At 66.8% G+C, this 56,988-nt stretch carries 55 protein-coding genes; 24 read left to right on the top strand and 31 right to left on the bottom strand.

Features of this window, described 5'->3' with window-relative positions; all coding sequences use genetic code 11:
- Nucleotides 1-32: 32 nt before the first annotated feature.
- The 3 genes from AB4Y79_RS17305 to AB4Y79_RS17295 all read left to right on the top strand — a co-directional run bounded on the left by AB4Y79_RS17305 (nt 33) and on the right by AB4Y79_RS17295 (nt 2,062).
- On the top strand, nt 33-851 hold the full coding sequence (locus tag AB4Y79_RS17305) for an HAD family hydrolase (protein ID WP_441864347.1): 819 nt from the start codon (nt 33-35) through the stop codon (nt 849-851).
- Between the two features lie 106 nt (nt 852-957).
- Nucleotides 958-1,221, top strand: coding sequence for a hypothetical protein (locus AB4Y79_RS17300; protein WP_441864344.1), 264 nt, complete (start codon nt 958-960; stop codon nt 1,219-1,221).
- Between the two features lie 28 nt (nt 1,222-1,249).
- Nucleotides 1,250-2,062: a glycerophosphodiester phosphodiesterase gene (locus tag AB4Y79_RS17295; protein WP_441864341.1), complete on the top strand. Its 813-nt coding sequence runs from the start codon at nt 1,250-1,252 to the stop codon at nt 2,060-2,062.
- 12 nt (nt 2,063-2,074) lie between these two features.
- Here AB4Y79_RS17295 and AB4Y79_RS17290 read toward each other — a convergent pair whose 3' ends face one another.
- The 3 genes from AB4Y79_RS17290 to AB4Y79_RS17280 all read right to left on the bottom strand — a co-directional run bounded on the left by AB4Y79_RS17290 (nt 2,075) and on the right by AB4Y79_RS17280 (nt 6,507).
- The gene (locus AB4Y79_RS17290; RefSeq protein ID WP_441864338.1) at nt 2,075-3,106 is read right to left on the bottom strand and encodes an EAL domain-containing protein; all 1,032 of its coding nucleotides are present in this window, start codon (nt 3,104-3,106) and stop codon (nt 2,075-2,077) included.
- Nucleotides 3,107-3,278: 172 nt separating this feature from the next.
- Complete coding sequence (locus AB4Y79_RS17285) at nt 3,279-4,823, bottom strand: putative bifunctional diguanylate cyclase/phosphodiesterase (RefSeq protein WP_441864335.1); 1,545 nt, start codon at nt 4,821-4,823, stop codon at nt 3,279-3,281.
- 19 nt (nt 4,824-4,842) lie between these two features.
- On the bottom strand, nt 4,843-6,507 hold the full coding sequence (locus tag AB4Y79_RS17280; protein ID WP_441864332.1) for an ATP-binding protein: 1,665 nt from the start codon (nt 6,505-6,507) through the stop codon (nt 4,843-4,845).
- Nucleotides 6,508-6,686: 179 nt separating this feature from the next.
- On the opposite strand from AB4Y79_RS17280, the gene AB4Y79_RS17275 reads away from it, so the two are divergent.
- From AB4Y79_RS17275 to AB4Y79_RS17260, 4 genes are all read left to right on the top strand, one after another.
- On the top strand, nt 6,687-7,463 hold the full coding sequence (locus AB4Y79_RS17275; protein WP_441864448.1) for a class I SAM-dependent methyltransferase: 777 nt from the start codon (nt 6,687-6,689) through the stop codon (nt 7,461-7,463).
- A 153-nt stretch (nt 7,464-7,616) separates the two neighbouring features.
- The gene (locus AB4Y79_RS17270; RefSeq protein ID WP_441864329.1) at nt 7,617-8,081 is read left to right on the top strand and encodes a hypothetical protein; all 465 of its coding nucleotides are present in this window, start codon (nt 7,617-7,619) and stop codon (nt 8,079-8,081) included.
- A 52-nt stretch (nt 8,082-8,133) separates the two neighbouring features.
- Nucleotides 8,134-8,943: an SDR family oxidoreductase gene (locus AB4Y79_RS17265; protein WP_441864326.1), complete on the top strand. Its 810-nt coding sequence runs from the start codon at nt 8,134-8,136 to the stop codon at nt 8,941-8,943.
- An 84-nt stretch (nt 8,944-9,027) separates the two neighbouring features.
- Nucleotides 9,028-10,152 (top strand): glycerate kinase, encoded by a 1,125-nt coding sequence (locus AB4Y79_RS17260; RefSeq protein WP_441864323.1) that lies wholly within the window; start codon nt 9,028-9,030, stop codon nt 10,150-10,152.
- 13 nt (nt 10,153-10,165) lie between these two features.
- Here AB4Y79_RS17260 and AB4Y79_RS17255 read toward each other — a convergent pair whose 3' ends face one another.
- Together AB4Y79_RS17255 and AB4Y79_RS17250 are read right to left on the bottom strand one after the other, a co-directional pair.
- The gene (locus AB4Y79_RS17255) at nt 10,166-10,828 is read right to left on the bottom strand and encodes a DUF6766 family protein (RefSeq protein ID WP_441864320.1); all 663 of its coding nucleotides are present in this window, start codon (nt 10,826-10,828) and stop codon (nt 10,166-10,168) included.
- Nucleotides 10,829-10,831: 3 nt separating this feature from the next.
- Entirely contained in the window at nt 10,832-11,353 is a 522-nt protein-coding gene (locus tag AB4Y79_RS17250) for a DUF6328 family protein (protein WP_441864317.1), read from the bottom strand.
- A 141-nt stretch (nt 11,354-11,494) separates the two neighbouring features.
- Here AB4Y79_RS17250 and AB4Y79_RS17245 point away from each other — a divergent pair, with 141 nt between their 5' ends.
- From AB4Y79_RS17245 to AB4Y79_RS17235, 3 genes are all read left to right on the top strand, one after another.
- A complete protein-coding gene (locus AB4Y79_RS17245; RefSeq protein ID WP_441864314.1) occupies nt 11,495-11,851 on the top strand; it encodes a hypothetical protein in 357 nt (118 codons plus the stop codon).
- A gap of 125 nt (nt 11,852-11,976) precedes the next feature.
- Nucleotides 11,977-12,231, top strand: coding sequence for a hypothetical protein (locus AB4Y79_RS17240; RefSeq protein WP_441864311.1), 255 nt, complete (start codon nt 11,977-11,979; stop codon nt 12,229-12,231).
- Nucleotides 12,232-12,321: 90 nt separating this feature from the next.
- Entirely contained in the window at nt 12,322-12,774 is a 453-nt protein-coding gene (locus tag AB4Y79_RS17235; RefSeq protein WP_441864308.1) for a hypothetical protein, read from the top strand.
- Nucleotides 12,775-12,860: 86 nt separating this feature from the next.
- Here the strand turns inward: AB4Y79_RS17235 and AB4Y79_RS17230 are convergent, their stop codons facing one another.
- The 10 genes from AB4Y79_RS17230 to AB4Y79_RS17185 form a co-directional block, all read right to left on the bottom strand.
- Nucleotides 12,861-13,862 (bottom strand): sugar phosphate isomerase/epimerase family protein, encoded by a 1,002-nt coding sequence (locus AB4Y79_RS17230; protein WP_441864306.1) that lies wholly within the window; start codon nt 13,860-13,862, stop codon nt 12,861-12,863.
- Nucleotide 13,863: 1 nt separating this feature from the next.
- Nucleotides 13,864-15,069 (bottom strand): Gfo/Idh/MocA family protein, encoded by a 1,206-nt coding sequence (locus tag AB4Y79_RS17225; protein WP_441864303.1) that lies wholly within the window; start codon nt 15,067-15,069, stop codon nt 13,864-13,866.
- Nucleotides 15,066-16,199 (bottom strand): Gfo/Idh/MocA family protein, encoded by a 1,134-nt coding sequence (locus tag AB4Y79_RS17220; RefSeq protein WP_441864300.1) that lies wholly within the window; start codon nt 16,197-16,199, stop codon nt 15,066-15,068. The genes AB4Y79_RS17225 and AB4Y79_RS17220 overlap by 4 nt, the downstream gene beginning before the upstream one ends.
- Nucleotides 16,196-16,948 (bottom strand): sugar phosphate isomerase/epimerase family protein, encoded by a 753-nt coding sequence (locus AB4Y79_RS17215; protein WP_441864298.1) that lies wholly within the window; start codon nt 16,946-16,948, stop codon nt 16,196-16,198. Before AB4Y79_RS17215 ends, AB4Y79_RS17220 begins: the two co-directional genes overlap by 4 nt.
- Before the next feature lie 80 nt (nt 16,949-17,028).
- Nucleotides 17,029-17,907 carry a carbohydrate ABC transporter permease gene (locus AB4Y79_RS17210; RefSeq protein WP_441864295.1) on the bottom strand — a complete coding sequence of 293 codons (879 nt, stop codon included), beginning with the start codon at nt 17,905-17,907 and terminating at the stop codon, nt 17,029-17,031.
- Nucleotides 17,908-17,920: 13 nt separating this feature from the next.
- A complete protein-coding gene (locus tag AB4Y79_RS17205) occupies nt 17,921-18,877 on the bottom strand; it encodes a carbohydrate ABC transporter permease (protein ID WP_441864292.1) in 957 nt (318 codons plus the stop codon).
- Nucleotides 18,878-18,879: 2 nt separating this feature from the next.
- Nucleotides 18,880-20,175, bottom strand: a complete 1,296-nt coding sequence (locus AB4Y79_RS17200; protein ID WP_441864290.1) for a sugar ABC transporter substrate-binding protein — start codon at nt 20,173-20,175, stop codon at nt 18,880-18,882.
- A 144-nt stretch (nt 20,176-20,319) separates the two neighbouring features.
- On the bottom strand, nt 20,320-21,411 hold the full coding sequence (locus AB4Y79_RS17195; protein ID WP_441864446.1) for a LacI family DNA-binding transcriptional regulator: 1,092 nt from the start codon (nt 21,409-21,411) through the stop codon (nt 20,320-20,322).
- A gap of 63 nt (nt 21,412-21,474) precedes the next feature.
- Nucleotides 21,475-22,071: an aldehyde dehydrogenase family protein gene (locus AB4Y79_RS17190; RefSeq protein WP_441864288.1), complete on the bottom strand. Its 597-nt coding sequence runs from the start codon at nt 22,069-22,071 to the stop codon at nt 21,475-21,477.
- Nucleotide 22,072: 1 nt separating this feature from the next.
- The gene (locus AB4Y79_RS17185; RefSeq protein ID WP_441864285.1) at nt 22,073-23,356 is read right to left on the bottom strand and encodes an alpha/beta hydrolase family protein; all 1,284 of its coding nucleotides are present in this window, start codon (nt 23,354-23,356) and stop codon (nt 22,073-22,075) included.
- A 127-nt stretch (nt 23,357-23,483) separates the two neighbouring features.
- Between AB4Y79_RS17185 and AB4Y79_RS17180 the strand changes: the two genes are divergently transcribed.
- From AB4Y79_RS17180 to AB4Y79_RS17140, 9 genes are all read left to right on the top strand, one after another.
- Complete coding sequence (locus tag AB4Y79_RS17180; protein ID WP_441864283.1) at nt 23,484-23,975, top strand: hypothetical protein; 492 nt, start codon at nt 23,484-23,486, stop codon at nt 23,973-23,975.
- 59 nt (nt 23,976-24,034) lie between these two features.
- Nucleotides 24,035-24,511: a peptide-methionine (R)-S-oxide reductase MsrB gene (msrB, locus tag AB4Y79_RS17175; RefSeq protein ID WP_441864443.1), complete on the top strand. Its 477-nt coding sequence runs from the start codon at nt 24,035-24,037 to the stop codon at nt 24,509-24,511.
- 172 nt (nt 24,512-24,683) lie between these two features.
- On the top strand, nt 24,684-26,051 hold the full coding sequence (locus AB4Y79_RS17170) for a DUF6421 family protein (RefSeq protein ID WP_441864281.1): 1,368 nt from the start codon (nt 24,684-24,686) through the stop codon (nt 26,049-26,051).
- Nucleotides 26,048-26,782: an SDR family NAD(P)-dependent oxidoreductase gene (locus tag AB4Y79_RS17165; RefSeq protein WP_441864279.1), complete on the top strand. Its 735-nt coding sequence runs from the start codon at nt 26,048-26,050 to the stop codon at nt 26,780-26,782. The genes AB4Y79_RS17170 and AB4Y79_RS17165 overlap by 4 nt, the downstream gene beginning before the upstream one ends.
- A 43-nt stretch (nt 26,783-26,825) precedes the next feature.
- Nucleotides 26,826-27,923, top strand: coding sequence for a threonine aldolase family protein (locus AB4Y79_RS17160; RefSeq protein WP_441864440.1), 1,098 nt, complete (start codon nt 26,826-26,828; stop codon nt 27,921-27,923).
- 58 nt (nt 27,924-27,981) lie between these two features.
- Entirely contained in the window at nt 27,982-28,632 is a 651-nt protein-coding gene (locus tag AB4Y79_RS17155) for a DUF3000 domain-containing protein (RefSeq protein ID WP_441864277.1), read from the top strand.
- A gap of 39 nt (nt 28,633-28,671) precedes the next feature.
- Complete coding sequence (locus AB4Y79_RS17150; protein ID WP_441864275.1) at nt 28,672-30,006, top strand: HRDC domain-containing protein; 1,335 nt, start codon at nt 28,672-28,674, stop codon at nt 30,004-30,006.
- 118 nt (nt 30,007-30,124) lie between these two features.
- Complete coding sequence (locus tag AB4Y79_RS17145) at nt 30,125-31,405, top strand: thiolase family protein (RefSeq protein WP_441864273.1); 1,281 nt, start codon at nt 30,125-30,127, stop codon at nt 31,403-31,405.
- Nucleotides 31,402-33,561: a 3-hydroxyacyl-CoA dehydrogenase NAD-binding domain-containing protein gene (locus AB4Y79_RS17140; protein WP_441864270.1), complete on the top strand. Its 2,160-nt coding sequence runs from the start codon at nt 31,402-31,404 to the stop codon at nt 33,559-33,561. The genes AB4Y79_RS17145 and AB4Y79_RS17140 overlap by 4 nt, the downstream gene beginning before the upstream one ends.
- Before the next feature lie 55 nt (nt 33,562-33,616).
- On the opposite strand, the gene AB4Y79_RS17135 is transcribed toward AB4Y79_RS17140, so the two are convergent.
- From AB4Y79_RS17135 to AB4Y79_RS17085, 11 genes are all read right to left on the bottom strand, one after another.
- Nucleotides 33,617-35,173 carry an ABC transporter ATP-binding protein gene (locus AB4Y79_RS17135; RefSeq protein WP_441864437.1) on the bottom strand — a complete coding sequence of 519 codons (1,557 nt, stop codon included), beginning with the start codon at nt 35,171-35,173 and terminating at the stop codon, nt 33,617-33,619.
- 7 nt (nt 35,174-35,180) lie between these two features.
- Nucleotides 35,181-35,969: an energy-coupling factor transporter transmembrane component T gene (locus AB4Y79_RS17130; protein ID WP_441864268.1), complete on the bottom strand. Its 789-nt coding sequence runs from the start codon at nt 35,967-35,969 to the stop codon at nt 35,181-35,183.
- 10 nt (nt 35,970-35,979) lie between these two features.
- Nucleotides 35,980-36,831 (bottom strand): ECF transporter S component, encoded by an 852-nt coding sequence (locus AB4Y79_RS17125; RefSeq protein ID WP_441864266.1) that lies wholly within the window; start codon nt 36,829-36,831, stop codon nt 35,980-35,982.
- A 197-nt stretch (nt 36,832-37,028) separates the two neighbouring features.
- Nucleotides 37,029-38,054 carry a nucleoside hydrolase gene (locus tag AB4Y79_RS17120; protein ID WP_441864264.1) on the bottom strand — a complete coding sequence of 342 codons (1,026 nt, stop codon included), beginning with the start codon at nt 38,052-38,054 and terminating at the stop codon, nt 37,029-37,031.
- A gap of 38 nt (nt 38,055-38,092) precedes the next feature.
- Nucleotides 38,093-39,070, bottom strand: coding sequence for an aldo/keto reductase (locus AB4Y79_RS17115; protein WP_441864261.1), 978 nt, complete (start codon nt 39,068-39,070; stop codon nt 38,093-38,095).
- Between the two features lie 9 nt (nt 39,071-39,079).
- On the bottom strand, nt 39,080-39,640 hold the full coding sequence (locus tag AB4Y79_RS17110) for a hypothetical protein (RefSeq protein ID WP_308931279.1): 561 nt from the start codon (nt 39,638-39,640) through the stop codon (nt 39,080-39,082).
- Entirely contained in the window at nt 39,637-40,254 is a 618-nt protein-coding gene (locus tag AB4Y79_RS17105) for a DUF402 domain-containing protein (protein ID WP_308931280.1), read from the bottom strand. The genes AB4Y79_RS17110 and AB4Y79_RS17105 overlap by 4 nt, the downstream gene beginning before the upstream one ends.
- Entirely contained in the window at nt 40,251-42,224 is a 1,974-nt protein-coding gene (gene dxs, locus AB4Y79_RS17100; RefSeq protein ID WP_441864257.1) for a 1-deoxy-D-xylulose-5-phosphate synthase, read from the bottom strand. Before dxs ends, AB4Y79_RS17105 begins: the two co-directional genes overlap by 4 nt.
- Nucleotides 42,225-42,354: 130 nt before the next feature.
- Nucleotides 42,355-45,168, bottom strand: a complete 2,814-nt coding sequence (locus tag AB4Y79_RS17095; RefSeq protein ID WP_441864255.1) for an aconitate hydratase — start codon at nt 45,166-45,168, stop codon at nt 42,355-42,357.
- 165 nt (nt 45,169-45,333) lie between these two features.
- On the bottom strand, nt 45,334-46,722 hold the full coding sequence (locus AB4Y79_RS17090) for a class I SAM-dependent RNA methyltransferase (protein WP_441864253.1): 1,389 nt from the start codon (nt 46,720-46,722) through the stop codon (nt 45,334-45,336).
- Nucleotides 46,719-48,695 (bottom strand): APC family permease, encoded by a 1,977-nt coding sequence (locus tag AB4Y79_RS17085; RefSeq protein ID WP_441864250.1) that lies wholly within the window; start codon nt 48,693-48,695, stop codon nt 46,719-46,721. Before AB4Y79_RS17085 ends, AB4Y79_RS17090 begins: the two co-directional genes overlap by 4 nt.
- A 118-nt stretch (nt 48,696-48,813) precedes the next feature.
- On the opposite strand from AB4Y79_RS17085, the gene AB4Y79_RS17080 reads away from it, so the two are divergent.
- Both AB4Y79_RS17080 and AB4Y79_RS17075 read left to right on the top strand, forming a co-directional pair.
- Nucleotides 48,814-49,488: a potassium channel family protein gene (locus tag AB4Y79_RS17080; protein WP_441864248.1), complete on the top strand. Its 675-nt coding sequence runs from the start codon at nt 48,814-48,816 to the stop codon at nt 49,486-49,488.
- Complete coding sequence (locus tag AB4Y79_RS17075) at nt 49,485-50,240, top strand: potassium channel family protein (RefSeq protein WP_441864246.1); 756 nt, start codon at nt 49,485-49,487, stop codon at nt 50,238-50,240. The genes AB4Y79_RS17080 and AB4Y79_RS17075 overlap by 4 nt, the downstream gene beginning before the upstream one ends.
- Before the next feature lie 45 nt (nt 50,241-50,285).
- Here the strand turns inward: AB4Y79_RS17075 and AB4Y79_RS17070 are convergent, their stop codons facing one another.
- From AB4Y79_RS17070 to dut, 4 genes are all read right to left on the bottom strand, one after another.
- A complete protein-coding gene (locus AB4Y79_RS17070) occupies nt 50,286-51,077 on the bottom strand; it encodes a DUF3159 domain-containing protein (protein ID WP_441864244.1) in 792 nt (263 codons plus the stop codon).
- Nucleotides 51,074-51,457, bottom strand: a complete 384-nt coding sequence (locus tag AB4Y79_RS17065) for a hypothetical protein (RefSeq protein WP_441864242.1) — start codon at nt 51,455-51,457, stop codon at nt 51,074-51,076. The genes AB4Y79_RS17070 and AB4Y79_RS17065 overlap by 4 nt, the downstream gene beginning before the upstream one ends.
- Nucleotides 51,429-52,142: a DUF3710 domain-containing protein gene (locus tag AB4Y79_RS17060; RefSeq protein ID WP_441864240.1), complete on the bottom strand. Its 714-nt coding sequence runs from the start codon at nt 52,140-52,142 to the stop codon at nt 51,429-51,431. The genes AB4Y79_RS17065 and AB4Y79_RS17060 overlap by 29 nt, the downstream gene beginning before the upstream one ends.
- Nucleotides 52,143-52,247: 105 nt before the next feature.
- Entirely contained in the window at nt 52,248-52,766 is a 519-nt protein-coding gene (gene dut / locus AB4Y79_RS17055; protein ID WP_441864238.1) for a dUTP diphosphatase, read from the bottom strand.
- Nucleotides 52,767-52,869: 103 nt separating this feature from the next.
- On the opposite strand from dut, the gene AB4Y79_RS17050 reads away from it, so the two are divergent.
- From AB4Y79_RS17050 to AB4Y79_RS17040, 3 genes are all read left to right on the top strand, one after another.
- Nucleotides 52,870-53,358, top strand: coding sequence for a DUF3093 domain-containing protein (locus tag AB4Y79_RS17050; RefSeq protein WP_441864236.1), 489 nt, complete (start codon nt 52,870-52,872; stop codon nt 53,356-53,358).
- Between the two features lie 195 nt (nt 53,359-53,553).
- Nucleotides 53,554-54,867, top strand: a complete 1,314-nt coding sequence (sepH, locus tag AB4Y79_RS17045) for a septation protein SepH (protein WP_441864234.1) — start codon at nt 53,554-53,556, stop codon at nt 54,865-54,867.
- A gap of 114 nt (nt 54,868-54,981) precedes the next feature.
- On the top strand, nt 54,982-55,569 hold the full coding sequence (locus AB4Y79_RS17040) for a dihydrofolate reductase family protein (RefSeq protein WP_441864232.1): 588 nt from the start codon (nt 54,982-54,984) through the stop codon (nt 55,567-55,569).
- 83 nt (nt 55,570-55,652) lie between these two features.
- On the opposite strand, the gene AB4Y79_RS17035 is transcribed toward AB4Y79_RS17040, so the two are convergent.
- Nucleotides 55,653-56,988, bottom strand: a 1,336-nt coding sequence (locus AB4Y79_RS17035; protein ID WP_441864229.1) for a DUF222 domain-containing protein, incomplete at its 5' end; no start/stop codon positions are given.

Raw genomic sequence — 56,988 nt, 5'->3', positions numbered from 1 at the left:
ACGGGGACCCACCGCCCACGTAGACTTGCAGGATGCGGTTGGTTGCAAGCGATATTGACGGAACGATCCTTGGGCACGACGGAAAAATCAGCCCGCGCACCATCCGCGCCTTCCACGCCTGCCGGGACGCCGGCGTCGAACTGGTCTTTGTCACCGGACGCCCGCCGCGCTGGCTGCACCCGCTTGAGGAGCAGCTTGGCCACACCGGACGGGTGATCTGTTCCAACGGCGCCGTCGTCTGGGATCTCGAAGCGGACCGCCTGGTGTCCGCCCGCGCCCTGGCCATCGATACCGTCCTGGAAATCCGCCGCATCATCAAGGAACTCCGTCCCGCGGCGCTGTTCGCGGCGGAAACACTCACCGGGTTCCACCTCGAACCCGGCTTCATCGAAAACGAATCCAGCGAACTCCTGGCCGAATTCACTCCTGCGCCACTCCACGAAACGCTCACCGGGGACGACGCCGTGGTCAAGTTCCTCGCCATTGTCCGGGAAGGCACGCCGGACGACTTCCTCGCGGAGGTGGCGCCCGCCGTCGGACACCTGGCCGCCGCCACCCACTCCTCGCCCGGCGTCGCCATGCTGGAACTGTCCCTCCCGGGCGTCAACAAGGCCGTCACCCTGGCCGAGTACGCCGCAGCGCTGGGCATCGAAGCCGCCGACGTCGTGGCCTTCGGCGACATGCCCAACGACATCGAAATGCTCCGCTGGGCAGGCCACGGCTACGCGATGGCCAGCGGCCACCCCGAAGCCATCAAGGCGGCGGGCCGGCAGGCCCCGCATTTTGACGACGACGGCGTGGCCCAGGTCCTGGAAGCCCGGCTCGCTGCCCGGGGGGTACAGTTTTCCTGATTCCGGCCCCGTACTTCCAGCTGGCGCTCACCTGGCGTTTACCTTTCCCCGGTAGCGTCAGCGGTGGAGGGCAGGTCCCTCCCCGGCCGGCTCACAGGGGGTTCCGATGGCACGAAGCGTCAAACAGCGCGCAGCAGACGCGCCGCTGCGCAAGGCAACGCCTGATCCGCATTGGAAGCAGTTGCGCCAGGGCGACAGGGTCCGCGTCCTGCTTTCACCCGGCTTTCAGGCGAGCGGGGTAGTGGACACCATTACCGCGGACCACACTGCGGTCTGGGTCCACCTGGAGGGCGGCCGCGGACGCATCCTGCTGCACTGCGGCGACGGCGTGGACATCCTTCCCTGCGGCGAAACCGACTGCCAGGACTAACGCTGCGGCCCTCGGGTACGCTCGCAATGTGACCCTGCCCTTTTTCGAGCACCCTGACGACGCCGGGCGGCAGCTTCCCATCGCCATGGCCCACCGGGGTTTCTCAGTGGACGGACTGGAAAATTCCATGGCCGCGTTCCGCGCCGGCGTCGAACTCGGCTTCCGGTACCTCGAAACGGACGTGCACACCACGGCAGACGGCGTGCTGCTGCTTTTCCACGATGAAACCCTGGACCGGGTGACCGACGGCAGGGGCCGGGTCCAGGATCTTTCGGCGGCGGAGGTGGCAAATGCCCGGATCAACGGCCGTGAACCCATCCCAACGTTCGATGAATTGGTCACGCGGCTTCCTGAGGCCAGGCTGAACCTGGACATCAAGGACTGGAGTTCGGTCCACAGCACCGCCGCTGCGATCGAACGGCACCAGGTGCACCACCGGGTGCTGGTCACCAGTTTCTCAGACCGACGACGACGGGCTGTGCTGAAGCTGCTCAGCCGGCCCGTTGCCTCTTCGGCCGGCGTGGCCTCGAATGCCCTCTTCACCCTCCTGGGACCGGTCCTTCCGCGGCGGGTCTTCCGCCGGATCATGCGCCGGGCACTCCGCGACATCCAGGCATTGCAGGTTCCGGTGCGCTACGGACGGGTCCCGGTTGTTACTGCGGGCTTCATCCGGCGCGCCCACGACCTTGGCCTGGTGGTGCATGTCTGGACCATCAACGAGGCCGCTGAGATGCACCGCCTCCTCCAGTTGGGGGTGGACGGCATCGTCACGGATCGGGCGGACCTGCTGCGTGACGTGCTGATTGCGCGCGGCCAGTGGCCGCCGGCGCAGGGCCGCTAGGCTGCGCGCGGGCTACTCGCCGGGACTGGCCAGGTGGCGCTCCAGGCCGTCCACGTCCAGGCGTGTGTTCCAGTTGGCCCAGTCCTTGGGCCGCACGGAGGGCCGGCCCAGCAGGTAACCCTGTCCGGCGCTGATGCCCAGTTCCGTGAGGACCTTGAGTTCACCCACCGTCTCAATGCCCTCGGCCACCAGGGTGATGCCGATCTGGTCCGTGAAGTCCACCAGGCAGGCAGCCAGGGCGCGCTGGACGCCGTCCTTGTCGACGTCGCCGATCACGTTGCGGCCCACCTTGAGGAAGTCAGGCCGAAGGTGGATCATCCGGCTCAGTGCCCCGGCTCCGGTGTGGGTGTCGTCCACGGCGATCCGGAGGCCCTTCTCCCGCAGCGGATTGAGTGCCGAAATGAACTGGAGGTACTCCTCTTCCGGAATGTCTTCCGTCAGTTCGAGCACCACCCGGTCCATGGGCAGCTCGATGTGCTCGAACAACTCCGGCAGCCGGGGGTCCATGCAGGACGTCGGGGAGATGTTGAGTGACACGTAGAGGGAGTCGGGCAGGTTACGGGCAGCCGCCGCGGCCGAGCCAAGGGCGGAGAACTCAAGGTTTGCGCCGAGGCCCACTGCCTCCGCCTCGGCGAACCACAGTTCCGCGGTGGCGCCGTCGTCGCTGACGAAGCGCGAGAGCGCCTCGGCGCCCACCACGGTTTTGCCTTCCAGCCCGTAAATCGGCTGGAACGCGGTCATCAGCATGTGGTTTTCCAGCAGGGCGCTGATCCGGGACGCGCTGCGGATGGCGTCCAGCTGCTCGGCCAGCTTCGGCGGCAGTGCGGGCGGCGCCAAGCGCATCTCCCTGACCGATTCAATCGTTTCGGCTGCATTGGCGTCGCTGCTCCGGGCCTCCAGGAGATACTCCAGCAGGGCCCGTTCGGGCACGCCGGGATTCTCATCGAGGCTGTCGCTCAGCCGCTGCCGCACGGCGGCTCCCGCTGGATCCGCATCCGCCAGTACTGCGGCGATAATTCCCCATGCCTGTACACGAACCGACATTAGCTACGCCCCCAGTTGACGAAGTAATGACCCTTTGGCCCATAAATGTTCAATTTCAAAAACGCCTTTAGAGTCCGGTGCTGCTGTGAGACCTGAATTCCGCGGCGACGAAAAACCGGACACCGCACGCTGATCGTATAACGGCGGCCACGAAAGCGCAGTACTTTGCGCACTACTGGTTAGCGCTTTCCGCCCGCTCTTTCAATAAAGCAGGGACCTGGTCCGGCGGGACGGGCCGGCCGAAGTAGTAGCCCTGGGCGCTTCGGCAGCCCAGGCCGCGCAGGATTTCCGCCTGCTCCGCCGTTTCCACGCCCTCCCAAACAGCTTCCAGCCCGCAGGCCCGCACCAGTTGCAGGACCGCTGCCACCAGGGCGGGCTGGCTGGGATCGGTCTCCAGGCCGGTGATCAGCGACCGGTCAACCTTGACCCTGTCCACCGGCAGCCGGCGGAGGTAGCTGATGGACGAGTAGCCGGTGCCAAAGTCGTCAATTTCAATGCCCACACCCAGGCCGCGCAGGCCGCCCAGCGAGTACCGGTCCAGCTCGTTGCCTTTGACGATGGCCACTTCCGTCAGTTCAAGGACCACTTGCTCGGGCCGGACGCCGGTCTCCTTCAGGACATTGCGCACGTCCTCGATGAACTGCAGGCTTTGGAGGTCGGTGGCGGAGATGTTGATCCGCACGGAGAAAATGCTGTCCACCAGTGAGGCGTCGATCCATTTCCGCAGCTGCCATACGGCGGTCCGGAGCACCCAGAGGCCCAGCTCGGAGATCAGTCCCGCCTCCTCCGCCAGCGGGATGAACTCGTCCGGCATGATGAAACCGCGGGTGGGATGGTTCCAGCGGACCAGCGCCTCCATGCCCTCGACCCGTCCGGTGTCCAGCTCCACCACCGGCTGGTAGTAGAGGGTCAGGGCGTCTTCCTGAATGGCAGCCCTGAGGTCGTCCACCAGCTGGCTGCGAAGCCGCCGCATCAGCAGCAGCGCGGGTTCGAAGCGGTGCAGCTTGTTCTGGCCCTCAGCCTTGGAAGCGTACATGGCGACGTCTGCCTCCATCAGCATGTCCTCGGGGCTTTGGTCTTCGCTGCCGACGCTGAGCCCGATGCTGGCACCGCACCGCACGCTGTGGCCGGGGAGTTCGATGGGTTCGCTGAGCGATGCCAGGATGCGGTGCGCCACGATGGCGGCCTGGTCCGGCGACGCCGACGGCATCACTATCGCGAACTCGTCGCCGCCCAGGCGGGCAACGACGTCGGAAACGCGCACCGCGCCACGGAGCCGTTCGCCCACGGTCACCAGGACCTGGTCGCCGGCAGTGTGCCCGAGGCTGTCATTGATGGATTTGAACGCGTCCAGGTCCATCAGCAAAATCGCCGGGCACTCCTCCTCCGGGTCCTTTCCGCCGGCGCCCTCCTGTGCCGTCCGGAGGGCTTCAATGAGCGCGGACCGGTTGGCCAGGCCCGTCAGGGGGTCCTGCATGGCCATCTTCTGCATCTCCAGGTGGGCCTCGTGCAGGAGCTGGGTCCGGACCCGGACCCGCTGTTCGAGTTCCTGGTAGATGATCTGCAGGTCCTCGGCCAGCAGGTTGGTGCCCATAATGATGGCATCGAGTTCGTCGCGGGCGGGGGAGACTTCAATCCGGGAGCTGAGGTCGCCGGAAGCGAGCCGGACAATGCCTTCGAGCAGCTGGGAAAGCCGGGGGTCGTCATCGGCAAACATTGCCAGTCCTCCTTCCCGCTTAGTTGACCTGGGCGTGGTCAGTGCCAACGGGGAGGCTGACAGTCACTGTGGTGCCGGCTCCCAGGGTGGAGGCCACATCAATTCTGCCGCCATGGCGGTCCACAATGTCCTTGGAGATGGCCAGGCCCAGGCCCGTTCCCGGGATGGCCCCGTTCATGGCGTTGGAAGCCCGGTAGAAGCGGGTGAACACATGGTTGATCTCGTCGCTGGAAATGCCGATGCCGGTATCGGCGATCCGGACTGTGGCCCACTTTGATCCGTCGGCACCGGCGTGGGACTCGCTGCCCACCTCGATCCGTCCGCCGCTGGGGGTGAACTTGATGGCGTTGGACACGAGGTTGGTGAAGACCTGCTGCAGCTGCACCTCGTCGGCGAGGATCTCCGGATCCTCGGGAACAGGGTCGACGTCGATGGTGACGTTCTGCAGCGTGGCCAGCGGCCGCAGCGCCGCGGCCACCAGGTCGAGGGTCTGCCCCAGGCGCACCGGTGCCAGGTGCATCATGGTGTCATCCAGGCCGCCGCGCGAGACGCTGAGCATATCCTCGATGAGCGTGCGCAGCCGTTCTGTGTTGCGGACCACGATGTCCAGCATTTGGTGGACTTCCTTGGATACCGGGTGCTCGGTGCTTTCCTGGATCATGTCCAGGTACGCCATGATCGAAGTCAGCGGCGTCCTCAGCTCGTGGTTTACCGTGGCCAGGAAGTCCGTCTTTGCCTTGTCGAGTTCGCGCAGTTGTTTGACCACCTGCTGCTGGCTGTTGATCAAGTGGCTTTGGATGAGCCCGTAGGCGGCGTTCCCCGCCACGTGCTGGATCAGCCCCAGTTCGGCGCTGGACCAGGTCCTGGGCCGCTCCATCATGGCAATCCAGATGATGCCCAGGGACGAATTCCCTTCACCAATGGGGACCGCCAAGGTGGAGGCGGCCCCGGCGATGGCAGGCGCGTGGGCATGCGCGTCAGCCTCGCTTCCGTCGGCAGACATAGTTTCCGTGCCCGCCCAGAGCGCATCCGCCGTGGCGCGGGCTTCATCCTCGCCGGGCAGTTCATCGGGGTGCAGTTCCACCAGGCCGCGCCGGTGCCAGGTGGCCGTGATCACCGGTACCCGGTGGTCCTCGAAGGTGGCCAGGACAACGTAGTCGGCCTTGAAGGTCCGGCCGAATCCGGCTACGACGTGGTTGGCAATCTCCTGTGGATTGTTGGTGGCACGTACTGCCGCGGAGACTTCGCGGAGCTGCTCGCGGAGGGCCTCGGCCTCCTGCCGTGAGGCGCGGCGGCGGGATACCTGCTCGATAAGGACCGACGTGCGGTGGACCAGTTCCTGGGGTGCGGGCGGCTTGGTGATGCAGTCGTGGACGCCGGAGGGATCCGCTGCCGCGATGTCCGCGGGGTCGTCCAGGTCCACCATCACCAGGACCGGGGCCGTGGTCCGGACCGCTGACAGGGGCGCGTCCGCGATGATGACGGAGGGTTCGAATTCGTCCAGCAGCCGGGCGAGCGCACCGGCGTCGGCGGCTTCAAGGACGGTGTAGCCAGCGCCCCGCAGGGCGTGGGCGTTGAGGGCCAGGCGGCCGGCGTCGGAATCGGCGACGATGGCAGTGCGGGGCAGGCGCGCGTTACTCGGCACAGCCGTCACAGTGCCCCCTTCCCTCCCAGTTGAGTACATTGTAGGGGGATGCGGGGCGCCGGTGGCCACTACAGCCTTCCCGCGCCCCAACGGCCCGCCGTATGGCCGGGGCGCGCCGTAATGTAACGGAAGGTGCGCCGCCTGCGGGGGCGGGAACATATATTTGAGCCGTGTCATCCCGAACTAAACCAACGTCCTCCGCCTGGCGGAAGTACCTGATGATCCCCAGGCTCGTCAGGTTGTCGCGGAGCGCTCCGAAGGACCGGCACAAGGCGTGGGACCAGTATTGGGCCGGCATCACCGCCACGGGCGCGGGAGGCGAGGTCCTATGGGATTCCGGCAGCGACCACGAATTCCTCGGCTACAAGGACAACCTGCTGCGGTACCTGGACCCGGCCTGCCCCGTCGTGGACGCCGGGTGCGGCCACGGCAGTTTCACCCGGGCGCTCGCCGGGGTCTTCCCGCAGGTTGTCGGCGTGGATGTCTCGCCGCACGCGGTGGACATTGCGCGGCGGCAGTCCGAAGGAAGCGCCAACCCCGTTTTTGAAGCACACGATATGACGGCGCCGGGTGCCGGCGCTGCCCTCGCCGCGTCCATCCACGCGGATGTTGATGGTGCCAATGTCTTCATCCGGGGAGTCCTGCACGTCCTTGACGCCACCCATCAAAAGGCGCTCGTGGAAAACCTGCGGACCCTTGCCGGGCGCCGCGGCACCGTCTTTATGGCGGAAACCAATTTCCATGGGAATCCGGTGGAGTACGTGACGCACCTGGGCGCCACCGCCCGCGGCATCCCGGCGCCGCTGGAACTGGCCATCCGCGGGCTGCCGATGCCCGGACACTTCGGTCCCGAAGAACGCGAACGGGCCTTCCCGACGTTGGACTGGGAACTCCTTGAGGACGGCCACGTTGCCATCGAAACCAACCCCGTGACAGGCGTCCCCGGACAGGACCGGGTGCCCGGATACTACGCTGTGGTCCGTCCGCGGCGGTAGCAGGTCCCTGCCTTTTCCGCATGTTGCCGCAGGCTTGCCCGCATCCCCGCAAGCCATCCACACGGTACCCACTCGGGTCCTTGACAGGGAGCGGATCCGGAGGCTCCATGGTAAGTAGACTTATCAATCGGGCCCCAGGAAAGGAAACCGGCTGTGGCACGGGACAAAGGCAACGGCACCCATAAGTTCATTCCGTCCGGGGCGCTCCGCAGGCTGTTGCTGCCCCCCACCTACGGGCGGCACGTCACCCAGGCCACCGAATTCACCATCCTGTCCGTGGAGGTGTGGGCATCCGGGCTGGTGGTCAACATCCACCTCCCCTCGGACAGTGTCCCCGAGCCCCGGCTCACGCTCCAGGACCACTTTGGAACCGAATACACCTTGCAGGATTCGGCCACCATCGGTACCCGCAACCTGCAGGTGTTTACCCCGTCGGTGCCGCCTGGCACCAGAAGCCTGACCGTCAGGTCCGCGGACGACGGCGGCCGGCCCGTAGTGACCTTCGCCGTGCCGTTGATGGCCGTACCGGATGCGCTGCCCGGCCTTGAGGAAGGGGCGCACGGGCCCTCCGGCGCCACCGACGGGCCCTACGAGCCCGAACTCCGCCGACCCGCCTGACCACCGCCCCACCTGACCTGCCGCTCCGCCTGACACCGAAGAAGGGCCCGCCATGCCGGACACCAGCAATTTCACGCCCTCCGCTGCCATCGTTACCGCCTCCGACTCCGGGATTGGCAAGGCCACCGCGGTGGCGCTCGCCCGCGCCGGGATGGATGTTGGCGTCACCTGGCATACGGACAAGGCGGGTGCGGAGGGTACTGCCGAGGAAATCCGAAGCCTCGGGCAAAAGGCTGTGGTCCGGCAACTGGACACCATGGAACTCGGGGCCGCCGCCGGCGTCATAGACGACCTCGCCGGGGAGCTGGGTGGCCTGGACGTCTTCGTGAACAATGCCGGCACCGGGGCAAATACCAAGTTCCTTGACATGGGGATTGACGACTGGATGCGGATCCTGGACACCAACCTCAACGGCGCGTTCGTCTGCCTGCAGGCAGCGGCCCGGCGCATGGTCAAGGCCGGCAGTGGCGGCCGCCTGATTGCCGTGTCCAGCGTCCATGAGTTCCAGCCCCGCGTTGGCTCCTCCGCCTACGACGCGTCGAAGCACGGCCTGGGCGGCTTGATGAAGACGTTGGCTCTGGAGCTGGGCCAGTACGGCATCACGGCCAATACGGTGGCCCCGGGCGAGATCGCCACGCCCATGACGGGGCAGGAGGATCGGGATCCGACGACGATCAGTCGGCCGGGCGTGCCGCTCGGCAGGCCCGGACATGCGCGGGAGATCGCTGACGTCATTGCGTTCCTCGCCTCGCCTGCCTCCAGCTATGTGACCGGCGCGGCCTGGGTGGTGGACGGGGGAATGCTGCAGATGGGTCCGCAGGCCGGTTCCCACCTCAGCGGCAACGACTGGCGCGACGGATAGGCAGCAGGGTCCCGCCCGCCCCGGTGCGTCCGCATTACGGGAACGGCAAGCGCTTTCCGGGATCCAGCTGGCAAGATGGATCGCATGCGCATTCTTATTGCTCCGGACAAGTTCAAGGGGTCCCTCACGGCGGCAGAAGCGGCCGCCGCCATCGCCGAAGGGGCGCTGCGCGTGTATCCGGACGCCGTGGCCACCCAATTCCCCATCGCCGACGGCGGGGAGGGGACCTTGGAAGCCGCGGTGGCGGCCGGGTATGAGGAGCGGCTTAATGCCGTGGTGGGGCCGATCCTGGCCCCCGTCGGCGCCGCCTGGGCCATCCACAAAGCGGCTGGCGGCAAGGTCACGGCAGTGATCGAGACGGCACAGGCGTCCGGTCTGGCCGACATGGAACCGACCCCGGCGAACGCCCTGCGCGCCCACAGCTACGGCTGCGGCCAGCTCATCGCCGCCGCCCTGGACGCAGGCGCAACCGAGATCGTGCTGGGCCTGGGCGGTTCGGCAATGACCGACGGCGGGAGCGGCGCCCTCCGCGCCCTGGGATTAAAGCCCCTTGATGCTGCCGGGAATGTGGTGCCCCTCGGCGGCGGCTCCCTGGCCGACGTCGTATCACTGGACACGTCCGGGCTGGACCCGAGGCTCGCCGCCACCACCTTCCGGATCGCCGTGGACGTCCGCAACCCGCTCTACGGCCCATCCGGTGCCGCACACGTCTTCGGTCCCCAGAAAGGTGCGGACCAGGACGCCGCGGAACTGCTCGACGCCGGCCTGCGCAACTGGGCGTCAATCCTTCGGGAAGTGACGGGCCGGGACGTCAACGTCCCCGGCGCCGGCGCTGCCGGCGGCTTCCCGGCGTCGTTCCTTGCCTTCACCAACGCCACGCTGGAAGGCGGCTTCGCGCTGGTGGCCGGCCTGACCGGCCTGGCCGGCCAGCTGGACAGCGCGGACCTGGTGATCACCGGTGAAGGGTCCATGGACTCGCAGTCGCTGACCGGCAAGGCGCCGATTGCGCTCGCGGACGCAGCCCGGGAGCGCGGGATCCCGGTGATCGTGGTGGCCGGCCGGATCCTGGTGACCCTCGAAGACCTCGCCGGCCACGGCGTGGTTGCCGCGGCGCAGTTGCTCGATGTCGCGTCGGGCCCGGACGACGCCGTCGCCAACGCCGGCAAATACCTCACCTGGGCAACAAGCCAGGTCCTCGAGGGCGCCTGACCGGACCGGGGCGTCAGGCCCCGGTCTCGTAGTGCGGTTCTGCGACGGGCTTCGATTCCGGGGACCCCTTCTCGCGGAGATAGACCGACGCGCCCACCAGGACTCCGACCGCCAGGAACTCGCTTTGCCAGTTCTGGAAGGACTCAAACCAGAAGCGGCTGGTACCCAGATACTGCAGGAAGGTGATGTCGGGCTGGCCGTGGGCTTGCTGGTCCTGGTTGTAATCGGCCACGCCGCCGGCGGCATGCAGTGTGAACGAGGCAAGGAAAAGTCCGAACAGCAGGATCGACAGGGAGTGTTCGTACAGCTTGAGGACGGCTCCGCCGCGCCGTACCGGCCATGGTGACGCCTTGCTGATCCTGGCATGCCCCGGGTCTTCGTCCTGGGGCGACTTCCTTCCCATCGGCTTCGACTCAGAGGAGCCCTTCTGGAACAGGAACACTGTCAGGACCACATACATGGCCATTTGCAGGAACTCCGATTCCCAGTTCTCGAAGGTGGCCTCCACGAAGGCTCCGGTGCCCAGGAACTGAAGGACTGAGGCGGCCGGCTGGCCATGGGCCTGCTGGTCCTCGCTGTAGGACGCGGCCCCGGAGAGGATCATTCCCACGAAGAACACCAGGAAGCAACCCAGGTTGGCCAGCAGCAGTCCATGTTCTTTAGCCCACTTGCGCATTTGCTACTCCTTGCCGGGAAGGGCCGCGGAGGCCTTCCCCGAGGCCTGTTTGTTGAGTCGGAGCGGAACGAACACCAGCAGCACCACCATGACTCCCAGCAAGGCTCCGCCGGCGGTGACTCCGGCCGAACGGCCGGCTGCGACGTCGAAGACGAGGGCGGCGGTTCCCGCGCTGAGCAGGGCGATGCCGCCGAGGGCGATTTTGGTGATGGTGTCCGCGCTGGACACCAGTGTTTCCTTCAGCCGCTTCCGGAAGAGCCTGCGGTGCACGCTGACCGGGAGGAGGATGAAGGCGGTGGTCAGGGCGGCCACCACGACGTTGGCCAAGTAGAGGCCCACCTCCCAGCCATCCAACTTTTCAAAGCGCTGCTGGAACGGCAGCGTCAGCAGGAAGCCGGCCAGGATCTGCACCCCGGTCTGGAGCACCCGAAGCTCCTGCAGGAGTTCCGCCCAGTTGCGGTCAAGCTGTTCCTCGCGGGTCTCATTGCGTCCCGTCCGGCCCGTGTAGTCCTCCACGTCGGACACCGGCCCTCCTTCCTCTCGGGCCAAGGCCCAGGTCTTCTTTCTACTCCTCCCATACCCAGAAACAAGGCTGCCCGTTGCACTTGCACCCATATTTGATAAGTTTGCTGATTATTACCCGCAGTTGGCACAACAGGAGGAAGCATGACGCAGGAAAACCAGCAGGCTGAACCCGAGACGGCCCCGGGCGGCTACGGCACCCCCACTGCCGAGCAGGAAGCGGCCGGCACGCAGGGCCAGGAGTCCGGCGGCGGCACGTCGTCCGCGGGGGCAGACACCAACGAGCCGCAACACGGATCGGGCAAGGAACCCGTCCCCCACGATATGGATCTCCCGTCCAGTGCCGCCGAGATCGATGAGTCGAATGACGATTCCCAGGGGTCGGCGCCGGTTTCATCGGAATCCGGCCAGGAAGCCACCGGCCTCCCGGACGGCAGCGGAAACGACCTCCCGCAGGAAAAATCGCCCAATGACGACGACGAGAGCTTCGACGCCGGATAAGGCGCCGTGAGCCGCAGGCCCCCGCTTCCGCTGCCCTCCCGGCGGCGGAAGCGGGGGCCTTTATCGTTCCCCCCGGCGCACCGCGCCCCCAGTCAAGCCCGGACAAGATGGCGGTGGACGTCCTCGTGCCCACCTGCAACCGGCCGGCCGAGCTGGCCGTCTCCCTCGCCGGACTTGCCGCCCAGTCCGAACGGGCCTTCGCTGTCGTCATCAGCGACCAATCGGCGGGCCAGCCTGCCTGGGAAAACCCGGCTGCCGCGGCGATGGTGCGGGTGCTGGAGGCGCAGGGCCGTCCCGTCAGGTTGCTCCGGCACCTGCCGCGGCGCGGGCTGGCGGAACACCGCCAGTTCCTGCTGGACCAGTCCACTGCGGAGCGGTGACTCTTCCTGGACGACGACGTCTGGCTGGAGCCGGGTGCCCTGGAGCTGCTGAGCCAGGCCCTTGACGAGTTGCGGCGCGGTTTTGTGGGGATGGCGCCGCAGGGACTGTCCTTCCTCGCTGACCGCAGGCCCGAACAGGCATCCACCTTCGAGGTCTGGGATGGCCCGGTAACCCCCGAGCGCATCCGTCCGGGTGCCCCGGGCTTCGAGCGGTGGCCCCTGCACAGTGCTGCCAACGTCACCCACCTCAGCGCCGAACTGCAGCTCCAGCCCGGCCAGTGGGTGCCGTACCATGTGGCCTGGCTGGGCGGCTGCGTACTGTACCGCCGGGAGGCCTTGGACGACGCCGGCGGGTTCCGTTTCTGGAGCAGTCTCCCTGCCGAGCATGCCGGCGAGGATGTCGTTGCGCAGTGGCAGGTCATGGAACGCTACGGCGGGGCGGGCATCCTGCCCTCCGGAGCGGTCCACCTGGAATCGCCCACCACTGTAGCGGACCGGCGTGTGGAGGCGTACGACGTTGTTCTGAGGGAGGACTCCGTCTGAACACGCAGGAGCGTTGCCCGGCCTGTAGCGTGCGGTTCATTGTGGCCATGAACCGTGGTGGGCCTTCTGCCTTCCTGCATGCGGCGTTAGTTTCCGCTGCTGAAGGCGGCGTCGAAGCTGGTTCGGGAGGCGGGGAAGTCGTACTTTTTGAGGTTGGCGAGGGCTTCGGGGGCGCCGTGGAGGCGGTCCATGCCGGCGTCTTCCCATTCGATGCTGATGGGGCCGTTGTAGCCGATGGCGGCCAGGGCGCGGAAGGAGGCTTCCCAGGGCACGTCGCCGCGTCCGGCGGAGACGAAGTCCCAGCCGCGGCGGGGGTCGCCCCAGGGTAGGTGGGAGCCCATCACGGTGTTCCGTCCGGTCTGGCGGATCTTGGTATCTTTGCAGTCCACGTGGTAGATCCGGTCCTTGAAGTCCCAGATGAAGGAGACGGGGTCGATGCCCTGCCACATCATGTGCGAGGGGTCCCAGTTCAGGCCGAAGGCTTCGCGGTGGCCGATGGCTTCGAGGGTGCGGWSSGTGGTCCAGTAGTCGTAGGCGATCTCGGAGGGGTGGACTTCGTGGGCGAACCGGACGCCKTGTTCGTCGAAGACGTCCAGGATGGGGTTCCAGCGGTCGGCGAAGTCCTGGTAGCCGGCGTCGATGACTTTTTCCGGGACGGGCGGGAACATGGCCACGTACTGCCAGATGGCGGAGCCGGTGAACCCGACGACGGTGTCCACGCCGAGCGCTTTGGCGAGCCGGGCGGTGTGTTTCATTTCCTCGGCGGCGCGTTGGCGGACGCCTTCGGGGTCGCCGTCGCCCCAGACTTTGGCGCCGACGATGGCCTGGTGGCGGAAGTCGATGGGGTCATCGCAGACGGCCTGGCCTTTGAGGTGGTTGGAGATGGCCCAGACTTTGAGGTTGTACTTGTCCAGGATCCCGAGTTTGGAGTCGACGTAGCCGGGTTCGTCCCAGCGCCAGGCGTCCAGGTGGTCGCCGGAGACGGCGATTTCCAGGCCGTCGTAGCCCCAGCCGGAGGCCAGCTTGGCGACTTCTTCGAAGGGCAGGTCGGCCCACTGGCCGGTGAACAGGGTGAAGGGGCCGGGCATGTCAGGCTCCTGTTATCTGTGACGCTGACCTTGTCACGACGGAATGATGGACAGGGGTTATGGTGCTTTTGTTGTTGGCTGACTCTTCGACGGCGCCCAGGACCCGTTGGACCTGCAGTCCTTCTTCGAACGACGGCGAAGGCTGGGTTCCGTCCCTGATGGCCAGGAGGAAGTCGCGGATCTGGTGGGTGAAGGTGTGTTCCCAGCCGATGATGTGGCCTTGCGGCCACCACGCCTCCAGGTAGGGGTGCTCGGGTTCGTTGACCACGATCCTGCGGAAACCTTGCTCGCGAACGGGGACAGTAGCGTCCAGGAAATTCAGCTCATTCAGGCTTTCAAGATTGAACGTCAGGGCCCCTGCGCTGCCGTAGACCTCGATCTGGAGGCTGTTCTTCTGACCGGTCGCCACCCGTGACGCTTCGACAGAGGCTCCCATGTCGCCGGTGAGCCAGAATGTCGCCCACGCCGCGTCATCGACCGTGACGTCCTCCAACCCGGCAGGACTAGGGCGCTGGGTCACGAAGGTCCTCAGCACGCCCGAGGCTTCAAGAACCGTTTGCCCCGTGAGGTATCCGATCTGGTCAATGGCGTGGGAGGCGATGTCCCCCAGCGCCCCGGAGCCTGCGGTTTCGTTTCGAAGGCGCCAGGTCATGGGCGATTCGGCGTCGGCGAGCCAGTCCTGGAGGTAGGCGGCGCGGACGTGCCGGACGGTGCCCAGGCGTCCCTCGGCGATCAGTTCCCTGGCCAGGGCCAGCGCCGGGACGCGCCGGTAGTTGAAGCCGATCATCGAATGCACTCCCCGGGCGCGGGCCTTGGCGGCCGCGGCGGTCATGAGTTCGGCCTCGGCCAGGGTGTTGGCCAGGGGCTTCTCCACCAGCACGTGCTTGCCTGCCTCCAGCGCTGCGATGGCGATCTCGGCGTGCATCCAGCCCGGTGCGCAGATGTCCACGATGTCGATGTCGTCCCGGGTGATCACGGTGCGCCAGTCCGTGGCCGACTCGGCCCAGCCATACGTGGCGGCGGCCTCGGCCACGGCGCCGGCGTCCCGGCCCACGAGGACTTTTTGCTCGAAGGCCGGGACATCGAAGAAGCTCGCCACGTTCCGCCAGGCGTTCGAGTGCGCCTTGCCCATGAAGGCGTAACCGATCAGGGCCACGCCAAGGGGGCGGCCCTGATCCTGCTGCGGATTTTGTTCTGCGGAAGTCATTGTAGGGATTCCTGGAGTGTTTGGGCTGACGGTTCCCAGTCCACCGGGAGTGCAGCGGAGGCCGGGGCTGAGCTTTCGACGTCGACGAACGTGCCGGCGTCGATGGACTCACTGATGGAAACCATGATGTCCAGCACGTGGTAGGCCAGGTCACCGGTAGCCCGGTGTGGAACGCCTGCTCGAATCGAGCGGGCCATGTCCAGCACCCCCAGACCGCGGCCGTCTGCAGGGCCCGTAGCCGGGATGACCGTCCAGTCCTTGTCCCCGGCCTTCCAGATACGGACATCGCCGTCGAATTCGTTGGGATCCGGAAGGGAAATGGTGGCCTCCGTACCGGTGATCTCCACGAAGCCCGCCCGTTCACGTGGTGATTCAAAGCTGAAAACACTGTGCGACGACGCCCCGCCGTCGAATTGAGCTATGGCGGAGACGTGGGTGGGCACCTCGACGGTGAATTCCTGCCCGGCCTTGGGCCCGGAACCGATCACCCGGACGTCCTTGGCCTTGGAGCCGACGGCGGCCACCTTGCGGATGGAACCAAACGCCTGGACCAGGGCAGTGAGGTAGTACGGGCCCATGTCGAACAACGGACCGGCACCGTGCTGGAAGAGGAACGCCGGGTTGGGGTGCCAGGACTCCGGGCCGGGGGTCTGGAACATGGTCATCGCCGTCAGCGGGGTGCCGATGTCCCCGCGCTGGATCAGCCGCAGCGCGGTCTGGATCCCGGCGCCGAGGAAGGTATCCGGCGCGCAACCCAGCCGGATGCCGGCGGCGTCCGCGGTCTTGAGCAGGCCCAGCCCGGACTCACGGTCCAGGGAGAAGGGCTTCTCGGTCCAAACGTGCTTTCCGGCGTTGACGGCGGCGGCGGCCACCTCCACGTGCGCTGCCGGGATGGTGAGGTTGACGATGATCTCGACGTCGGGATGGTTCAGGGCCTTCTCCACCCCGCCCCACTCGGGGATCCCGTATTCCTTGGCACGGGCCTGGGCGGCTTCCTCGAAGAGGTCCGCGATTATGTGGACTTTCAGGTCTGGGAAGACCATGAGGTTGTCCAGGTACTGTTTGCTAATGTTTCCGGCGCCGATCACAGCGACGCCGACCGGCCCGCGGCCGGTGGCGACGCCGCTCATGCCAGCCCTCCTGCGTTCACTGCTGCGTTCTCCAGATAGCGCAGGCTTTCGGTGATGCCGTCGAAGATGTCCCCTGCGTAGTCGTCGAACTCAACGACACCCACTTCGAGGGATCCGGCAGCCGTAATAACATCCAGGATCGCGATCCGGCCCTGGCCTGCGGGTTGCTGAGCTCCAATATCGGCAGTTATCGGCCCGTCCTTGATATGGATGAACTTCACCCGGTCACCGAGGCGGCGCAGAAGTGCCTCAGGATCCTGGCCTCCCACAGCGGCCCAGTAAACGTCGATCTCCAGGACCACCTCCGGATCCAGCAACCCGGCAAAGTACTCAAGGGCCGTCTGGCCCTCGATCATTGACTGCAGTTCCCACTCGTGGTTGTGATAGCCGACGCGGATGCCGTACTCGGCGCCCTTCTTCGCCGCCGAATTGAGTTTCGCGGCCGTGGCCTGGATCTCCTCTTCCTTTTGCCAGTGCTCCGCCGGCAGAAAGGGTTCAATCACCGTGGTGATGCCCAATTCCTTGGCAGCCTTGAAGATTTCGTCGTGGTCCTGACTCATCAGCGGTGCGTGGCCGGAAGGAGCCGAAAGGCCGTTCTGCGCCAGTGCAGCACCCAACTCCTTGGCCGTGGCCACGAAGTCGTACGGCTCAACCTGGGCGAAACCGATCGCGGCGACCCTGCCAAGGGTGCCTGGAAGATCGGTCTCCATCGCGTGACGGAGGGTGAACAGTTGAATTGAATATGACATCCGTTTCCTTTGAAATGGGCGTGTGATGGGAAGACCGCGTTGCGCTGGTAGCCCCGGATGGGCGGGGAAAGCCGAAGGGCTTACTTGATTCCGGTCGCCGCTACGCCCTGGATGAAGAACCGCTGCAAGGCGATGAACAGGACCACGATGGGTGCGATCACCAGTACCGAGCCGGCCAGCAGCAGGCCGTAGTCAGTTGCATTCGCACCCGTCGAGAACAGCGACAAAGCAACGGGCAGAGTGTATTTGTCCTCGCTCTGGGCGGCCACAAGGGGCCAGAGGAAGTTGTTCCAGGATCCGAGGAAAGTGAGGATTCCCAGTGTTGCCAGCGGCGGCCCACAAAGGGGCATCACGATCCGGGTGAAGGTCCGCAGCTCACCGGCTCCATCAATCCTGGCAGCCTCGATCAGCGAGTCCGGGATCCCCATCATGAACTGCCGCATCAGGAAAACGCCCATCGGCGAGACCAGGAACGGCAGGATCAGCGCCGGATATGTGTTGACCAGGCCAAGCTTGCTGACCATGACAAACAACGGAACGAACGTCACAACGCCTGGCACCATAAGGGTCACCATTACCAGCAGGAACAGGACTTTCTTCCCGGCGAAGTCCATTTTGGCCAGGGCATACCCCACCATTGAACAAAACAGAAGGTTTCCCACGACCGTGACGACGGCGACAGTCATGCTGTTCATGAAGAAGGTGTTGATGTGCAGGTCGGTGAACCAGCGCACGTAGTTCTGCAAGGTGGGTTCCTGCGGCCACCAGGTAACGGGCCGGCGCAGGAGTTCCCCCTGAGTTTTGAAGGAACCCAGCAGCATCCAGACAAAGGGCAGTATGGTCGCGGCTCCGGCGAGAAGCAGCCCGCCATAAACCCAGGCCTGTTTTCCGATGCCGGAATGTCCTTTTCGGGGTGTGAGCGCGCGGCGAGCTGCGGGAGCCGTCTTTGTATCGGTCATGGTTCTTCTCGCTTCAGTCTTTGGAGCGGAGGGTGCGGAACTGGATCAGGCTCAGCAGGGCTATGGCAACGAACAATATGTAGCTGGCGGCGGAGGCCAAGCCGTATTTGCCGAATCCGAACTGGTTGAAGGTGAAATAGCTCACCGAAAGCGTGGAGTCCAGGGGGCCGCCCTTGGTCATCACGAACGGCTCTTCGAAGAACTGCAGGAACCCGACAGATAGCAGTACCGCGCCCAGCAGCAGGGTGGGGCGAAGTATCGGCAGCGTGACCTGGACGAACCGCTGCCAGGCGTTGGCGCCATCGACCTCTGCCGCTTCCATAACCTCGGTGGGCACGTTCTGCAGTCCGGCGAGGAAGAGGATCATCAGGGTGCCCATGTTGCGCCAAACGGCCATCAGGATCATGGCCGGCATGGACCACGATGTACTGTTCAGCCAGTCCGGGCCCGCGATGCCCACCCAGCCCAGCACGATGTTCAGCAGACCGTCCGGTTGCAGAATGAATCTCCACACGACGGCGATGGCGACGATGCTCGTAACCACCGGGGTGTAGAAGCCGACCCTGAAGGCGCTCCGGAAGCGGCTGATTCCGTTGTTCAACGCCACCGCAAGAGCCAGGCCCGCAGCCATCGTCAACGGGATTCCGATGATCACGAAGTAACCGGTGTTGAGCATGGAGTGGAGGAACTGCTGATTGCCGAAGAGCTCGGCAAACTGGTCCAGGCCGACGAAGCCCACGCCGAACGGGTTCCGGACATCCTTGCTGGTGAAGTCCGTGAATGACAACACAAACGACGAGAGTAAAGGCATCAGCATGAAGAAGCCGAAAATGAGGACGAACGGCAGGGCAAACAGCCATGCGACGAGGGTCTTCCTGCGGCCTCGGGAGGCTGAACTACGATGTTCCGGAGTCCGGGGCAGGCCGGCGGACGTCCTGGCCGCCTGCCCCGTTGCCGTGCTGACGGCCATGGTTACTTCCCTGTACCGATCGAGTCTGCGGTAGCCTGCAGGTCCTTCATCGCCGCTGCGGGGTCCTTGCCGGCCTTCACGATCTGTTCCAGCTGGGTATCAGCCGCAGCCGAAACCTGTGTCCAGGTAGAGATGGTCGGCGGGAAGTTGGTGTCCTTCATCTGCTCACCAAATACGGAGAGCTTCGCGTCTCCGGCCAGGCTTGGGTCCTTCCAGGCGCCCTGCAAAGCGGGAAGGCTTCCGGAGGTCTTGTACCACTTGGTCTGGACTTCGGGCTTGGAAAGCCACTGCGCGAGCTTCCATGCGCCGTCCCTGTTTTTCGCGTCTTTGAAGACCACCAGATCCGAGCCGCCGATGAAGGATGTGCCGGTGACCTTTTTGGGGAAGGTCGAGACCATGTACTTGTCCCCGAAACCCGGCCCGCCTGCCTGATCGAGTTGGGCCAGCTCGGATGGTCCTCCAATGAGTACCGGGGCTTCCCCGTTGACGAAGGCTGCCTCGGCGGCGCCGGCTCCTGTTGCAGGGGCCTTGTTGGCCAGCCCATCCGTGAAGAAGCTCTGGTAGTACTTCAGGGCGTCCACGATTTGCGGAGTGTCGAAAGTCCACTTCGAATTATCCTGGCTGATGAACTGCGCGCCGTTGGACCACAGGAACGGAAGCATGGACTGGAAGGAGTCTGAGCCACCCGCGGGAAGTTGGACCCCGTATTTAACCCCGTCCTGTGACTTCAAGGCCTTTGCCAACGCCGTTAGGCCGTCCCACGTCGTAGGGAATTCGGGGTAGCCTGCCTTGGCAGCGAGGTCCTTTCGGTAATAAAGGACCCGGGTGTCGACGAACCACGGCACACCCAGGCTCGTGCCGCCGATCTGCGTGGACTTCACAGAACTCGGGAAGAAACCGGAACTATCAATCTCCGCAGGCTTGGGATCAAAGGCATCACTGAAATCAGTCATCCAGGTGGTGCCCATCTGGGCAAGGTCCGGGGTGGTCCCTCCGGCAATGGCCGTCTGGTACTTATTGTGTGCTGCATCCCAAGGGATAGCTGTTACGTTGACCGTCACACCAGGGTTTTCGGCCTCAAAGTCCTTCAGGAGCCCGGGAAGCAGCTTTGCTTCATCCCCTTGGGCCCAAAGATTAATCGTTCCGGTAGCCGCACCGCTGGCGATCGCCTTGCCGGTTTCCGTGGTGTTCGTGGCCGCATTGTCCCTGCCACAGCCGGTCAGCAGCAGCCCGGCAGCAAGGCCAAGCGCCGCGATCTTCCTGATGCGGACACGCGTGTCCGCAGTGGTTTGGATCATCGTTGTTCCCTTCGGTCAGACGCCAAGTGCGCCAGGTAGCAGAAGACCGGACTTATGCGCTTAGATTGAAAGGAGTTTCAATGCGCTTAGATCAGGCTTGTTTCTCAATCTAAGCGCATTACTGTGACTTTGACAACAGCTTTTTTACGAACTTCTCAGATTACTTTTCGCGCAACCGCAGCTTTCGCGCACTACAAGCCGAACCGGTAACTGCCTCTCGACGAGAGGGGAGGCGGGTTGAGAGATGGCGTCGACGAGGATTTCCACAGCCGTGCGGCCCATCAGTTCCATCGGCTGGCGAACAGTGGTCAGTGCTGGGCTGACCAGTCGACCGGCGACCACGCCGTCGAAACCGGTGACAGCTATCTGGCCCGGGATCGAGATGCCGGCGGCCTTGAGCGCCTCCATGACCACTATCGCTTCCTCATCATTCGCGCAGACGAAACAATCCGGGAGGGATCCGTACTCCCGGAGCTCCGCGATCAGGTCGGCTGTCACGCCGCTCGCCCCGGGCCGGCTTTCTATTGCCGGAGGGACATCCAACCCGCGCGCGGAGAGGGCGGCGGCGAAGGCGTCATACCTGGCTTGGGTCTCGACGTTCGGGATGCTGACGAATACCAGTTTTCGGAACCCGTGAACGCCGATCAGGTGGTCCATGAGCTGCTGTATGCCGTCCGCGTTGTCCACAGTCACATGGTGGAGCCCGTCGTCGTGCGAGGGTTCAGAGAGTTCAAGAACAGGGATCCGGGCGGAAATGCGCCGCGTGACCTCAGCCGGAATGGTGCGCGGAAAAATGATCAGGCCGTCCACGCGGCCGGCAATGTCAGTGACGGCCCTTTCGCTGCTGGCCTTGTTGCCGCCGCCGATCATCAGCGCATAGCCGCGGCTGAAACTCTCCAGCTCCACACCCCGCTGGACCTCGTCTACCCATACAGGAAACAGCCGGCAATCATCGTTGGGGGCCAACACAGCAGCAGCGCGGTCCTCTTTCATCCCTTCGGAGTCCGGCAGGAAATTCAGGAAGTCGAACGAGAAAAGCCCCAGGGCGCCTGTACGCCCCTTGGCAAGGCCGCGTGCGCTGGCACTGGGCACATACCCAAGGGCCCGAGCGGCATCCAAGACAGTGTTCCGCGTCGAGTCCTTCACACGGTGAGGCTGACTGAACGCAAACGAAACCGTAGCTATCGAAACCCCAGCCCGCTCCGCAACGTCATAAACTGTCGGACCCTTGACCACTGCCACCACTCCCCTTTAGACGCAGACTATGCGCTTAACAATAGAGGTGAAAACCGGAGCGGATCATGTCGGGGTGAACGGTGTCTGCGAATCCGGTTTGAGGACGATGCTGTTTCCGGCCAGCAGTGCCGGGATGGCGTCCGAGACGGCGAGGGTCAACGGATAGTTCCATGGACTGATGACTCCCACCACGCCCTTGGGCAGCAGGTACTCGGTAGTGCGGGTCAGGGCCGGGAATGCTCCCTTCCGGCGGCGCGGCCGGAGGTATCTTTCCGCGTTGCGTTCATAGTAGTCCGCCGTCATCACAACGTCCGCGAACTCTTCGAAGGCGCTCAGCCGCGATTTCCCGCTCTCTGCCTGTACGAGGTCCAGGACGTCCCGCTCCCGGTCCAGCAGCAGGTCCCGGAACCGCCGGATCACAGCACGGCGTTCGGCGACCGGCTTGCCTGCCCAGTCACGCTGCGCCCCGCGGGCAGTGACGACGGCGGTGTCGACGTCGTGCGGGCTGCACACCGGGACGTCACCCACGACTGAGCCGTCGAACGGCGCATACGTGGCGTGCCGTGGGCCGCCCGGGGCCCCGGTCACCAACCCTTGAAGTCCGGCGGCCAGGTCCCGGCCGCGGGCAGTCAAGGCAGCGACGCCGCCAGGCACTTCCATGTCAGGCCCCGGCCGGGGTGGCCCGGCCCAGCGACCCCGGATTGAGCCGCGGTGCGAGCTGTTGCCGCAGCCACGCTTTGACCAGGCGTTCCCAGCGCTCCGGATCAACGTTCCATTCCTTGGTGTGCCGCGCGTGGTTGAACGTCTCGAACGTCACCATTTCGGGGTTCCGCTCGGCCAGCTGGGCGGACGGTCCGTAGGGCACGTACTCGTCGTCGACGCTGTGGATGACCAGCGTGGGCGTCCGCAGCTCGACGGCCCGGGACACCCAGTCCATGACTTTCAGGTCAACGGGAGCCGAGAGGCCGGTGAGCCGGCGTCCCAGCGGATGGCCCAGCATCAGCTGCCCGTACCGGCCCACCAGCGACGGGATCCGGTTCAGCTGGGCGTGGTGGGCCAGCACCGTCACCCAGTCGATGACCGGCGCATCGAGCACCATGGCCCGGATCAGGTGCCGGCAGCGGGACAGGTCGGCAGTCTGGAGGCAGATCGCCCCGCCCATGGACCAGCCGAACAGGACCACTTCCTCGGCTCCGTTGGCCAGGGCGTACTCGATGGCGGCTTCGATGTCCTGCCACTCCGTTGAGCCCAGGCCGTAGCGCCCGTCATCGGCCGACGGGGCAAGGCCATCGTTCCGGTAGGACACCAGCAGGCTGGTCAGGCCCAGTTCCAGCGCCGGACCCACCGCGCGCAGGGCTTCCTGCCGGGTTGCGCCGCGGCCGTGGACCATGATGGCCCACGTCCGCGCGGTCCCTTTCGCCCGCACCAGCCAGGCGGGCGCTTCGCCGCGCTCCACGGGGATGAGCACGTCCTCGAACGGAATTCCAGCGGCGGCCGGGTCCGGGTAGGTGGCGCCGCTCCACCATCCCCAGCGGGCCGTTGACAGGTCCCCGCTGTACACAGCCTCCACCTCGCGCAGGACGGTCCGTTCAGCGGGCGAGTAGGACACGATGCGGCCGATCCGGGCGTGGCCCTTGCCGCCGTCGAAGAAGAAGCCGTACACCCCGTCAACGGTGGTGTCGTCGTTGGCTGCCAGGATCACCTGCTGCTTGTGGCCGTCACGGATCACGGCGAGGACTTCCTTGTCCGCCGCGCGCTGCCGCGCGGGGGTGATCACCCTGCGTGCAAAGTACACGGCCAGGGCGGAGGAGCCGGCTCCCAGCAGGCCGGCCAGTGAGCCGCCGGCAATGGCCCCGCCCACTGCCCATTTCGCCCCCGGCGACATCCCGCCGGAATCCCGGGTGGGTGCAGTCACTGCAGGGCGCGCTCGCCGGAAAGGTGCCATGGCTCTATTCTTACCGGCGTTGCCGCAGATACCCGCATTCCCCGGCGTCCGCGGCACGCCCTGTGGCAATCCGCCGGTGTGCGCGGGGTGCAGTGCAGGCGTGCGCGGGCCGGACTAGGCTATGGCCATGAGTGATCCAATCGTCATCCTGACAGAAGAACCCCTGGGCGCGGACGACCGCCTGAACATAGAACGGCTCGTGGACGGGTCGGACAGCAGCCTGATGGTCCTGGTGCCGGCCAATACCGAGCGGCACCTGCTGGTGGATTTCCTGGAAAACCTGTCCATGCTGGACGTGGCCAAGGCGTTCAGGGAGCTTGCGGGCGGCACTCCCGATGACGCCACCGAGCGGGCGCAGGCGGATGAGACACTCGCGGCCTCCCTCGTGGCGCTGGCGGGCCTCGGCTCCGGGGTTACCGGCCAGGTAGTGGCCGGTAAAGCGGTGGACAGCCTCGTCTCAAAGGTTAAGGAAACCGGTGCCACGCAGGCCGTAGTGATCACGCGGCCGCACGCCGTTGCGGATACGTTCCACACGGATTGGGCCAACAAAGCCCAGGACCAGCTCGGCGTGCCCGTGCTCCACCTGTACGCAGGTTCGGGATTTATCGGCGACTCCTGAGCGTTGGTATTGCCATGAGCATCTTTGGAAACAGCATTTTCGGTCATAAGGCAACGGGCATGGTGGACGTCAACGGGCAAGCGGAGACCAAGAAAGGCACTGCAACGGAATCCCCCGTGCAGAAAAGCGATGCCCAGTGGCGGGAAGAACTGACGCCGGAGGAGTACCGGGTCCTTCGCCAGGCCGGCACGGAACGCCCTTACACCGGCGAGTACTGGGACACGCACACGGCCGGGGTCTACCAGTGCCGCGCCTGCGGGACGGAACTGTTCACCAGCAATGAGAAGTTCGATTCCCACTGTGGCTGGCCCTCCTTCTGGGCACCCCTTGCCGATGGGACCGTGCGCTACATCCACGACCGGACCTTGGGCATGGACCGCGTGGAAGTGCGCTGCGCCGCGTGCGATTCGCACCTGGGCCACGTGTTCGAGGGCGAGGGCTACGGCACTCCCACCGATCAGCGGTACTGCATCAACTCCGTGTCCCTGCGGCTCGTGACGAAGGACGACGCGGAAGAGGCGCCCTCAGGGAACTGAGGCGCCGGCGCCTGAGGACGCCGCAGCCGATCGACCAGCTACATGGTGGCCTCGGGACGCGAACAACGCCTCGAGGCCAACACTTGCTTACGCTTAGCGCCGCCGGGCATAAGTCATTCTGATTGCTTGTTACGCTCGCCAGAGAAGCAAGCAACCAGAAAGGCAGCCGACGATGACAGAGGCCCTGACCACCGCCGTTACGGGAATTTCCGCCCGGAACGAAGACTGGCTCCGGCTCAAGGGCGCCGCAACCGCCCTGCAGGCCCTCCAGGCCCAGGACGGCTCGGTTCCCGAGGCCGGGAACCACCCCGAGGCGTCCCGGCATGTATCCGCCATCATCGACGCCATCCAGGCCCTGGCCCCCGCGTTCCCCCACGACGCGGCCTACTTGGACGCCCTCCGCCGGGACTTCTCCGCGTGGGCAACCGGCGGGTTCGCAGTGCCTGACTTCCTGTCCTCGCTTCTGGCGTTCCAACCCCAGCAGCAGCGCCAGGACGGCCTCCAGCACCTGGTGGTCTTCCCGATGTACACCCAAAACGGCAGCAGCAACCGGCTGGTGGAGGCTGTGCTCATCGAGGTCATCTGGCCCGAATTCATTGCCGGGCTGGAGGCCGGGGATTACTCGAACAAGCTGTTCGTCCCCATCCGTTTCCTGGACTTCACCCCCGGCTACGACACCAACTCCGCCGTGCTCTTCCCCGAAACCGTGGCGGTCAGCCGAACCCCCACCTTCACCTGGGGTGCCATCTTCGCGGACCGGGAAGCCGCGAGGTTCCGCCGCGTCCTCAAGGCCGCCGCGGAGATCACGTCCCTGGAGCTGCCGGAGGGCGCCGCGGAACTGCTCGCGGACCAGGACCTGACCGAAGCCACGTTCGTCATGTGGGACCTCATCCACGACCGGACGCACATGCGCGGCGACCTGCCTTTCGACCCCTTCATGATCAAGCAGCGGATGCCCTACTTCCTGTACTCCCTGGAAGAACTCCGTTGCGACCTCACCGCCTTCCGCGAGTCGGTGCGGATCGAAAAGGATGACGACGCCGACCCGCAGGCGAAGAGGCACGCCAAGCTGGTGCAGTACGCCATCATCTTCGACCGGATCTTCCGCTTCGCCATCACCGGCAGCCGGGTCCGCAACTACGACGGCCTGGGCGGCCAGCTCCTCTTCGCCTGGCTGCACCAGCAGCACGTGCTGCACTGGACGGACACCCGCCTGGCCATCGACTGGGATGAGGTGGCGGACGCCGTCATCGCCCTGGGCGAGAGCATCGATGAACTCTACTGGCGCTCGATCGACCGGCCCAAGACCGCGCACTGGCTGGCCGCTTATCAGCTGGTGTCGGCGACCGTCACCCCCAACCCGGCCTCTGTGTGGGCCAAAGGGCCGGACGCCCTCCCGCTGGCGGGAACCCCGCGCGGGCTGACGGACCAGGTGCTGGACGACGAATTTCCGCTGTCCATGTTCTACGAAGCATTGGAGAAGAAGATGCGCCCGGTCATCGAGTCGACCGCCGGAATCACCGGCCGGTCGGCGCTGTGAGCCAGCCCCCGGGGTCGGACGTACCGTCACTGACCATCCTGGTTACCGGCGGCAGCGGTGCGTCCGGAATCGCCGTTGCCCGGGCCCTGGCTGCCGCCGGGCACCGCGTGGCCACGGTGGGCTCCGATGCGGCCCGCATCAAGGCGGCCGCGGAAGAGGCGGGCGACGCCGTCATACCGTTCGTATGCGACCTCGCCGCAGTGGCCGAGGTCCGGCAAATGCGCGACGACGTCGGCCAGGCCTTGGGAGCGGTGGACGCGGTCATCCACCTGGTGGGTGGCTGGCGTGGCGCCACAGGCATCGCAGACCAATCCGACGACGACTGGGAGTTCCTGGAGCGCGGCGCCATCACCACCCTGCGCAACGTCTCGCGCGTCTTTTTCGACGACATCGCTGCCTCCCCGCACGGAAGGTTCGCGATGGTGTCCTCCACTGCCCTCGACAAGCCCGCCGCGGCAGTGGCCAGCTATGTGGCCGCGAAGGCTGCCGCGGAAGCCTGGACCATGGCCACGGCGGACGGCTTCCGAAGGGCCTCGACGGAAGGCGGCGGGCAGGCGGCCGCGGTGGTCCTGGTGGTGAAAGCCCTGGTGGACGACGGACTGCGCCACAAGCATCCGGAACGGTCCTTCCCCGGGGCGACGGACGTGGCTGACCTGGCGGCCGCCGTCGTACGGTTGTTCACCACTCCCGCCGCCGAACTGAACGGTGCCCGGCTCCGGCTGGCGGACTGACCGCCGCCGCGACTGTCCCTACACTGAAAGCGTGAGCAATCCAATGACGACAACAGCAGAAACACGCGCCCCGCAGCGGCTGCACGACCCCGGTGTGCGCGGGTTTGCCTCCGACAACTACTCCGGGGTCCACCCCGAGATCCTTGCAGCCCTGGCCGCCGCCAACGAGGGGCACCAGGTCTCCTACGGCGAGGACGACTACACCGCGCGGCTGCACGAGCTGATGGTTGAACACTTCGGCCCGGGCATCGAATGCTTTCCGGTCTTCAACGGCACCGGCGCCAATGTCGTCTCGCTGCAGTCCCTGCTCCCCCGTTGGGGCGCCGTGGTCTGCGCCTCCACCGCGCACATCAACATGGACGAGAACGGCGCACCGGAACGCATCGGCGGCATGAAACTGCTCCACGTCCCCACTCCCGACGGCAAGCTGACGCCGGAACTGATCGACCGGGAAGCCTGGGGCTGGGGTGACGAGCACCGAGCCCAGCCGTTGGCGGTCTCCATCACCCAGACCACGGAACTGGGCACCTGCTACACCCCCGGGGAAGTGCGGGCCATTGCCGACCACGCGCACGCGAAGGGGATGAAACTGCACATGGACGGGGCCCGGCTGGCCAACGCGGCCGCCCACCTCGGCCTGCCGCTGCGGGCCTTCACCCGGGACGCTGGCGTTGACATCCTCTCCTTCGGCGGCACCAAGAACGGGCTGCTCTACGGCGAAGTCGTGGTGGCGCTGAACCCCGAGGCAGCACACGGCCTGGTGTACCTGCGCAAGATGGACATGCAGCTTGCCTCGAAGATGCGCTTCCTGTCCGCCCAGTTCATCGCCTTGCTCGAAGGTGACCTGTGGCTGCGTTCGGCCTCGCACGCCAACGCCATGGCAACCAGGCTCCGCGCCGCCGTCGACACCATCGACGGTGTCCGGCCCACCCGGAAGACGGAATCCAACGGCGTATTCGCCGTCCTTCCCCCCGGGGTCGCTGACCGACTGCGCAGCTCCTTCCGTTTCTACGACTGGGATGAGGCCGCAGGCGAAGTCCGGTGGATGTGCTCCTTCGACACCACCGAAGAAGACGTCGATGCCTTCGCCGCCGCGATCCGCCATGAACTCCGGGAATACCGGGACGGCCGGGACGGGTGACCGGCCCGTGACGGCGAGCCTTCCCGTCCTGCCGCGTCCGGCCCCGTAATCTGCCAAGGTGAACGCACTTGACCAGGTTCCCCCGGCTTTCCTCCACGCCTTGGGAACCCTCAGGAAGGCACAGTGCCGCAAGGAACTGCGTCTCGCAGAGATCCCTGCACCCGCACGCCTGGCACCCTTCGCCGTCGCGCTGGGCGCCGAAGTCATGGCGCCCGGCGCCGGGACCCCCGCAACTCCCGTGCACGGCCCCGCGGCCATGGCCTTCGCCGCCGCCCCGGCCACCGGGGACGAGGACGAAACGGAGCTCGCCACGGGGCGCTTCATCCTGCTCCACGACCCGGACGGTTCGGCCGTCTGGGACGGCGAGTTCCGCATCGTCACCTACATCCGCGCCGAACTGGAACCGGACATGGGCAACGACCAGATGCTGGGAACCGTGGCCTGGACCTGGCTGGTGGAAGCGCTGGAAAACCACAAGGCGGCCTACCGGGCGGCCGGCGGCACCGCCACCCGCGTCCTGTCCGAAAGCTTCGGCACCCTGGCCGGCCGCCCCGGCTCCATCGACATCGAACTCAGGGCCTCCTGGACTCCGGATTCCTCCGATGTCCAGGCGCACCTGGAGGCGTGGTCGGACATGGTGTGCACCTTCGCCGGCCTGCCGCCCCTCCCCGACGGCGTCACCGCCCTCCCGCACCGGCGCCGAAGCTGACCGGGCTTTGACGGACCTGCCCGGTAAACTGGGGAAATCATGACCCCAAACATTCCGGAAAACACCACGGCCGGCGTCCCGGCTGCTGCTGACACACCGCACATCACCGTGGAGGGCTTTGACAGCCCCATCCCCGAAATCATCGACCTTGACTCGCCCCGTGACGGTGTTCCGCTGGTCATCGAAACCCAGTCCGGCCTGGAGCGCTGCGCCGCCGCCATCGCTGCCGGCACCGGGCCCGCGGGTGTGGACGCCGAGCGCGCCTCCGGATTCCGTTACGGGCAGCGGGCCTTCCTGGTCCAGATCCGCCGCGAAGGCGCCGGGACCTGGCTGATCGATCCCGAACCGTTCGGGAACCTGGACATCATCAACGACGCCCTGCGCGGCGTCGAGTGGATCCTGCATGCCGCCAGCCAGGACCTGCCCTGCCTCTCCGAGCTCGGCATGTGGCCGGACAAGCTGTTCGATACCGAGCTCGCCGCGCGCCTGGCCGGACTGCCCCGGGTGGGCCTGGCCGCGGTCATCGAGCAGTTGCTGGGATTCGGGCTGGCCAAGGAGCACTCGGCGGCCGACTGGTCCACCCGGCCGCTCCCGGAACCCTGGCTGCGTTATGCCGCCCTCGACGTCGAGGTCCTGACGGAGCTGCGCGAGGAACTCATCGAGCTGCTGCAGGCTGACGGCAAGCTGGAGTACGCGGAGCAGGAATTCGCCGCCATCCTTGAGGCCGGCGTCGCTCCCCCGCGGGTGGATCCGTGGCGGAAGACCTCCGGCCTGCACCAAATCCGGGACCGCCGGCAGCTCGCCGCCGTCCGGGAGCTGTGGCTCGAACGCGACTCGCTGGCGCAGAAGCGCGACGTCGCGCCCGGCCGGCTCATTCCGGACTCCGCCCTGGTGGCGGCCGCGAAGGCCATGCCCGCCACCGTGCCCCAGCTGCTGGGCACCAAGGGCTTCCACGGCCGTGCGGCGCAGCGCGAGGCCCCGCGCTGGCTTCGGTGCATCGCGGCCGCGCGGGACCTTGAGGACCTTCCGCCCCTGCACCTGGCCACCAATGCGCCGCCGCCGCCGCGGGTCTGGGCAGACCGGGATCCGGAGGCCGCCGCCCGGCTTGCCACCGCCCGGCCGCTGCTCCAGAAGAAGGCCGAGGAGCTGAAGTTGCCCCTGGAGAACCTCCTGACGCCCGACTACCTGCGGCGCGTGGCCTGGCGCCCGCCGGCCGAGGTCACCGAAGAATCCATTTCCGGCGAATTGCGGGCGCTCGGTGCCCGCGAGTGGCAGGTGGGGCTCACGGCGCCGCTGATCGCGGAGGCTTTCCTGAACCCGCAGCCGCTGCCGCCCAGGGAGCCCAAGCCCCTCGCCGCCGCGGGCGGCCAGTAACCAATGCCTCAGGCCCTTGCGGGCTAAGTTACTCACGAGTAACATCGGTGGAACCGACGCCATGCTGCTGCCGTCCTCCGGCATGCATCCGGCGCTACGTCTCGATGAGGAGTTACACGTGAGCCAGCACGGAAGCGGCGCATCCCCGCGCACTGTCCGCGACGTCGTCTTTGTGGACGGCATCCGCACACCCTTCGGCAGGGCCGGCGAGAAAGGAATCTACGCCGGGACCCGGGCCGACGACCTGATCGTCAAATGCATCCGCGGCCTGCTGCGCCGCAACCCGTCACTGCCGGCGGAGCGGATCGACGAGGTGGCCGTCGCCGCCACCACCCAGACCGGGGACCAGGGGCTCACCCTCGGCCGGACCGCCGCCCTGCTGGCAGGACTTCCGCGGACGGTCCCGGGCTTTGCCGTCGACCGGATGTGCGCCGGTGCCATGACCGCCGTCACCACCACGGCCGGCAGCATCGGTTTCGGCGCCTACGACGTGGTGATCGCCGGCGGAGTCGAGCACATGGGCCACCACCCCATGGGCTCCGGCGCCGACCCCAACCCGCGGTTCATGTCCGAACGCCTGGTGGATCCGGCAGCCCTGAACATGGGCAACACGGCTGAAAACCTGCACGACCGCTTCCCGGCCATCACCAAGGAGCGGACCGACGCCTACGCGGTGGCCTCCCAGGACAAACTTTCTGCCGCGTACCGGGAGGGCAGGATCCAGCCGGATCTGGTTCCGGTGGCTGCAAGGAAGCCGGGCGAAGGCTGGACCGTCCACAGCAAGGATGAACCACCCCGCCCCGGCACCACGATGACGGACCTCGAAGGCCTCCGTACACCCTTCCGCGCGCATGGCAGGGTCACCGCCGGGAACGCCGCCGGGCTGAACGACGGCGCCACGGCCGCTGTCCTGGCGTCCTCCGAAGCCGCCGCCGCACTCGGGCTGCCCGTGAAGATGCGGCTGGTCAGCTACGCCTACGCCGGCGTGGAACCCGAGGTCATGGGCATCGGCCCGGTACCGGCCACCGAAAAGGCGCTCAAGAACGCCGGGCTGACCATCGATGACATTGGCCTGTTCGAGATCAACGAGGCTTTTGCCGTGCAGGTGCTGAGCTTCCTGGACCATTACGGCATTGCCGACGACGACCCCCGGGTCAACCGCTATGGCGGGGCGATCGCCGTGGGCCACCCGCTCGCATCCTCAGGCGTCCGGCTCATGATCCAGCTGGCCCGCCAGTTCGAGGAAGACCCGTCCGTGCGCTACGGCATCACCACCATGTGCGTGGGCCTGGGAATGGGTGGCACAGTGATCTGGGAGAACCCGCACCACCCCGACTACAGCGGAACCCCATCCGGGGACACCACCGCCACCACCGTTTCCGAAGGAGCCACCGCATGAGCGCCGCAGACTACCGCAAGTTGGCGGACCTTTTCCCCAACGAAACCGTGACCCATTCCTACGTACAGGACATCGACCTTCCGGGCCCGGCAGGCAAGCCGGGGCCGGGTACGTTCGCCCTCATCACCCTCGACAACGACCTCGACCACACCAAGCCCACCACCCTGGGCCCCAACACGCTCGTGGAACTCGGCACGGTACTGGAGGGCCTGCGCGAACGCGCCGCCCGGGGCGAAATCGTGGGCGTCGGCGTGACCGGAAAGCCGCACTACCTGGTGGCCGGCGCGGACCTCTCCGCGGTGAAGTCGCTGGAAAAGCGCGAGCACGGCCTCTGGATGGCACAGCTGGGCCATGACGTTTACGCGACCCTGGCCAACCTTGGCGTCCCCAGCTTTGCCTTCATCAACGGTGCAGCGCTGGGCGGCGGCCTCGAAATCGCCTTGCAGTCCACCTACCGCACCGTGTCCACCGGAGCAGGCGCGCTGGCACTGCCGGAAGCTTTCCTGGGCCTGGTGCCCGGCTGGGGCGGCGTCTACATCCTGCCCCGCCTGGCGGGCCCGGAAAACGCCGTCAAGGTCATGATCGAAAACCCGCTCAGCAACAACCGCACCCTCTCCGGGCAGCAGGCGTTCGCGCTGGGCATCGCCGACGCCGTCTACGAACCAGCCGATTTCCTGGAACAGTCGCTGGCCTGGGCCGCGGGAGTCATCTCCGGCGAGGTCGTCCCGGAAAGGGCCAACGCCGTCGACCCTTCCGCCCCTGGCGTGGAAGCCCGCTGGCAGGCTGCGGTGGCCGCCGGCCGGAAGTTCGTGGAGGCCAAGACATCCAACGCGTCCCCGGCCCCGGGCAAGGTCCTTGACCTCCTGGAAGCCAACCGCACCATGACAGCGGCGGAGTCCGCCGCCCTTGAGTGCGAAACCCTGGCCGAGCTGATGCAGACGGACGAGTTCCGCAGTACCGTGTACGCCTTCCTGGACCTGGTGCAGAAGCGCGCCAAGCGGCCCGCCGGGGCTCCCGACCGCAAGCTTGCCCGACCCGTCACCAAGGTGGGCGTGGTGGGCGCCGGACTCATGGCCGGCCAGTTGGCACTCCTCTTCGCGCGCCAGCTCAAGCTGCCCGTCGTACTGACGGACATCGACCAGGCCCGGGTGGATAAGGGCGTGGCCTACGTCCACGCCGAGGTGGACAAACTGCTGGGCAAGAAACGCCTCAGCCAGGACGCCGCCAACCGCACCAAAGCGCTGGTGACGGGTTCAGTGTCCAAGGAAGCGTTCGCGGATGCTGACTTCGTGATCGAGGCGGTCTTCGAAGAACTCAGCGTCAAGAAGCAGGTGTTCAAGGAGGTGGAGGCGATCGTCTCGCCGGAGTGCATCCTGGCAACCAATACCTCCTCGCTCTCCGTGACGGCGATGGCCGAGGACCTGGAGCACCCGGAGCGCCTCGTCGGGTTCCACTTCTTCAACCCCGTGGCCGTCATGCCGCTGCTGGAGGTTGTCCGCGCCCCCCGGACTGACGACGCCGTGCTGGCCACCGCGTTCGAACTGGCGAAGGCATTGAAGAAGAGCGCCGTGCTGGTCAAAGATGCGGCCGCCTTCGTGGTCAACCGCATCCTCCTGCGGCTCATGGGAGAGGTCACCGCGGTATTCGATGAGGGAACCCCGGCGGACGTGGCTGACAATGCGTTGCGGCCAATGGGGCTTCCCATGACGCCTTTCACGCTCCTCGCCATGGTGGGCCTGCCGGTGGCGCAGCACGTCCAGGAGTCGCTGCACGCAGCGTTCGGCGACCGCTTCCCGGTGTCCGCCAACCTGGCAAAGCTCATCGACAACAACGTGAAGGCGCTCTGGGAAACCGCCTCTGATGGATCGCGGACCATCCCGCAGGCCACCACCAGCCTGATGTCCTTTGGCTCCAGCCCCTCCATGGGCGACCAGGTGCTGCGCCGCGTCCAGGACGCCCTGGCCGAGGAGATTGGCCTGATGCTGGACGAGGGCGTTGTGGCAGGCCCGGAAGACGTGGACCTCTGCATGATCCTTGGCGCGGGCTGGCCCCTGTTCCTGGGCGGAATCACTCCCTACCTGGACCGGGTGGGAGCGTCCGAACGGGTGAACGGCCGGCGTTTCCTGGCCCCCGGCGTGGCGTCCCGTCCCGCCTAGGCACTCCGTCCCGCCTGGCCACCACGTCCCGCCTGGGCACTCCTGGGCGGGCTGGTCAGGCAGGGACGAGCCGGCCGGCGTCGAGCGCCACGATGCGGTGCGCCGCCGAGCGTGCGTAGCCCAGGTCATGGGTGACCAGCACGACGGCGGCGCCTTCCGCGGCTGCCAGGCGGACGGCTGCGTCCAGCAGGGCCAGTCCGTCGCCGTCCAGCGCCACGGTGGGTTCGTCCAGCGCCAGGACGGCCGGCTTCCGCGCCAGGACCGTGGCCAGTGCCAGGAGCCGCTGGGCTGACGCGGGCAGCTCGGCGGGGTGTTCGTGGGCGGCGTCCGCCAGTCCGACTGCCTCCAGCGCCGCCGCGGCACGTTGGGCAGCCAGGGCGGGGCCGACCAGCCGGGCAAGGCCAAAGCTGACCTCCCGCAGGGCGGACCGTTCGAAGAGTTGGTCGCGGGGCTGCTGGAACAACAGGCCCACCGAAGCCGCCGTCCGCCCGACGGGTACGCCCGAGATGTCGGTGCCCCGGACATACACAGCCCCCGCGGCGGGGCGGAGCAGCCCGTTGAAATGCCGCAGGAGCGTGGACTTGCCTGCCCCGTTGGGCCCGGTGATGGCGACGATTTCCCCGGGGTGGGCGGCCAGGTGGACATCCCGCAGCACCACCGCAGGGCCGCCGGGCTCCCCCGCTTGAGCGGCCTTCCGCCGCCTCCTGCCGGCTCCCGGTACGGCCGGGTACGCGAAGGCAACATCCCGCAGCTGCAATGCCGGGGTACCCGTCTGTGGCACCACGGGCCGGGGCCCGGCAACCGCGGCGGCCGGGGCGGCGGGGCGCCGGATGGCTGGCGGCAACACCCCCGAACCTGCCCTCATGACGTCGGGCGGTCCGCTGCCGGTGACGGTCCCCCCGGACAGCACCACCCACGTGCCGGCCTCCAGGAGCAGTGGATCGATGGCCTGGCTTAGGATGACGACGGCGGTCCCGCGCGCCAGGAGGTCCCGCACCACGGCCGCGAGCCCGTCGACGCCGGCCGCGTCAAGGGAAGCGAAAGGCTCATCCATGACCAGCACCGGCGGCCCTGTGATGATGGCGCAGCCGATCGCCAGCCGGCGGAGCTGGCCGCCCGAGAGCCGGGCAGGGTCCTGCCCCAGCTGATCCTGCAGGCCCAGAAGAGCGGCGGTGCGCTCCACTGCGGCCCTCATGGCGGCACGATCCATCCCGGAGTTCTCCAGGCCGAACGCGAGTTCCTCGGCCACGGTGGAGCGGACGGTCGACAGGACCGTGGCAGGATCCTGGGGCACGAAGCCCACATGCCGGCCCCACTGGGCGGGATCGATCCGGGGATCTTCCGGACCGCCGTCGAAATCAAGCCGGGAGCCGGACAGCTCCAGGAAGCCGGCCAGCACTCCGTGGCTGCCCGGCGGCAACCACGCCGCCAGCAGGCGGCCCAGGGTGGACTTGCCGCTGCCGGACGCACCCAGGATCGCCGTGAAGGAGCCTGCCGCGAAGGAAACCGCGACGTCGCGCAGGGCAGCTCTTTCGTCGTCGTGGAACGTATAGGACCGGATGCCGGCGGCCAGGACCGGGCGGTTGCCGCGAATGGCGGTATCGGCATCCATCAGGCGCTCAGGCACCGGCACCTGCCTGTACCAGCCGCAGCGCCACTGCAGCGGCGGCCAACAGCACCAGGACGGCGCGTGCTGTGCGCTGCAGCCGGGAGTCGGGCACTTCCCGGTAGCTGGTCCGGGGTCCGGTGTTGCTGAGTCCCCGTGCTTCCAGGGCCGCGGACCGGGTGCCGGCATCCTCCACCAGGGACAGGACCAGGGGAACCGCCTGGAGCCGGAACGCTGCCAGCCTGGACATCAGGCCGCGCGTGACCACCAGTCCCCGTGACTCCTGGGCTTGGCGGATCCGCCGTGCCCGGGCGCTGATGGCGGGCAGGAGGGTGAGGGTGGAGGCCAGGACGAAGGCGAACCGGCCCTGCACGCCGCGGGCGGACAATGCCGCCACGAGGTCCGGGAGGCTGACGCTGAAGGAGAAAACCAGCAAGGCCAAGACCACGGCGCCCAGCTGCAGGATTCGCCGCCCGGCGAACCCCAGGCCTTCTGCCGTGACCCGGGCGGGCCCCCATTCGGCCAGGACGGTCGATCCCTCGGGGAAGAACAACCCGTGCAGCATCAGTAATGACAGGCCGAGCGGGACCAGGATTGCGGCGGCGGCAGCCAGCACGCGCCGGGCGGTGCCGCCCGCTGCCGACAGGCCCAGGGAAGCGGCAACGACGGCGAGCGAGAGCGGCCAGCTGCCGGCCGCCGTCGTGATCACCGCCGTACTCCCGGCAGCAGCAAGCAAGGTCAGCGGATTCAGGCGCAGCGGCCTGCCCGGCCCTGCGGCACTGCTGTCGGGGGATGCGGTCACAGCGTTGGGGTCAGTTGTCCCTGTTGGCGCCCTGCGCCGGTGATTCAGCGGCCACGGCGGGCGCCTTGCCTGCCAGGACCCGATGACGGCGCAGGAAGGGAAACTGCTGCCGGCCCCTGCGCGGCAGGGCGTAGACGAGGATAGCCACGATGGTGAATACGATGGCCTTGTCCATGGGGTCGGAGATCAGTGCCTGCTTGGTGATGGCCGCCAGGAGGGTATCGCCCATGGCACGGAAGGCGCTGACGATCGCACCGGTGGCCACGCCCGAGGTTCCGCCGAAGACGAACGCGGCCACCGGGGCAGACACCACGCCGGCGATGATGCCGGTGACGAACCCGGCCACCGGGGCGAGGTAGAAGCGGCGGAAGAGGCCGTAGCGGGCGGCGAGGCCGGCCAGGCAGCCGATGAGGGCGGCGCCAGCCGCGAAAGGCAGCACCGTGGGGTTGAAGAAGGACCAGACGATGCTGCTGAGTGCGCCGGTGGCAGCGCCCGCGGCGGGTCCGGCCAGGACGGCGATCAGCACGGTACCGATGGCGTCGAGGTAGAACGGCACCAGGGTGCTGCCGACGAACTGGCCCAGCACGATGTTCAGGACCAGTGCCACCGGGATCAGCACCAGCGTGGACGCCGGAAGCGTGGGCAGGACGGCGACGATCAACAGGACCGCTCCTGCCAGGAAGCCGGAGAGCGCGATCAGGGCCGAGGCACTGCCCGGGCCCCCGGTGATGTCGGCGGGCTGGTTCAGGACCAGGTAGGCGTAGGTTGCGGCGATGGCCACGGCGCCGAGGATCTCCAGCAGCCGGCGGCGGCGGGCTGCCGGGCGTTCCTGGGACGGAAGCGTCAGGGAGGGCGATGACATGGGGGATGTTCCTTCGGGTGCGGGCAGTGGCCCGGCAAAACCGGGCTGGGGTGGGGCTGCCTATGTCACCTCGGCAGCTGCCGGCGGCAACTGCGCCGGGCCGGTCCGTGGCCCATTCTACCGGGCGTTTTCGGTCCGGGGCCCGGCAATGGTCCGGTAATCCGGGACGGCTTGGACGGGCCGTGCAAGGTTGGCGCCTATCCCACCCGCCGGGCCAGTCCGCCGATGGCGGATACCAGCTCGCGGAACGCCTGCTCCGGGTTGTTGCCGGAGACAATCCTGGCGTTTGGAGGCGCACCCCAGAGCCCGCGGTAATCAGCCACCGTGGTTCCCATCAGCAAGGGTGAGCCGGTTTCGACGTCCACCGTGGCGGGGCGGGCATCGTACTCGAGTGTGCCGGCGGCAACTCCGGCGGCGAAGAAGTCATGGACGTGCGCCAGGTATCCCTGGTCGTACTGCCGGTGGAACTCGAAGTAGAACCGCAGCGCGTCCGAGAGGTGCCGGATGATGCCGTTGTCCGACGTGCTGCGCTGGCCCTCGGGCTGGTCCGGCAGGACCAGTTCCGGGACGGCGGCGCCGGCGGCCTCGGCGAGCTGCCGGACGTGCTCCGGGCGCATCTCCATCCGCTCGGTGGTGTCCAGCGAACAGACCACTGGCAGCTTCGCCAGGGGCTTGCCGCGGTACGCGGCGTACACCTCTTTGGCCGCGTGCGGGTCCACGTGTGTGTTCCACTCGGCCGTGGGGGTGGTGTTTCCCTGGTGGTAGAAGCTCCCGCCCATGATTACCACGCCGGCCAGGAGGTCCGGCAGGTCGGGCTCCTGGCGGAGGGCCAGGGCAAAGTTGGTCAGCGGCGCCGTGATCAGGGCGGTGAGCTCCCCCGGCCTGGCGCGGGCGTGTTCGAGCCAAAGGTCGACGGCGTTCCGCGCCGAAACCTGCCCGGCCGGTCCGGGCAGCACGGCGTAGCCGATCCCCTGCGGACCGTGGGTTTCGGGTGTGGTGGTGAGCGGGATGGACAGCGGCCCGCGCGCCCCGATGGCCACCTCGACGCCCGGCCGGCCGCACAGTTCCAGCAGTGCCAGGGTATTCCGGGCCACCTGGTCCGCGTCCACGTTTCCGGGTGTTGCGGTGACGGACACGAATTCCGTCTCCGGCAGCGCGGCGAGGTAGGCCAGGGCCAGGGCGTCGTCGATGCCGGTATCGACGTCCAGCAGGTAGGAGGTCACAGTCGCAGTATTTCCGGTGCTCTTGGGTTTCCGGTGTCCTAGAAGAGGGCCACCTTGGGAACGGCGGGGAAGATGGCATCGAGCTCAGCGAGGTCTTCCGGAGATGGCTGCCAGTCGGCGGCCGAGGCGTTCTGGCGGACCTGCTCCGGTTTGGTGGCGCCCGCGATGACGCTGGCCACGGACGGCTGCGCGGCAAGCCAGGAGAACGCCACCTCCACCTCGGTCAGGCCACGTTCCTTGGCGAAGAGGCTGAACCTGCCCAGCTGGTCCCAGTCGGCGTCCTGCACCATATTGGTGCGTGTGTGGCTGAGACGGGAACCGTCCGGAGCGTGGCCCGGCGCGTACTTGCCGGTCAGCAGCCCGTTGGCCAGCGGGAAGTAGGGCAGGACGCCCAGGCCGAGGGCTTCGGCGGCAGGCGTGACTTCCTGCTCGGCCCGGCGGTCCAGGAGGTTGTAGTGGTTCTGGGTGGAAACGAAGCGTGCGCCGCCGAGTTCGCGGGCCACATACTCGGCCTGGGCGATCTGCCAGCCGGCCCGGTTGGAGTGGCCGATGTACCGGACCTTGCCGCTGCGGACCAGGTCGTCCAGCGCGGCGAGGGTCTCCTCGATGGGTGTCAGTGGATCCGGGGTGTGGAACTGGTAGAGGTCGATCCAGTCGGTGCCAAGCCGGCGCAGTGATGCTTCGACGGACTGGATGATGTAGCGGCGGGAGCCCCGGGCACCGAAGTCGGGGCCGTTCGCGCCCTGGGCGTCCATTCCGAACTTGGTGGCCACCACGGCCTGGTCCCGCCGGTTTCCGAGTGCCTTGCCCAGCATGGTCTCGCTCAGTCCCGGTTCGCGGCCGTAGTTGTCCGCAACATCGAACAACGTGATCCCGGCCTCCAGTGCGGCGGACACGACGGCGTCGGTGCCTTCCTGCGACTCGGTGCTGGTGTTGGCGCGGCCCAGGTTGTTGCATCCGAGGCCTACCGTGGAGACGGTGAGGCCTGATTGTCCAACGCGGCGGTAACTGGTCAAGGACGACTCCTAAAGGCTGAAGCTGTTGGCGGGCTTGGCTGAGTGCTTGAGTTTGAAGTGGTCGGCTTCGCTGTACGGGGCTGCACCGATGCTGAGCTTGGTGAAGTCCAGGTCCTCGCCGCGGGCGCACACCTTGATGGCGTTGACGGCCTTGTTCACATCCGGGCAGAGGCAGAAGATGTTGAGTTTGTAATCCGTGAACTCAGACCGCTCCACGGTTCCGAGTCCCCGCCAGGCAAGGTGGCTGATGAGGGCATCCTTGGCTTTCTGCTCCAGGTAGCGGTCCCGTTCCGTGCCTTCCCTGGTCTTGAGGGCGAACTGGGCCACCACCCAGAACTGCTCCTCGTTGGGGATCTCGGCGTAGCCGTCCTCCTCGCACTGGGCTGCGAAGGCGTCCAGCAGGCCACCTGCAGCGTCAGCGTCGGGGACGTCGGTTTCCTCTGTCTTGCTCTGGTGCCCCACGGCACCGAAGTTCATGACGAACTGGGAGTACTCCTCATCGAACCAGGCTTCCCGGAAGTGGAGGGTTCCCTCGTCGTCGCGCTTGTAGACCCTGACAATGCCGCTCATATGCGTCCCTTTGCAAACCATTCAACGTCGGTACCGTCGAAAGGCGCCTGCTGCGCCTTCACGGCATGGAAAAGTTCGTCCGCGGCCGCCTGGATATCCTCGATCAGCCGCTGGGGGTAGCGCATGGACACGCTGTGCTCGGCGAATTCGTCCTGGTCATCGATGAAGACGCCGCGCGATTCGGTGCGGATGACGTCCAGGTCCATGTCGATCACATGCAACTCGGTTACGGCAGGCCGGATGTCCGTCCATTCATGGCCCACGGCGAGGTCGATGTAGAGCCGCACGCCGGCAGGATGGGCAGAATCGTAGAACGTGGCCACCCAGTCGCCTTGGCGCGGTACCAGGAGCACGGCGTCGGAGCGCGTGTAGAACGCGGCGCCGGGGCGTGAACAAAACTCGTTGGTGCCCTGGAAGATCCACCATCCGTGCTCGTCTTCGCCAAGGTACCGCCCGGGGACCACCCAGTGTGCCTTGCCGTTCCATTTCCGGTTGCGGGATACCACCAGCTGGCCGGGTTGCAGGTTGCCGGGGACGCGTGTGGTGGTGGTATGCAAAACCGGCCCCGACTCCCCCACGGCGCCGGGGTACTTCAGTGCGTCCTCGTCCCTCACAGGATCGGGAGGCTGCCAGTGGTGGGGTGCTGCTGCCCCGGCAGGGGACGCGCGAACGGTACCTTTGTTCCCAAAACCTGCGCGACGACGTCGTGCGTGATCTGCTGGGCGGTGAGCCCCACGCGCTCCATGACCTGGGCGCGGGTGCCGTGGTCGAGGAACTCAACGGGCAGGCCCACCTCGTTCAGTGCGGTGTCCACCCCCGCAGCGCGCATTTCCTGGCGGATGCGCGAGCCGACGCCGCCGGCCCGGACGCCGTCTTCGATGCAGACCACCAGGCGGTGGTGCGAAGCCAGCGCGATGATGGAGCGGCGGACCGGGAGCACCCAGCGCGGATCAACCACCGTGCTGCTGATGCCCTGGGCGCCAAGCCGGTTTGCGACATCGAGGGCGAGCTCGGACATGGCACCGACGCTGACGATCAGGACATCGTTCTCGGTGGAGCCGGAGGGGCGGCGGGCCAGGATGTCCACGCCGTCGCTGAGCCGTTCGAGGGCATCCACCTCGGGGCCCACGGATCCCTTGGAGAAGCGGACCACGCTGGGCGCGTCGCTGATGGCTACCGCTTCCCGCAGTTCCTCCCGGAGGCGGCTGGCGTCGCGCGGTGCGGCCAGGTGCAGGCCGGGAACGATCTGGACCATGGCCATGTCCCACATGCCGTGGTGGCTGGCGCCGTCCGGGCCGGTGACACCGGCACGGTCCAGCACGATGGTGACCCCGGCCTTGTGGAGGGCGACGTCCATCAGCAGCTGGTCGAAGGCCCGGTTCAGGAAGGTGGCGTAGACGGCGACGACGGGGTGGAGCCCGCCGAAAGCCATCCCGGCGGCAGCGGTGAGGGCATGCTGCTCGGCGATGCCGACATCGACGACGCGCGTCGGGTGCTTGGCGGCGAACTTGTGCAACCCCACCGGGATCAGCATGGCGCCGGTGATGCCGACGATGTCCTCGCGTTCGTCGGCGATGGCGGCGATCTCGTCGGCGAAGACGGAGGTCCAGGACTGGGCGCCGCCGGTGCCCGTTGGTTCGCCGGTTTCCGGATCGATGATGCCTACCGCGTGGAACTGGTCCGCTTCATGGGCGCGGGCGGGGGCGTAGCCATGTCCCTTTTCGGTCATGGCGTGGACGATGACGGGGCCGCCGTAGTTCCGGGCGGTGGAGAGCGCATGCTCCATGGCCTGGAGGTTGTGGCCGTCCACCGGACCGATGTACTTCATGCCGAGGTCCTCGAACATGCCCTGCGGAGCCCACCAGTCCTTGATGCCCTTTTTCATGGCGTGCAGGCTCTTGTAGGTGAACTGGCCTGCGGGGCCGCCGTTTTGGAGCTTCTTCTTCCACCAGTCCAGCGCGCCCTCATAGGCGGGGGCGGCGCGGAAGGAGTCAATGGTGGGGCGCAGGGACGCGAGGTAGTCGGCAAAACCGCCCACGGTCGGGGCGTAGGAACGCCCATTGTCGTTGACGACAATGACCACCCGGCGCTTCTTGTCTGCCGCGATGTTGTTGATGGCCTCCCAGGCCATGCCACCGGTCAGGGCGCCGTCGCCCACGATGGCCACCACGTGGCGGTCGCCTTCGCCGGTGAGCTGGCGGGCCCGGGAGATGCCGTCCGCCCAGGACAGGGAGGAGGATGCGTGCGAGCTTTCCACAATGTCGTGTTCGGACTCAGCACGTGAGGGGTAGCCGGAAAGGCCGCCTTCCTGGCGAAGGGTGCTGAAGTCCTGCCGCCCGGTGAGGAGTTTATGGACGTATGACTGGTGGCCCGTGTCGAAGACGATGCTGTCGCGGGGGGATTCGAAGATGCGGTGTACGGCCAGCGTCAGTTCCACGACGCCGAGGTTGGGTCCGAGGTGGCCGCCCGTCTGGGAGACGTTCGTGATCAGGAATTCCCTGATCTCCGAAGCCAGCTGCTCCAGCTGTTCCTCGGTCAACTCGTTCAGGTCCTGCGGATTCCGGATGGTGTCCAAGATTCCCAATGACCCCTCCTTCGGGTGGTAGACGTGCCGTTTAACTCTAACGCCTTGGCTTGGTTGCAAAGCCGAAGCCCCGGCTGGTCGGTGACCGGCCGGGGCTTCGGGGAGGATGCTGACTGCGCAGCAGTTCCCGCTAGTTCGCGGAGATCTGGCGCAGCACGTACTGCAGGATGCCGCCGTTGCGGTAGTAGTCGGCTTCACCCGGGGTATCGATGCGCAGGACCGCGTCGAAGGAGGTGGTGCTGCCGTCTTCGGCCGTCGCGGTGACCTTGAGGGTCTTCGGCGTGGTGCCCTCGTTCAGGGCGGTGACGCCCTCAACGGCGAAGGTTTCCGTGCCGGTCAGCCCCAGGCTGGCGGCGTTCTGTCCGGCCGGGTACTGCAGCGGCAGGACGCCCATGCCGATCAGGTTGGAGCGGTGGATGCGCTCGTAGCTTTCGGCGATGACAGCCTTGACACCCAGCAGCGCGGTGCCCTTGGCGGCCCAGTCACGGGACGAGCCCGAGCCGTACTCCTTGCCCGCCAGGATGACCAGCGGGGTGCCGGCGGCCTGGTAGTTCTGCGCGGCATCGTAAACATAGGCCTGGGGACCGTCTGCCTGCGTGAAGTCGCGGGTGAAACCACCCTCGACGCCGTCCAGCAGCTGGTTCTTGATCCGGATGTTGGCGAACGTGCCGCGGATCATGACCTCATGGTTGCCACGGCGTGAGCCGTAGGAGTTGAAGTCCTTGCGCTCCACGCCGTTGGCCAGCAGGTACTGGCCGGCCGGGGTGTCGGACTTGAAGGAACCGGCCGGGGAGATGTGGTCGGTGGTGACGGAGTCGCCGAGCTTCAGCAGTACGCGCGCACCGGCGATGTCCTTGACCGGCTCCGGCTGTGCCTGCATGCCCTCGAAGTACGGGGGCTTCCGGACGTAGGTGGACTTCTCGTCCCAGGCGAAGGTGTCGCCGGCGGGGGTGTCGAGGGCCTTCCAGCGGTCATCGCCGTCGAAGACGCCCTCGTAGCCGCGGGCGAACATGCCCTTGTCGATCGAGGAATCGATGACCTGCTGGACCTCGACCGGGTTCGGCCAGATGTCCTTGAGGAAGATGTCGTTGCCGGCTTCGTCCTGGCCCAGGGCATCGTTTTCGAAGTCGAAGTCCATGGTTCCGGCCAGGGCGTACGCGATGACCAGCGGCGGGGAGGCCAGGTAGTTCATCTTGACGTCCGGGTTGATCCGGCCTTCGAAGTTGCGGTTGCCGGAAAGCACGGCCGTGACGGAAAGGTCGTTGGCCTGGATGGCCTCGGAGATCTCGGCGTCGAGCGGGCCGGAGTTACCGATGCAGGTGGCGCAACCGTAGCCGACGATGTAGAAGCCGAGCTTCTCCAGGTACGGGGTCAGGCCCGACTTGTTGTAGTAGTCGGTGACGACCTTCGAGCCCGGGGCCACGGAGGTCTTGACCCACGGCTTCGAGGTGAGGCCCTTGTCCACGGCGTTGCGGGCCAGCAGTGCGGCAGCCAGCATCACGGAGGGGTTGGACGTGTTGGTGCAGGAGGTGATCGAGGCGATCGACACGGCACCGTGGTCCAGTTCGAATTCACGGCCGTCGGCGGTCTTGACGGCCACCTTCTGGGACGGGCGTCCGTTGGACTTGGGACCGTGGGCGTGCGGGGCCTGCTCCGTGAGGTGGGTCGCCGAGGCGGTGAACGACGGTGAGTCCGATGCCGGGAAGCTCTCGTCGATCGCTTCGTCCAGGCTGCCGTCGGCGAGGTCAACCTTGACGTAGTTGCGGAGGTCCTCGCGGAACTGGGCCTTGGATTCGGTGAGGATGATGCGGTCCTGCGGGCGCTTCGGGCCGGAAATCGACGGGACAACCGTCGACAGGTCCAGCTCGAGGTACTCGGAGAACTTGATCTCGCGGGAGGGGTCGTGCCAGAGGCCCTGTTCCTTCGCGTACGCCTCGACCAGGGCGACGTTCTCGTCGGACCGGCCGGTGAGGCGCAGGTAGTCGAGGGTGACGTCGTCGATCGGGAACATGGCGGCGGTGGAACCGAACTCGGGGCTCATGTTGCCGATGGTGGCGCGGTTGGCCAGCGGCACGGCCGCGACGCCTTCGCCGTAGAACTCGACGAACTTGCCCACCACTCCGTGCTGGCGCAGCTGCTCGGTGATGGTGAGCACGACGTCGGTGGCTGTGGCGCCGGCCGGGATGGACCCGGTCAGCTTGAAGCCGACGACACGCGGGATCAGCATGGAGACGGGCTGGCCCAGCATGGCAGCCTCTGCTTCGATGCCGCCGACGCCCCAACCGAGCACACCCAGGCCGTTGACCATGGTGGTGTGCGAGTCGGTGCCGACGCAGGTGTCAGGGTAGGCGCGCAGCGAACCGTCAACCTCGCGGGTCATGACCGTGCGGGCCAGGTATTCGATGTTGACCTGGTGCACGATGCCGGTTCCAGGCGGGACAACCTTGAAGTCGTCGAACGCGGTCTGGCCCCACCGGAGGAACTGGTACCGCTCTCCGTTGCGCTGGTACTCGATCTCCATGTTGCGCTCCAGTGCGCCGGAGTTGCCGAAGGCGTCGATCTGCACGGAGTGGTCGATCACCATTTCCGCCGGTGCCAGCGGGTTGACCCGCTTGGGGTCTCCGCCGAGTTCCTTAACGGCCTCACGCATGGTGGCGAGGTCCACAACACAGGGCACGCCAGTGAAGTCCTGCATGATCACGCGCGCCGGCGTGAACTGGATTTCAGTGTCGGGCTCGGCGTTGGGATCCCAACCGGCCAGTGCGCGGACGTGGTCGGCCGTGATGTTCGCGCCGTCCTCGGTCCTCAACAGGTTTTCAAGCAATACCTTGAGGCTGAACGGAAGGTTTTCTGCACCTTCAACGGAGTTCAACCGGAAAATTTCATACTCGGTTCCGGCTACATTAAGTTTGCCTTTTGAACCGAAGCTGTCCACAGTGCTCATCGCAGGACTCCTCTCGCAACAGTTTCATCTTTGTCGCGCGGTTGACCGCCTGCTAGTTAGGATGCCCTTAGTAGTTCGAGGGCCCGAAAATTGCACACGGCCGGCCGAGAATTCGGGCGCGACGTGGGACTACTACGGCCATCGTAGTCCAAAACCGCGGTGGCATCACGGACCGGGAGTCAGCAGCGCCACCGTCTCAAGGTGGTGGGTGTGGGGGTACAAGTCAAAGGCCCGAAGGCCGGCGAGTTCCCATCCTGAGCGGCGGAAGTAACTGAGGTCACGCGCAAACGACGCCGGATCGCACGACACGTAGGCGATGGCACGGGGCTGCGAAGCGATGAGTTGGCCGACGACGGCTTTCCCGGCACCGGCCCGCGGCGGGTCGAGGAGGAGGGCGTCGAAGTTCCGCGGTTTCTGGCGGAGCACCCGCTCCACGCGGCCTTGGACCACCTCGACCTGCGGTGCCGAGTGGAGGTTCTTGCGGGCATCACGGCTGGATCCGGGGGCGCCTTCAACCGAGAGTACGGACCCGGTCTCCCCTACGGCATCTCCCAGCACCGCGGTGAACAGGCCGGCACCGGCGTAGAGATCCGCAACCACGGCCCCGGCCTGCAGGAAGCCGCCGCCGCGGAGGAATTCTGTGACAGCGCCCACAAGTGTTTCGGGCGCGTCGCGATGGATCTGCCAGAAGCCCGCGCCGGTCACCCGGTAGTCGTGGCCTGCCGCCGATTCCTGCACCCAGGTCCGGCCCCGGACCTGGGTCACGTCGCCGCTGAGCGGATCGAATGCCGCCACGGACACATCCGCCGACAGTCCAGCAGCAATTGCGCGCAGCCGCTTGTCCTTGGTTCCGGGCGCCGGCGCCAGGAGCACCAGCGGGCGGGAACCGTTGGCCGGAGCGGCCACCTCGACGCGCTCGATGCCCTGCAGGTCCAACTCCCACAGGCGCAGGGCGTTGACGGCTTCTGTGGCCAGCGGCATGTCCCGCACCGGAACAATGTGCCCGGAACGGTGCGCATGCATCCCAAGCTTGCCGCCGGGGGTAACCGAAAAGCTTGCGCGCGTCCGCCACCCAAGGCCGGAGCCGTCGTCGTGCGCCTCCCCCACGGCTTCCACTCCGCCGGTCCAAAAGGACGGCGCGGGGTCGACGCCGGCAAGCCGGGTGAGCTGCTCGGCCAGGACGTCCGCTTTCAGTTGCCGTTGCCGGGCCAGCCTGATGTGCCCGAACTCGGCGCCGCCCACCGGCGGGTGGCCGTGGCCCCAGGCCCGGCCTGAATCGGCCAGGTGCCAGAAGTGCTCCACCCGGTCCGGGGACGCCTCGAGAATCTCAACGGCGTCCGCCCGCCAGAACTTGGCGTCGTCGCCGGCATCGGTCAGCCGGGCACGGACTTTCTCGCCGGGGATGGCGTGCCGGACAAAGACCACCCGCCCTTCGTGGCGGGCCACGCAGTGCCCGCCGTGGGCCACTGGCCCGACGTCGAGCACAGCCTCTTCGCCGGCGTGTCCGGCCTGGCCGGTTGCCGGCATTGCGGTGGGCGGGGTTCTTACGGTCACTGGACGTCCTGCAGGTTCTTGGCTTCTTCGGATGATTTGAGCTGCCAGGGAACGCTGGCCACCATGACGCCCGGCTCAAAGTGCAGCCGGGTCTTGATGCGCAAGGCAGTCTGGTTGTGCACCAGCTGTTCCCACCACTTGCCCACGACGTATTCCGGAATGTAGACCACGATGAGGTCCCGCGGGGAGTCAAGCCGCATCTGCTTGACGTAGTCCATGATGGGCGTGACCGTCTCGCGGTACGGGCTGGCAAGGACAGTCAGCGGGACAGGGATTTCGAGCTTCTCCCAGTCGGCGATGGTGTGGGCGGTCTCTTCCGGATCGATGTCCACGGTGATGGCGTCCAGCCGCGAGGGCCTGGACGCGCGGGCATAGGCCAGGGCACGCAGGACCGGCTTGCGGACGTGCGAGACCAGCAGCACGGCGTGGACCCGCGTGGGCAGGGCGCGCGGTGAGGAATCCTCGTCCACAGCAAGTTCCTTGGCCACATTGTCGTAGTGTGCCCGGATGCTCCACATGATCAGGAAGAGGATGAACATGGCCAGCAACGCGATCCAAGCGCCCTGCTGGAATTTGGTAATGAGGACGATGACCAGCACCAGGCCGGTCATGCCGAACCCGATGGTGTTGATCGTCCGGGATTTCATCATCCGGCGCCGGACGGCTTTGTCCTTGGCGAGTTTCAGTTCACGGCCCCAGTGCCTGATCATGCCGAGCTGGCTGAGGGTGAAGGAGATGAAGACGCCCACGATGTAGAGCTGGATGAGCTTGGTGACGTCGGCGTCGAAGGAGATGATCAGCACCAGGGCGCCGGCGGCAAGGGCCAGCACGCCGTTGCTGAAGGCGAGCCTGTCGCCGCGGGTCCGCAGCTGCCGTGGCAGGTAGCCGTCCTGCGCCAGGATGGACCCCAGCACCGGGAAGCCGTTGAAGGCGGTGTTGGATGCGAACACCAGGATGACGCCGGTGGCTGCCACCACGATGTAGAACGGAATGGAACCGGGGCCAAAAATCGTCTGCGCGATCTGGCTGATGGCCGGGTTCTGGATGTAGCCCTCGGGCAGCGGGCTGCCGTTGAGCAGGAATTCCCTGGCCGGGTCCAGCACGATGTGGACCTTGGTGGCGTTCGCCAGGTAGATGATGCCCGCGAGCATCGCGGCACCGATGATGCCCAGGAGCAGCAGGGTGGTGGCCGCGTTCTTGCTCTTGGGGTGCCGGAAGTTGGGAACGCCGTTGCTGATGGCTTCAACGCCGGTCAGCGCCGCGGCGCCGGAGGAAAAGGCCCTCAGGAGCAGGAAGGCGCCGGCCAGCCCCACCAGGCCCTGGTCGAAGCCCTCGGCCGGGACGATGGTGAAGGCTGCCGACGGCGCCTGCCCCAGCTGCCCGGTAGCCGCCTGGAAGATGCCCACTGCCGTCATGCCCAGGATGGAAGCCATGAAAATGTAGGTGGGGACGGCGAAGACACTGCCCGCCTCCTTGATGCCGCGCAGGTTCACCAATGCAAGGATGACGACGCCGATGGTGGCAATGATTGCCTGCTGGCCGTGCAGCGACGGGACAGCAGTGGTGAGGTACGCCGCCGCCGAGGACATGGACACGGCAACCGTCAGGACGTAGTCGACAAGGAGCGCCGAGGCCACGGTCAGGCCGGCGTACTTTCCCATGTTCACGTTGGCGATCTCGTAGTCGCCGCCACCGGAGGGGTAGGCGTGGACGTTCTGCCGGTAGGAGGCCACGACGGTGAGGAGGACCACCATCACGGCCAGGCCCACCAGGGGAGAGATCGACACTGCGCTGACACCTGCCAGGGCAAGGGTCAGCAGGATCTCGTCCGGGGCATAGGCTACGGACGACAACGCGTCCGACGCGAAGATCGGCAGTGCGATCTTTTTGGGAAGCAGGGTATGGGCCAGGCGGTCATTGCGGAAGGGCCTGCCCACCAGCACGCGTTTGACGGCGTTCAGTATTGTCAACACCCCACAAAGCTAGTCTGAATCGCGGACGATGTCATGACGGACCCGGGCCGGGCCGAACCACGGACGTGCCGGTAGAGTTCTAGCTGCACGATCGTGACGTACATACAGAGGAGATACGGTGGCGCATTTCGTGATCATGGGATGTGGCCGGGTGGGGGCAACGCTGGCGCACACGCTGGAGGATGCCGGTCATTCCGTGGCCATCATCGACCAGGACGACCGCGCGTTCCGCCGGCTCCGCCAGGGGTTCACGGGCCGGAAGGTCACCGGCGTGGGGTTCGACCGGGACACCCTCAAGCAGGCCGGAGTGGGTGAAGCCTATGCCTTCGCGGCGGTGTCCAGCGGTGACAACTCGAACATCCTGGCGACCCGCGTGGCGCGCGAGACATTCCACGTCCCGCACGTGGTGGCCCGGATCTACGACCCGGGACGTGCCGAGATCTACCAGCGCCTGGGCATTCCCACCGTGGCCGCCGTCCGCTGGAGCGCGGACCAGGTCCTGCGCCGCATCCTCCCCGAGCAGCACCTCGCCGGCGACTTCCGGGAGCCCTCCGGGCGTCTCGTCCTGGCCGAACTTGACCTGGACGGCGGCTGGATCGGGCACCGGATCAGCACCATCGAGAAGGCCGCCGGTGTCCGTGTGGCCTATCTCACCCGTTTCGGCGAAGGCCTGCTGCCCGACGCAGGAACCGCATACCAGGACGGCGATACCGTGCATGCCATGCTGCAGGTGGACCGCAGCGCCCTGATCGCCCAGATCCTCGCCAAAGCCCCCGCCAAGGAGTATCAGTGAAAGTTGTCATCGTTGGCGCCGGCAGCGTCGGTTCGTCCATCGCCCGGGAACTGCTCGCGCACAAGCACGAGATCCTCCTGATCGACCTGAAGCCGGAGGTGATCGGGCGCAGCGGCCTGCGGGGAGCCCACTGGCTGGTGGGTGACGCATGTGAGCTCTCCACGCTCCAGGGCGCCAAGGTGGAAGACGCCGACGTCGTGGTTTCCGCTACGGGTGACGACAAAGTCAACCTGGTGGTCTCGCTGCTGGCGAAGACCGAGTTCGGGGTGGGCCGCACCGTGGGGCGGGTCAACAACCCCAAGAACGACTGGATGTTCAACGACTCCTGGGGCGTGGACGTCGCCGTCAACACCCCGCAGCTGATGACCGCACTCGTGGAGGAGGCGGTGGAGATCGGCGACCTCGTCCGGCTCCTGACCCTTCAGACCGGCGTGGCCTCGCTGGTGGAGTTCACCGTGCCCCACGACTCGCACGTTATCGGCATGACCGTGGGGGACATCCATTGGCCGGAGGACGCCACCCTGGTGGCAATCCTCCGCGACCAGGCACCCATCACCCCGAGCCGGGACGACGTGATCGATGGTGGTGACGAACTCTTCTTCGTCACCACCATCGCCGCGGAGGACAAGTTGCGTGAGCTTCTCTCCTCGGCTCCCGGGAGCATCGACGTCGACGCCTCGCCGCAGCCCGCTGACCAGCCTGCCGCCAACGGATACGGGCCTGTCCCGGACGACGACGGCTTCGACGGCTAGGTTCGCCGGGCGCCGGGGGCCGGGGGTGTCAGGTGGCTTGAGCTGTCAGGCGGCGTGGCCGCCGCCGGCCTGGTCTTCGACGTCGGCCGGAGCCGGGCGGGTGACGAGCCAGGCCACCCACACCCCTAGGATGTACAGGGGCGCCCCCATGATCAGGCGCGTGGTGGCGAGTGCGGCCAGGCCGTCTGCGCCCATCAGGTACAGGGGAACCTGCACGATGAGCCGGAGCGCCAAAACCGCAACAATGACCCAGGTGCCCAGCCGGTAGGCCTTGACGCGGTCCGGATCCTTGCGCCACTCCACGCCCTCGTTGCGGATGAAACCGAAAAGGAGCCCGGCCACCGGCCATTTGACGATGATCGAAACCACCATCGCCAGGATGTAGGCGGCGTTGGTGAAGAAGCCAGGAAGGTAGAAATCCTCCGCCCTGCCGGTGGTGTTGGCCAGCCACGCTGAGATGCCGACGCCCACCACGCCCGCCAGGGCCTGGGTCAGGGGGCGCCGTTGTGCCAGCCGGGCGATGGTGAACGCGGCCGCCGACGCCAGGGCAGCGACCAGGGAGGGCGTGAGTTCCCGGGTAACGGTAAACGCCACCAGGAAGACGAGGCCGGGAACAATGCTCTCGGCAATGCCCTGGACTCCCCCTGCGCTCCGCAGGACATCCACCCGCCCGTCGTCGGTGCGGTGGAGCCCTGCCTTGGCCGCGTACTCGGCCGCCAGGCCGGCCACCTGAGACTGCCCGGCCACCGGAGACTGGGCGGCTGCCGGGGCCGCGCCCGCACCCTGTCCGCCCGGGGTGGCGCTATCGGAGGACTGTTCGGGCTGCTGCTCGGTCATTCGTTCTCCTGGCGGGACATGATCTCGTAACGGGGATTGAAGATGGTGGGCATGTCCTTGCCGCGGGCAAGCATTCCTTCGACCCGGATCTCGGCGCCCGCTTCGATGCCCGGTACCCGTCGTCGGCCCAGCCATACGATGCGAAGCCGCGCGGGTTTGCTCCTGCCAAGGCCGGGACCGGGCCGTCCGGTGCCGGTCTCGGAGACGATGGCGCTGAATTCTGCCGTCCGCTCTGCGGGCACGAAGGTCACGGATTCAATGTGTCCCTGGCACAGCACGCGGCCCTTGTCCGGCAGTTGGTTCAGCGGGGTCAGTCCACCGGACGCCTGGGCGGGTCCGCCGTTGGCGGTCTCAGCCGATTTGGGTGATTTCGGGACCACGTTCGGGTTCCTCCAAAGTGGGACCGGCGGGCGGAGGGGTAGCGGAGGCATCCTTTGGCAGCCGCAGCTGAAGGAGATCGCGCGGCGGCATGGGACTGTCACCCCTGACCACCACCACCTTCCGGAACAGGGTTTCGAGCGGTTCGGCGGCGGGGCGCTCCAGAGCTGCGGGGCCGCCGAGGACACCGCGAAGGAACCAGCGCGGACCGTCGACGCCGATGAACCGGGCGACGCGGTAGCCCTGGCTGCCGTCCGGAAGCCCGGCAGGCAGCTTGGCTACCAATTCCGTGCCAAACGCGCCTTCCACCTCTTCGACCTGGCCGCCCTGGGCACCGACCGACTGCCCGATCTGTTCGCGGATTTCATCCCAGAGCGTCTCTGTCTTGGGGGCGGCGAACGCCTGCAGCTGGAGGCTGGATCCATTCAGGTCAAGGGTCACTGCCACCACCCGCTGCGTTGCCTCTTCAACCTCAAGGCGGAGCTGGAGTCCCTCGCTGGGGGTGATCAGCAAGGCACCGAGGTCCACGAAGCCGTCACGGCTGCTCACCTCGGACTCATCGAAGGGGCCGTCCTGGCCGCGCGTGGAAGGGGCGGTCCCGCCTTCTCCGGGTTCCGCTGCCGTCAGCTCTTCGGCCGGTTGTGCCGGCTCTTCCTTCTTGGCTTTCCTGCCGAGCCCAAAGACCATGGGTGACTCCTTCGTTCTCAAAATGTGCCAGTTCTCAAAATCTGCCGGCCGGGAGCAGGTCCCGCCGTCGTGCGTGCTGGCGTGGCAGCGGTGGTGGGTGGGGGGTCAGGCTCCGGGAACGTTGAACCCGCCGGTGGAGCCGAAGCCTCCCGTACCGCGTACGGAGCCGCTCAATTCGCTGACAGGAATGAATTGGGCGTGTTCCACCCGCTGGATAACCATCTGGGCAATTCTATCGCCGCGGCGCAGCTCAATTGGCTGGGATGAGTCGGTGTTCAGCAGGGTTACCGATATCTCGCCCCGATAACCGGCATCCACCGTGCCTGGCGCATTGACGATCGTCAGGCCGTGCTTGGTGGCCAGTCCGGAGCGCGGGTGGATCAGCGCCACGAAGCCGTCGGGCAGGGCGATGGCCACACCGGTGGGGACCAGTTTGCGCTCCCCCGGCATCAGGACCACGTCTTCGCGCGCGCGAAGGTCTGCTCCGGCGTCGCCCGGGTGCGCATAGGACGGAGCTTCCAGGTCCGGATCCAGCATCTTCAACTGGACCCGCAAGGTGGGCGCGGCAGTGGCGGGGGCTGCCGCCTCCGGGACGAGGTCTACTGCGGTGGGATGTTCAGTCACAGTCACTCACTCTAACCCGCGCCCCCGCAACAGTCCCAGATGGCCGGATCCGGACCTCCGCACCCAAGATGAAATAGCGGGCCAAAGGTGGAAAGCTTGGCCTATGCCCGAATCAAGCACGCCAGAGTCCGTTCCCAGCACACCTTCGGCCGGGACCCCTGTCACGTATCAGGAGAAGCTCTGGCCCAACGCCTGGATGTGGATCATCGCAGCGGGCGTCTCCGCAGCCGGCATCCTGGTCTTCGCACCCATCAGCATGGCCGCCGGGTATACAGCCGCGGTAGTGCTCCTGGCCATCATTACCGTGCTCCTGGTCCTGTCCACTCCCACCATTACGGTTACCCGGGACGCGCTGACGGTCGGACGGGCCACCATCGAACGCCGGTTTGTCGGCAGCGTAGAGCAGTTCACGTCCGGTGAAGCCACAGCGGAGCGGGGCACAAGGCTGAACGGGCTCGCCTACCTATGCATCCGGGGCTGGATCGACCCCGTCGTGAAGATCGAAATCACCGACCCGGCCGATCGCACCCCCTACTGGCTCACCTCCACCCGGCACCCGGACAAGCTGACGGCGGCCCTGAGCAGGGGTTGAGAGCAGGTATCCGCGGCGGCAGCCCCATGACCCGCCTGCGGATGCATATCCCCGGCACCAGGCGTGAAGCCCTGGCGCCGACCCTTCAGGCCGGAATCAGGCGGAAAATCACGGCGCGCCCGGACCCTTGAGCCATTTCCGCGCCACCGGGTGGCAGAGTTTCGATTGATAGTAATGCCAGGGTGGAGGATTTGTATGCAGGATCTACGGCTTGTAGGCGTGCACGACGACGGGACGCATCTCCTGTTGAGCGGGGCCGGCGGCGAGATGTTCCAGCTGCCGATCGATGAGGCCCTCAGGACGGCCAGCCGGTCCTCGGCCAAACCGCGGGCGGAGCGGCCTGCCGTTCCGATGTCCCCCAGGGATATCCAGGCCCGGATCCGGGCCGGCGCCACCGCTGCCGACGTTGCCGAGTTATCGGGCATGCCGTTGGCCAAGGTGGAACGTTACGAAGGCCCGGTCCTTGCCGAGCGCGAATACGTTGCGCAGCAGGCGCGGAAAGTGGAAGTCGCGGCGCCCTCCCCCGGCCACGACATCTACCGCTCCGCGTTCGGCGACAACCCGGCCTCCTTGGACGACATGGTTTCCCATCGCCTCTCCGCGCACGGCATCGACCCGGCGACGGTGGAATGGGATTCGTGGCGGCGCCAGGACGGCACCTGGACAGTTTCAGCGAGCTTCGAGGCCAAACCCGGAGGGACCTCCGGCATCGGCGAGGACCCCCCCGCCCTGTGGACCTTCAGTCCCGCACGCAAGTCACTGCAGAACACCAACCGCTGGGCGCAGCAGCTTAGCGAGCTTGAGCCCCTGGACGGACCTGTTCCGGCCCGCCGCCTCACCGCAGTTTCGGACCGCCCCTTCGACTTCGAAACTGACGCGGATTCGTCCAAGGGTTCGTCCGGCGGCCAGGGCACCCCGGCGCAGGAGTCCGGCAAGGAATCCGACGGCCTCCTGGATATGCTCCGGTCACGGCGTGGCCATCGGATAGGCGTGGACGAAGATTCCGACGACGCCCTGGCACTCCTGCTCACCCATGGGGTACCGGCAGCCCATCCCCGCCCGTCCGAGGTGGTCCCGGAACACGAGACAAACGAGCCGGAACCCCAGGACGGCCAGCGCGACGCACCGGCTGCCCAGGGTGATTCGTTCATCCGTCGCAGGGACGCCAGGCCGTCCATGCTGTCCAGGCTCAGCCTTCTTCCGCCGCACCGCGATGTCCAGGACGACGCCTTGCGGCTGCACGACGGCGTCAGCACCGATACGAGGGAAATCACCATTGCGGCGTCGCCGCAGAAACCTTCCGGCGGCAGCCAGGGTGCACAAACCGGCGGCGCCGGATTGGATGAGTTGCTTGGCAGCAACCCCCGCCGTACCACTGCAAAGCAGGACGATTCTTCCCCCAGCACCGGCCAGCTTCCGGAGACTGAGGCGCCGGAACGGCCGGCAAAACCCAAGCGATCAAGCGTTCCGTCCTGGGATGAGATCGTTTTCGGAACCCGAAGCGACTAAGAGCTTCTCTCCAGGCCCCTGATGGCCGCAGGCACGTGCTAGGCTCCCCACCACACGGCCATGTTCAATAGCGCCATCACCAGGAGGTTTGCGGTGCCGGACACAACCTGCCATATGTCCATTTCACTGGACGGCTTCGTCGCCGGACCGGACCAGAGCCTCGAAAACCCGCTGGGCAAACGGGGACTTGAACTGCACGGCTGGCATATCGGCGATCCCCGGGCCACTGAAGCCAACAAGGCCGCCGCCGACTGGCTCATGCGACCCCGCGGCGCATATGTGATGGGCCGGAACATGTTCGGCCCCATCCGCGGTGAGTGGAATGAGGAATGGAACGGCTGGTGGGGTCCGGAACCGCCCTACCACGCACCGGTGTTCGTTCTGACCCACTATGAACATGCCCCGATCCAAATGGAGGGCGGGACAACCTTCCACTTCGTCACCGACGGATTCGACGCCGCCTACGCTGCCGCCTGCCAGGCCGCTGGAGACAAGGGGGTGGACATCGCCGGTGGCGCCTCGACCGTCCGCCAAGCACTGACTGCGGGCGTCGTCGACGAACTTACGCTCGACATCGCACCGGTCCTTCTTGGTTCAGGCGAGCGAATCTTCGACGGCGTCGAGTCTTTCGACTTCGAACCCTTCGAGGTGCTTCACTCTCCGCTGGCCACCCACATCCGCTACCGGCGCAGGAGCCAGTAAGAAGTCCGTCGGCGGCCAACGGCGGCCACAGCGGGTCCCCGCTGACCTGCCCGCGGTGGTACAGGATCCCCTTTGTTATCGGGTCACCCGCTGAGGTATCCAATGAGTGCATCTTCGAGGACGCTACGTTCATGGGGCATGACCAGGGCCCGTTTCAGTTGTTGGGGCCATGTTGTCGGTTCCCAGTCTTGGTGTTCGCTGGTGTAGTGGCGACCGGTAGGTGAGGTCCAACCGGGTGGTTCGGTTTTGCTCGCGGGTGTGGGTTTCCAGCCTGTGGTGTGCCGGAGGCGGTGATGTTTCGGGCAGGGTTGTCCCAGGTTGGAGATTCCGGTGGCGCCGCCGTCGGCCCAGGCAAGGATGTGGTCGGCCTCGGTGTCCAGGGAGTTGTTGCTGCAACCAGGGAACGGGCACTTGCCGTCCCGGAGCCGGAGCCAGTTCCGCATGGCCTTGCCCACCCGGTAGCTGGTCCGCCCGATCTCCAGCGGCGCCCCGTCCCGCGGATCCACGAGCACCCGGTAGAACGACCCCGCCCCCTCCGCGAGCAGCCGCCGGGCCATCGACGGCGGGATCGGCCCGTACCCGTCCAACACCGCCGGCTCATCGGTCAGACCCAACAGGGAGAACACCGGCACGGTCACCAACACCTGCGCCCGGACCGCAGCAGGCGGGACGTCGGCAGGGCTGTTGAGGCCATTGGGGCTCATGAAACTTTCGCCGCCCGGCCCCGCGTTCATCCCTTCGGTCAGTCCCGTGTTTAGCCCGGAGGTCAGAAGGGACGTGGCAAACACATCGGCCCGGAGTTGGGTGAGGGTGCGGGTCTCGCCCGGGCCTTGAAGTCCGCGGGAAACAGTGGTGAGCCGGTTCCAAACTGCTGCTCCCTGGTCTGCGGGCAGGTACGCGCCCAGCCACGCCATCCCGTCCCGGTCCGGCCGGTACTCCACCCGCCGGTCCACGACTCCCTTTGCGTGGCGTTTCTCAATCGACCCGGCATGATGGCGCTCCCGCCACGTCCGGGCCTTGGCACGGAACCGGTGCGCCGGCATCTCCCCCACCGGGCACCCCCGSRCCSSRTCCKGTGTGTCGGGGTCCAGGAAATGCGCCTCCAACGCCGCCGCCCCGGCAGSATCAAGGCCCGCGGTCTCATCAGCCAGCACCACCACATGACCCCACGACAAAGACCCGGCCTGCAACGCGKCGAAGGTCAACGGCAACGAATCAGCCAGCGCGTGGGAGGTGGWGAGGAACGAGGACGCAGCCCGCGGACCCAGCGCCAGYACGCACCCGATCTCCGCCGCGACCGCCATCTCCTGCGCCACCACCGGCACCCCCGGCCCCGCAACAACACCGGCAGCATCCGCATACCCCACCGCAGCCCTGGCTTTCAGACCAGCGACCCTGGCCTCCACCTCACGGACACCG

The sequence above is a fragment of the Pseudarthrobacter sp. YAF2 genome (assembly GCF_052113345.1).
GTDB lineage: Bacteria > Actinomycetota > Actinomycetes > Actinomycetales > Micrococcaceae > Arthrobacter.
Note: the sequence above shows the minus strand (reverse complement) of the source record. Positions and strands in the feature narration are given on the sequence as shown.

Bases quoted from the DNA above. Each gene is read 5' to 3' on its own strand.
- AB4Y79_RS17255 (WP_441864320.1), bottom strand. From the start codon at position 10,828: ATGCGCAAGTGGGCTAAAGAACATGGACTGCTGCTGGCCAACCTGGGT.
- AB4Y79_RS17110 (WP_308931279.1), bottom strand. From the start codon at position 39,640: ATGAGCGGCATTGTCAGGGTCTACAAGCGCGACGACGAGGGAACCCTC.
- AB4Y79_RS17205 (WP_441864292.1), bottom strand. From the start codon at position 18,877: ATGGCCGTCAGCACGGCAACGGGGCAGGCGGCCAGGACGTCCGCCGGC.
- AB4Y79_RS17260 (WP_441864323.1), top strand. From the start codon at position 9,028: ATGCGCATTCTTATTGCTCCGGACAAGTTCAAGGGGTCCCTCACGGCG.
- sepH (WP_441864234.1), top strand. From the start codon at position 53,554: ATGCAGGATCTACGGCTTGTAGGCGTGCACGACGACGGGACGCATCTC.
- AB4Y79_RS17150 (WP_441864275.1), top strand. From the start codon at position 28,672: ATGACCCCAAACATTCCGGAAAACACCACGGCCGGCGTCCCGGCTGCT.
- AB4Y79_RS17160 (WP_441864440.1), top strand. From the start codon at position 26,826: ATGACGACAACAGCAGAAACACGCGCCCCGCAGCGGCTGCACGACCCC.
- AB4Y79_RS17095 (WP_441864255.1), bottom strand. From the start codon at position 45,168: ATGAGCACTGTGGACAGCTTCGGTTCAAAAGGCAAACTTAATGTAGCC.
- AB4Y79_RS17170 (WP_441864281.1), top strand. From the start codon at position 24,684: ATGACAGAGGCCCTGACCACCGCCGTTACGGGAATTTCCGCCCGGAAC.
- AB4Y79_RS17125 (WP_441864266.1), bottom strand. From the start codon at position 36,831: ATGTCATCGCCCTCCCTGACGCTTCCGTCCCAGGAACGCCCGGCAGCC.
- AB4Y79_RS17190 (WP_441864288.1), bottom strand. From the start codon at position 22,071: ATGGAAGTGCCTGGCGGCGTCGCTGCCTTGACTGCCCGCGGCCGGGAC.
- AB4Y79_RS17280 (WP_441864332.1), bottom strand. From the start codon at position 6,507: ATGTACTCAACTGGGAGGGAAGGGGGCACTGTGACGGCTGTGCCGAGT.
- AB4Y79_RS17290 (WP_441864338.1), bottom strand. From the start codon at position 3,106: ATGTCGGTTCGTGTACAGGCATGGGGAATTATCGCCGCAGTACTGGCG.
- AB4Y79_RS17300 (WP_441864344.1), top strand. From the start codon at position 958: ATGGCACGAAGCGTCAAACAGCGCGCAGCAGACGCGCCGCTGCGCAAG.
- AB4Y79_RS17070 (WP_441864244.1), bottom strand. From the start codon at position 51,077: ATGACCGAGCAGCAGCCCGAACAGTCCTCCGATAGCGCCACCCCGGGC.
- AB4Y79_RS17220 (WP_441864300.1), bottom strand. From the start codon at position 16,199: ATGAGCGGCGTCGCCACCGGCCGCGGGCCGGTCGGCGTCGCTGTGATC.
- AB4Y79_RS17180 (WP_441864283.1), top strand. From the start codon at position 23,484: ATGAGTGATCCAATCGTCATCCTGACAGAAGAACCCCTGGGCGCGGAC.
- AB4Y79_RS17285 (WP_441864335.1), bottom strand. From the start codon at position 4,823: ATGTTTGCCGATGACGACCCCCGGCTTTCCCAGCTGCTCGAAGGCATT.
- AB4Y79_RS17050 (WP_441864236.1), top strand. From the start codon at position 52,870: ATGCCCGAATCAAGCACGCCAGAGTCCGTTCCCAGCACACCTTCGGCC.
- AB4Y79_RS17185 (WP_441864285.1), bottom strand. From the start codon at position 23,356: ATGGCACCTTTCCGGCGAGCGCGCCCTGCAGTGACTGCACCCACCCGG.
- AB4Y79_RS17210 (WP_441864295.1), bottom strand. From the start codon at position 17,907: ATGACCGATACAAAGACGGCTCCCGCAGCTCGCCGCGCGCTCACACCC.
- AB4Y79_RS17200 (WP_441864290.1), bottom strand. From the start codon at position 20,175: ATGATCCAAACCACTGCGGACACGCGTGTCCGCATCAGGAAGATCGCG.
- AB4Y79_RS17215 (WP_441864298.1), bottom strand. From the start codon at position 16,948: ATGTCATATTCAATTCAACTGTTCACCCTCCGTCACGCGATGGAGACC.
- AB4Y79_RS17235 (WP_441864308.1), top strand. From the start codon at position 12,322: ATGGCGCCGCAGGGACTGTCCTTCCTCGCTGACCGCAGGCCCGAACAG.
- AB4Y79_RS17040 (WP_441864232.1), top strand. From the start codon at position 54,982: ATGTCCATTTCACTGGACGGCTTCGTCGCCGGACCGGACCAGAGCCTC.
- AB4Y79_RS17140 (WP_441864270.1), top strand. From the start codon at position 31,402: ATGAGCGCCGCAGACTACCGCAAGTTGGCGGACCTTTTCCCCAACGAA.
- AB4Y79_RS17135 (WP_441864437.1), bottom strand. From the start codon at position 35,173: ATGGATGCCGATACCGCCATTCGCGGCAACCGCCCGGTCCTGGCCGCC.
- AB4Y79_RS17275 (WP_441864448.1), top strand. From the start codon at position 6,687: ATGATCCCCAGGCTCGTCAGGTTGTCGCGGAGCGCTCCGAAGGACCGG.
- AB4Y79_RS17305 (WP_441864347.1), top strand. From the start codon at position 33: ATGCGGTTGGTTGCAAGCGATATTGACGGAACGATCCTTGGGCACGAC.
- AB4Y79_RS17225 (WP_441864303.1), bottom strand. From the start codon at position 15,069: ATGACTTCCGCAGAACAAAATCCGCAGCAGGATCAGGGCCGCCCCCTT.
- msrB (WP_441864443.1), top strand. From the start codon at position 24,035: ATGGTGGACGTCAACGGGCAAGCGGAGACCAAGAAAGGCACTGCAACG.
- AB4Y79_RS17265 (WP_441864326.1), top strand. From the start codon at position 8,134: ATGCCGGACACCAGCAATTTCACGCCCTCCGCTGCCATCGTTACCGCC.
- AB4Y79_RS17060 (WP_441864240.1), bottom strand. From the start codon at position 52,142: ATGGTCTTTGGGCTCGGCAGGAAAGCCAAGAAGGAAGAGCCGGCACAA.
- AB4Y79_RS17245 (WP_441864314.1), top strand. From the start codon at position 11,495: ATGACGCAGGAAAACCAGCAGGCTGAACCCGAGACGGCCCCGGGCGGC.